48 protein-coding genes and 6 tRNA genes are annotated in these 50,162 nt (G+C 33.4%); 20 read left to right on the forward strand and 34 right to left on the reverse strand.

Translation table 11 applies throughout. From position 1 onward, the window contains the following. Positions 1–97: 97 nt before the first annotated feature. From BUB80_RS18505 to BUB80_RS18605, 21 genes are all read right to left on the reverse strand, one after another. A tRNA-Asp gene (locus BUB80_RS18505) sits at positions 98–171 on the reverse strand. A gap of 33 nt (positions 172–204) precedes the next feature. Continuing rightward, a tRNA-Asp gene (locus BUB80_RS18510) sits at positions 205–278 on the reverse strand. Positions 279–311: 33 nt separating this feature from the next. Beyond that, positions 312–385, reverse strand: a tRNA-Asp gene (locus tag BUB80_RS18515). A gap of 136 nt (positions 386–521) precedes the next feature. Beyond that, positions 522–842 (reverse strand): thioredoxin, encoded by a 321-nt coding sequence (gene trxA, locus BUB80_RS18520; RefSeq protein WP_073296133.1) that lies wholly within the window; start codon positions 840–842, stop codon positions 522–524. An 85-nt stretch (positions 843–927) separates the two neighbouring features. Next, positions 928–2,103: a cysteine desulfurase family protein gene (locus BUB80_RS18525; protein ID WP_073296136.1), complete on the reverse strand. Its 1,176-nt coding sequence runs from the start codon at positions 2,101–2,103 to the stop codon at positions 928–930. Positions 2,104–2,105: 2 nt separating this feature from the next. Further along, the gene (locus BUB80_RS18530; RefSeq protein WP_073296138.1) at positions 2,106–2,594 is read right to left on the reverse strand and encodes a hypothetical protein; all 489 of its coding nucleotides are present in this window, start codon (positions 2,592–2,594) and stop codon (positions 2,106–2,108) included. 23 nt (positions 2,595–2,617) lie between these two features. Continuing rightward, positions 2,618–3,205, reverse strand: a complete 588-nt coding sequence (locus tag BUB80_RS18535) for an HAD family hydrolase (protein ID WP_073296141.1) — start codon at positions 3,203–3,205, stop codon at positions 2,618–2,620. A gap of 196 nt (positions 3,206–3,401) precedes the next feature. Next, positions 3,402–4,127, reverse strand: a complete 726-nt coding sequence (locus BUB80_RS18540; RefSeq protein WP_073296144.1) for an SDR family NAD(P)-dependent oxidoreductase — start codon at positions 4,125–4,127, stop codon at positions 3,402–3,404. Further along, positions 4,128–5,447 carry an FAD-binding oxidoreductase gene (locus BUB80_RS18545; protein WP_073296147.1) on the reverse strand — a complete coding sequence of 440 codons (1,320 nt, stop codon included), beginning with the start codon at positions 5,445–5,447 and terminating at the stop codon, positions 4,128–4,130. Then, a complete protein-coding gene (locus BUB80_RS18550; protein WP_073296150.1) occupies positions 5,444–6,331 on the reverse strand; it encodes a decaprenyl-phosphate phosphoribosyltransferase in 888 nt (295 codons plus the stop codon). The genes BUB80_RS18545 and BUB80_RS18550 overlap by 4 nt, the downstream gene beginning before the upstream one ends. A 115-nt stretch (positions 6,332–6,446) precedes the next feature. Beyond that, positions 6,447–7,136: a YiaD family glycine zipper/OmpA-like lipoprotein gene (locus tag BUB80_RS18555; protein ID WP_073296153.1), complete on the reverse strand. Its 690-nt coding sequence runs from the start codon at positions 7,134–7,136 to the stop codon at positions 6,447–6,449. A 25-nt stretch (positions 7,137–7,161) separates the two neighbouring features. Further along, entirely contained in the window at positions 7,162–7,656 is a 495-nt protein-coding gene (locus BUB80_RS18560) for a lipocalin-like domain-containing protein (protein ID WP_073296156.1), read from the reverse strand. 126 nt (positions 7,657–7,782) lie between these two features. After that, on the reverse strand, positions 7,783–9,456 hold the full coding sequence (locus tag BUB80_RS18565; protein ID WP_073296159.1) for a S8 family serine peptidase: 1,674 nt from the start codon (positions 9,454–9,456) through the stop codon (positions 7,783–7,785). Positions 9,457–9,543: 87 nt separating this feature from the next. Then, positions 9,544–10,161, reverse strand: a complete 618-nt coding sequence (locus BUB80_RS18570; RefSeq protein ID WP_073296262.1) for a WbqC family protein — start codon at positions 10,159–10,161, stop codon at positions 9,544–9,546. Positions 10,162–10,223: 62 nt separating this feature from the next. Continuing rightward, positions 10,224–11,882, reverse strand: a complete 1,659-nt coding sequence (lepB, locus tag BUB80_RS18575) for a signal peptidase I (protein WP_073296161.1) — start codon at positions 11,880–11,882, stop codon at positions 10,224–10,226. A 113-nt stretch (positions 11,883–11,995) separates the two neighbouring features. Then, complete coding sequence (gene dapB, locus BUB80_RS18580; protein WP_073296164.1) at positions 11,996–12,697, reverse strand: 4-hydroxy-tetrahydrodipicolinate reductase; 702 nt, start codon at positions 12,695–12,697, stop codon at positions 11,996–11,998. Between the two features lie 68 nt (positions 12,698–12,765). Next, on the reverse strand, positions 12,766–13,404 hold the full coding sequence (locus BUB80_RS18585; protein WP_073296167.1) for a DUF5683 domain-containing protein: 639 nt from the start codon (positions 13,402–13,404) through the stop codon (positions 12,766–12,768). Continuing rightward, positions 13,405–14,295, reverse strand: coding sequence for a ParB/RepB/Spo0J family partition protein (locus BUB80_RS18590; protein WP_073296170.1), 891 nt, complete (start codon positions 14,293–14,295; stop codon positions 13,405–13,407). A 40-nt stretch (positions 14,296–14,335) separates the two neighbouring features. After that, positions 14,336–15,109, reverse strand: a complete 774-nt coding sequence (locus BUB80_RS18595) for a ParA family protein (RefSeq protein WP_073296173.1) — start codon at positions 15,107–15,109, stop codon at positions 14,336–14,338. A 163-nt stretch (positions 15,110–15,272) separates the two neighbouring features. Further along, positions 15,273–16,130, reverse strand: a complete 858-nt coding sequence (locus BUB80_RS18600) for an energy transducer TonB (protein ID WP_073296176.1) — start codon at positions 16,128–16,130, stop codon at positions 15,273–15,275. A gap of 737 nt (positions 16,131–16,867) precedes the next feature. Continuing rightward, positions 16,868–18,154 carry an adenylosuccinate synthase gene (locus tag BUB80_RS18605; RefSeq protein WP_073296179.1) on the reverse strand — a complete coding sequence of 429 codons (1,287 nt, stop codon included), beginning with the start codon at positions 18,152–18,154 and terminating at the stop codon, positions 16,868–16,870. Between the two features lie 164 nt (positions 18,155–18,318). Between BUB80_RS18605 and BUB80_RS18610 the strand changes: the two genes are divergently transcribed. The 3 genes from BUB80_RS18610 to BUB80_RS18620 all read left to right on the forward strand — a co-directional run bounded on the left by BUB80_RS18610 (position 18,319) and on the right by BUB80_RS18620 (position 20,553). After that, positions 18,319–18,936 (forward strand): hypothetical protein, encoded by a 618-nt coding sequence (locus BUB80_RS18610; RefSeq protein ID WP_073296182.1) that lies wholly within the window; start codon positions 18,319–18,321, stop codon positions 18,934–18,936. 103 nt (positions 18,937–19,039) lie between these two features. Next, on the forward strand, positions 19,040–19,975 hold the full coding sequence (locus BUB80_RS18615; RefSeq protein ID WP_073296264.1) for an alpha/beta fold hydrolase: 936 nt from the start codon (positions 19,040–19,042) through the stop codon (positions 19,973–19,975). Positions 19,976–19,995: 20 nt separating this feature from the next. Then, on the forward strand, positions 19,996–20,553 hold the full coding sequence (locus BUB80_RS18620; protein ID WP_073296185.1) for an AAA family ATPase: 558 nt from the start codon (positions 19,996–19,998) through the stop codon (positions 20,551–20,553). A gap of 55 nt (positions 20,554–20,608) precedes the next feature. Here the strand turns inward: BUB80_RS18620 and BUB80_RS18625 are convergent, their stop codons facing one another. Beyond that, complete coding sequence (locus BUB80_RS18625) at positions 20,609–22,201, reverse strand: ABC-F family ATP-binding cassette domain-containing protein (RefSeq protein WP_073296188.1); 1,593 nt, start codon at positions 22,199–22,201, stop codon at positions 20,609–20,611. Between the two features lie 846 nt (positions 22,202–23,047). On the opposite strand from BUB80_RS18625, the gene hpt reads away from it, so the two are divergent. The 7 genes from hpt (at position 23,048) to BUB80_RS18660 (ending at position 29,030) form a co-directional block, all read left to right on the forward strand. Further along, positions 23,048–23,602, forward strand: coding sequence for a hypoxanthine phosphoribosyltransferase (gene hpt / locus BUB80_RS18630; protein WP_073296190.1), 555 nt, complete (start codon positions 23,048–23,050; stop codon positions 23,600–23,602). 127 nt (positions 23,603–23,729) lie between these two features. Continuing rightward, positions 23,730–24,308, forward strand: coding sequence for an adenylate kinase (locus BUB80_RS18635; RefSeq protein ID WP_073296193.1), 579 nt, complete (start codon positions 23,730–23,732; stop codon positions 24,306–24,308). 81 nt (positions 24,309–24,389) lie between these two features. Next, a complete protein-coding gene (gene obgE / locus BUB80_RS18640) occupies positions 24,390–25,373 on the forward strand; it encodes a GTPase ObgE (protein ID WP_073296196.1) in 984 nt (327 codons plus the stop codon). A gap of 89 nt (positions 25,374–25,462) precedes the next feature. Continuing rightward, positions 25,463–26,104 carry a porin family protein gene (locus BUB80_RS18645; protein WP_073296198.1) on the forward strand — a complete coding sequence of 214 codons (642 nt, stop codon included), beginning with the start codon at positions 25,463–25,465 and terminating at the stop codon, positions 26,102–26,104. Positions 26,105–26,148: 44 nt separating this feature from the next. Then, positions 26,149–26,634, forward strand: coding sequence for a DUF6438 domain-containing protein (locus BUB80_RS18650; protein WP_073296201.1), 486 nt, complete (start codon positions 26,149–26,151; stop codon positions 26,632–26,634). An 87-nt stretch (positions 26,635–26,721) separates the two neighbouring features. Further along, complete coding sequence (locus BUB80_RS18655; RefSeq protein ID WP_073296204.1) at positions 26,722–27,996, forward strand: DEAD/DEAH box helicase; 1,275 nt, start codon at positions 26,722–26,724, stop codon at positions 27,994–27,996. A 50-nt stretch (positions 27,997–28,046) separates the two neighbouring features. Beyond that, positions 28,047–29,030: a class I SAM-dependent methyltransferase gene (locus BUB80_RS18660; RefSeq protein ID WP_073296206.1), complete on the forward strand. Its 984-nt coding sequence runs from the start codon at positions 28,047–28,049 to the stop codon at positions 29,028–29,030. On the opposite strand, the gene BUB80_RS18665 is transcribed toward BUB80_RS18660, so the two are convergent. The 7 genes from BUB80_RS18665 to BUB80_RS18695 form a co-directional block, all read right to left on the reverse strand. Then, entirely contained in the window at positions 29,027–29,791 is a 765-nt protein-coding gene (locus BUB80_RS18665) for a TatD family hydrolase (protein ID WP_073296209.1), read from the reverse strand. The two genes, BUB80_RS18660 and BUB80_RS18665, sit on opposite strands and share 4 nt — an antisense overlap. 5 nt (positions 29,792–29,796) lie before the next feature. Beyond that, positions 29,797–30,312, reverse strand: a complete 516-nt coding sequence (locus tag BUB80_RS18670; RefSeq protein ID WP_073296212.1) for a DUF4269 domain-containing protein — start codon at positions 30,310–30,312, stop codon at positions 29,797–29,799. 7 nt (positions 30,313–30,319) lie between these two features. Then, positions 30,320–31,270, reverse strand: a complete 951-nt coding sequence (locus BUB80_RS18675) for a GSCFA domain-containing protein (protein ID WP_073296215.1) — start codon at positions 31,268–31,270, stop codon at positions 30,320–30,322. A gap of 76 nt (positions 31,271–31,346) precedes the next feature. Continuing rightward, the gene (locus BUB80_RS18680) at positions 31,347–32,318 is read right to left on the reverse strand and encodes a polyprenyl synthetase family protein (protein ID WP_054511345.1); all 972 of its coding nucleotides are present in this window, start codon (positions 32,316–32,318) and stop codon (positions 31,347–31,349) included. A 103-nt stretch (positions 32,319–32,421) separates the two neighbouring features. Next, positions 32,422–33,564 (reverse strand): inorganic phosphate transporter, encoded by a 1,143-nt coding sequence (locus BUB80_RS18685; protein WP_073296218.1) that lies wholly within the window; start codon positions 33,562–33,564, stop codon positions 32,422–32,424. Positions 33,565–33,578: 14 nt separating this feature from the next. Further along, the gene (locus tag BUB80_RS18690; RefSeq protein WP_073296221.1) at positions 33,579–34,217 is read right to left on the reverse strand and encodes a DUF47 domain-containing protein; all 639 of its coding nucleotides are present in this window, start codon (positions 34,215–34,217) and stop codon (positions 33,579–33,581) included. Between the two features lie 150 nt (positions 34,218–34,367). Continuing rightward, on the reverse strand, positions 34,368–36,089 hold the full coding sequence (locus tag BUB80_RS18695; RefSeq protein ID WP_073296224.1) for a DEAD/DEAH box helicase: 1,722 nt from the start codon (positions 36,087–36,089) through the stop codon (positions 34,368–34,370). Positions 36,090–36,316: 227 nt separating this feature from the next. Between BUB80_RS18695 and BUB80_RS18700 the strand changes: the two genes are divergently transcribed. The 7 genes from BUB80_RS18700 (at position 36,317) to BUB80_RS18730 (ending at position 44,078) form a co-directional block, all read left to right on the forward strand. Then, positions 36,317–37,627 (forward strand): TolC family protein, encoded by a 1,311-nt coding sequence (locus tag BUB80_RS18700; protein ID WP_073296227.1) that lies wholly within the window; start codon positions 36,317–36,319, stop codon positions 37,625–37,627. A 2-nt stretch (positions 37,628–37,629) separates the two neighbouring features. Next, positions 37,630–38,892, forward strand: a complete 1,263-nt coding sequence (locus tag BUB80_RS18705; protein ID WP_073296230.1) for an efflux RND transporter periplasmic adaptor subunit — start codon at positions 37,630–37,632, stop codon at positions 38,890–38,892. Positions 38,893–38,916: 24 nt separating this feature from the next. Then, positions 38,917–39,666, forward strand: coding sequence for an ABC transporter ATP-binding protein (locus tag BUB80_RS18710; RefSeq protein ID WP_073296233.1), 750 nt, complete (start codon positions 38,917–38,919; stop codon positions 39,664–39,666). Between the two features lie 22 nt (positions 39,667–39,688). Further along, a complete protein-coding gene (locus BUB80_RS18715; RefSeq protein WP_073296236.1) occupies positions 39,689–40,918 on the forward strand; it encodes an ABC transporter permease in 1,230 nt (409 codons plus the stop codon). A gap of 32 nt (positions 40,919–40,950) precedes the next feature. Beyond that, positions 40,951–41,616: a DUF2461 domain-containing protein gene (locus BUB80_RS18720; protein ID WP_073296239.1), complete on the forward strand. Its 666-nt coding sequence runs from the start codon at positions 40,951–40,953 to the stop codon at positions 41,614–41,616. Positions 41,617–41,795: 179 nt separating this feature from the next. Continuing rightward, positions 41,796–42,590: an FkbM family methyltransferase gene (locus BUB80_RS18725; protein WP_073296242.1), complete on the forward strand. Its 795-nt coding sequence runs from the start codon at positions 41,796–41,798 to the stop codon at positions 42,588–42,590. Between the two features lie 9 nt (positions 42,591–42,599). Next, complete coding sequence (locus BUB80_RS18730) at positions 42,600–44,078, forward strand: lipopolysaccharide biosynthesis protein (RefSeq protein ID WP_073296245.1); 1,479 nt, start codon at positions 42,600–42,602, stop codon at positions 44,076–44,078. Here BUB80_RS18730 and BUB80_RS18735 read toward each other — a convergent pair. The 5 genes from BUB80_RS18735 to BUB80_RS18755 form a co-directional block, all read right to left on the reverse strand. Continuing rightward, on the reverse strand, positions 44,071–45,141 hold the full coding sequence (locus tag BUB80_RS18735; protein ID WP_073296248.1) for a hypothetical protein: 1,071 nt from the start codon (positions 45,139–45,141) through the stop codon (positions 44,071–44,073). The two genes, BUB80_RS18730 and BUB80_RS18735, sit on opposite strands and share 8 nt — an antisense overlap. A gap of 237 nt (positions 45,142–45,378) precedes the next feature. Then, a complete protein-coding gene (locus tag BUB80_RS18740; protein WP_073296250.1) occupies positions 45,379–46,233 on the reverse strand; it encodes a glycosyltransferase family 2 protein in 855 nt (284 codons plus the stop codon). 1 nt (position 46,234) lies between these two features. Beyond that, on the reverse strand, positions 46,235–47,032 hold the full coding sequence (locus BUB80_RS18745; protein ID WP_073296253.1) for a class I SAM-dependent methyltransferase: 798 nt from the start codon (positions 47,030–47,032) through the stop codon (positions 46,235–46,237). Between the two features lie 8 nt (positions 47,033–47,040). After that, positions 47,041–48,441 carry an aspartate ammonia-lyase gene (gene aspA / locus BUB80_RS18750; RefSeq protein ID WP_073296256.1) on the reverse strand — a complete coding sequence of 467 codons (1,401 nt, stop codon included), beginning with the start codon at positions 48,439–48,441 and terminating at the stop codon, positions 47,041–47,043. A 73-nt stretch (positions 48,442–48,514) separates the two neighbouring features. Beyond that, a complete protein-coding gene (locus BUB80_RS18755) occupies positions 48,515–49,543 on the reverse strand; it encodes an N-acetylmuramoyl-L-alanine amidase (RefSeq protein ID WP_073296259.1) in 1,029 nt (342 codons plus the stop codon). A 136-nt stretch (positions 49,544–49,679) separates the two neighbouring features. Between BUB80_RS18755 and BUB80_RS18760 the strand changes: the two genes are divergently transcribed. The 3 genes from BUB80_RS18760 to BUB80_RS18770 all read left to right on the forward strand — a co-directional run bounded on the left by BUB80_RS18760 (position 49,680) and on the right by BUB80_RS18770 (position 49,974). Beyond that, positions 49,680–49,764 (forward strand) — tRNA-Ser (locus tag BUB80_RS18760). 29 nt (positions 49,765–49,793) lie between these two features. Further along, positions 49,794–49,868 (forward strand) — tRNA-Pro (locus BUB80_RS18765). A gap of 32 nt (positions 49,869–49,900) precedes the next feature. Further along, positions 49,901–49,974: transfer RNA gene (locus BUB80_RS18770), tRNA-Arg, on the forward strand. Positions 49,975–50,162: the final 188 nt, after the last annotated feature.

Consider the following 50,162-nt stretch of genomic DNA (forward strand, 5'->3'; position numbering starts at 1 on the left):
GGGACTCGAACCCGCGACCTCCGCCGTGACAGGGCGGCATTCTAACCAGCTGAACTACCGGATCAATTTTTTTAAAGTAAATTGAGAAAACTTCTTGCGATCCGGACGGGACTCGAACCCGCGACCTCCGCCGTGACAGGGCGGCATTCTAACCAACTGAACTACCGGATCAATTTTTTTAAAGTAAATTGAGAAAACTTTCTGCGATCCGGACGGGACTCGAACCCGCGACCTCCGCCGTGACAGGGCGGCATTCTAACCAGCTGAACTACCGGATCAATTTTTTTAAAGTAAATTGAGAAAACTTCTTGCGATCCGGACGGGACTCGAACCCGCGACCTCCGCCGTGACAGGGCGGCATTCTAACCAGCTGAACTACCGGATCTTCTTTTACAACAACTTAGCGAAACTACCTCGTTTATTGTGGTTGCAAAAATACAACTTTTAAGTTAACTCGCAAATGTTTTACTTAAAAAAAATGCTTTCCAGTACGGAAAGCATTCAATATCAAAGTGATTTTTTTATAAATGAGCACTTAATTTTTCAGCGATCACCTCTTTTGGAGATACTCCAACAATTTTATCAACTACTTCACCGTCCTTAAAAATTAGAACTGTAGGGATATTTCTGATCCCATACTTCATTGAAATCTCCTGATTGTTGTCTACATCAACTTTTCCTACGATTGCTTTTCCATCAAAATCTGATGCAACTTCTTCGATGATTGGTCCCAATGTTCTACATGGTCCACACCATACTGCCCAAAAATCAACCAATACTGGTTGTGTATTTGATTTTGAAAGTATTTCCGCGAATGAGCTATCTGTAATTTCTAAAGCCATTTTTTTATTTCTTTTATTTAATTAATATTAATTCTTTTTTATCCTTAAATTCGATAGTCAAAATTACTACTTTTCAGTAATAAGACTATCTATGCTCAACATTTGTTTTTTCTATAGCATAGTCACTTGAAATCTCTTTCAGGGCATCAACCAACGAATCAATCTCAGCTTTAGTTGTTAAGTGGCTAAATGAGATACGTAAAGGCGTACAATTGTCCATTTCATCTTCAGATAAAACCATCATCATCACCATTGAAGGCTTTGATGCTCCTGAAGAACATGCGCTTCCCTGAGAAATGGCAATACCTTTCATGTCTAACTGAAGTCCGATCAAAGGATTTTTATATGGCAATAATGCGCTTAACACGGTATAAAGACTGTTCTCCTTTTCTGCACTTCTTCCGTTGAATTTAATCCCCGAAATCTCTGCGGATAATCTTTCAATTGCATAGTCTTTAATTTCCTGCATATGGGTTGCATACGCATCCATATTATTAATAGAAATTTCTAATGCCTTTCCTAAACCAACAATCCCTGCAACATTTTCAGTTCCTGCTCTCAGGCTTCTTTCCTGAGGTCCGCCTGTGATGATCCCCTTCAATCCTGATGCTTTTCTAATGAAAGCAAAACCAGCACCTTTTGGTCCATGGAATTTATGTGCACTGCAAGATGCAAAATCTACTGCAATATCAGAAAAATCTAACGGCATGTGAGCCATTGTCTGCACTGTATCTGAATGGAAAAGTGTATTATTCGCTTTGCATAATGTTGCAATTTTCTTAATATCTGTAATGTTTCCAACCTCATTATTGACATGCATTAAGCTTACTAAGGTCTTTTTATCAGAAGATTTTAATAATTCTTCCAATTTATTAAGGTCAATATCTCCTTTTTCATTCGGACGAATATATACTACCTCTACTCCTTTTCTACTTTTCATATCTAAAATACTCTCAGAAACACACTTGTGCTCCAAAGGAGAGCTAATGATTCTTTCAACCCCAAGGTTTTCTACGCTGGATTTGATGATCATATTGTTAGACTCTGTTCCGCAAGAGGTAAAGATAATCTCTGCCGGAGTAACGTGAAGATAATCTGCCACCTGTCTTCTTACATTTTCAATAAGAATTTTGGCTTCCTGTCCAAAGCTATGAGTTGAAGACGGATTTCCGAAATTCATCTTCATGGTACCTACCATTGCATCAATAACTTCTTCTGAAAGAGGCGTTGTTGCAGCATTATCTAAATATATTTTATTCATTATTATTTTGAATATTTTAATTCTACGGAATTGAACTGATAGTCTGAAGGAACGGTAAAGATTACCCAAGGATTTGAAATCACCTGTATTTCCATCCCGTCTGATTCTACGAACGGAACCTCAACATACAGAATATTATCTTTCACAGAAACACTTTTTATCTCTGCAATTCTATGATCTCCTGATCTGAACATTCCCAGATTATATAAAACTACCTTTTTATCTTTTGGAAACTTAGGATAATTGATTGCCGGTTCTTTTCCAACTTCTCCTATAAGATTTGAATTACCACCTTTTACAGATTTCTGAAGTTCTTGCTCGTTTTTAATAATGCTAAACCCAGGCTGATCTGTCCCGCCTTGAGATTCTGATACAAGAATTTCTGATTTTTTCTGCATTTGTTCTGATTTTTTGGGCGATTGACCTGTCTGAGAAACTGCAGTTGTGCAGCTTATAGAGAGTGCCAGAAGCCCAATAAGTAGTTTATTCATTTTACATTTTTACTTACCCAAAATTAGTGAAAAAATTGGTAATGTCCTTCATTTGCCCATTTAAGCATTTGCTTATCTCCTGAAGTATCTCCGAAAGCAATGATTTTATCGTACTTAGAATTATTAATTTCTTCCTTTATTCTCATTAGTTTCTCAATTCCATTACAGTTTTTGCCAATGAAATTTCCTGTAAAAACACCGCCTTTAAACTCTGCACGCGTAGAAACAAGCTGCATTTGTAAAGCTTCAGCAAATGGCTTTGTCCAAATATCTAGTGAGGCAGTTACCAATAAACTTTGTGTATTATTCCTATCGATATTATTAATAAAATCCATAGCATTTTCGCGAACAATCTTTGGATAATGATGTTCAAAAAACTGTTTTGATTTTTTCTCTATTTTTTCCTGAGTCTGCCCTTTTAAAATAGATCCTATAAAACTTTTCTTCACTTTTTCAGTATCTGCCAATTTTAGTTTCAATAAAATAAAAAGGGGAATATGACGCATAAATTGCACCCGAAACTTTGTAGAATCATAAAATTTCAGATACATAAACATGGTATCCTTGTAGGTAAGGGTTCCGTCAAAATCAAAACAATACAATTTTTTCATTGGTTTTTTGTTTTTCTTATCTAATTCTATTTTAATGCAAAGATTGCAAAGAATTATTTTAAAATCTACTGCTTTTAAGTTCGCAAAAATATTTCATTTAATATATAAACGCAAATCTTTACGAATTTAAGATATTTACAGTAAATATCCTTTCTTATTTAAATTTTAACCCTTTCTATTAAAACAGATTATTATTTTAAAGTTTTAATTTTTTAAATATAAATTCGGGAATATTCCTGATGACCATCATGATAATACCCCAAATCGGTAAAACGTATACTACATTTTTCTGCTTTTTAAAAGCTTTATAAATACAAGCTGCCGCCTGTTTTGGTGTTGCTGTTAATTTAGGATTTAGGGGTAAGCCTTCAGTCATTTTGGTTGCCATAAAACCAGGCTTTACCGTCATGACATGAATCTTTTTATCAAACAGATAATTCCTCAAACCACTTAAATATGCTGTAAAAGCTGCTTTGGCACTTCCATAAATAAAATTACTCTGTCTTCCTCTATCCCCTGCTACAGATGACAATCCGATAATAGTTCCGGATCTTCTGTTTTCAAATTTATGAGCAAAATAATTCATTACAGGAACTAACTTTGAGTAATTAATGTTAATAATCCTCTCTGTATTCTTATTATCAAACAGAGCTTCCTCTGTTCCCTCACCTAGATATCCTGTTGCACAAAATAAAACATTAGAATTTACATGATCAAATTGAGTATAATCAATTTCTTTCGTCAGATCCAACTCTATGATTTCAGATTGCTGTAAAAACATCACATCAATATGTCTTGCAAATCTTTCTGTAGTTTCTTTACTTGAGGTAAAAAGGTATATCCTTTCATACTTCTCTCCTTCTTGCAAAGCTTTTTCAACAAAAGCCTGAGCTACCTCAGACGTACTTCCTAGAACTATCATTTATGAATTATTATTTAGGATTCTTTTGTGCTGTAAAGACACAAATTTAGGACTTCTAACATTTTTAAGATAATTGGTAAGAGAAGATTTGCTCATACTGTCTTTCGTAAGATAAATTCTTCCACCAAACTCCTGAACAATATTATCCAGTTGCTCTACCAATTTTTTAAGTTTTGAATTGACTTTAAAATCCAATGCTAATGTGTAACCTTCAAACGGAAAAGAGTTATATGCTTCTGGATTGTTCTTTCCGAAAAGCTTTAAAACTGCCAAGAAAGAGCCATTTCCACTATTTGCAATGGTTTCAAGAATTTTTTTCATTCCTTCTTTACCTGTCTCTTTAGGAATAACCATTTGGTATTGGATGAAACCGGATTTACCGTAAATTTTGTTCCAATCATTCACAGCATCTAAAGGATAGAAAAATGTCTCATAATCTATAAAACTTTTTACCTCTTTTTTAGACTGCTTTTTATAATACAACAGATTAAAGATCTTTACTGTTAATGAATTCAATGCAAAATTTGGAAAGTAAAAAGGAACAGTTGGTTGAAACTTCTTTTTTAATCTTAATACATTTTTGGTAAGATTTTGAGGAAGCTCATGTTGAAAAGCATGCTCTCCTCTCATTAAAATACTTCTTCCAATATCTTTGCCTTTTTGAAGGCAATCAATCCAGGCAACGGTGTACGTCCAGTTTTCGCTTTCTTCAAATAATTTGAAAATTTCATCAAGATTCTCTGCTTTAATACTTTCCTGACGAATATAAGCAGACTCTATATTTTTAAGCTTAAATTTTGCCGTTAGAATGATTCCTGTAAGACCCATTCCACCAATAGTAGCCCAGAATTTCTCTATATTTTCTTCTCTGGAGCATGTTAGAATTTCTCCGTTTTCAGTCATCAATGTAAACTCAATTACATACTCTGAAAAACAACCTTCTGCATGGTGGTTTTTACCATGAACATCAGAAGCGATTGCACCACCAATGGAAACAAATTTAGTTCCCGGTGTTACGTATAGAAAATATCCTTGCGGAACAGAAATTTCAAGAACTTCGGAAAGTAAAACTCCCGATTCACATTCTAACACTCCGTTTAAGCGGTCAAAACTTATAAATTTATTTAATTTTTTTGTAGAAAATATATGTTCTCCCAATGAGGCATCTCCGTAACATCTACCGTTACCTCTCGCGATAACTTCATTATGATTGAGTACAAAATCTTTTATTTTTTTGAAGCTGTCTTCAGACTTCATTTCTTTTTCCACTATGGGAAAATTACCCCAGTTTGTAACTTTTTGTATAAAATTCGGCTTCATTTTTTAAAATAAATTTGGATTAAAAATGCAGCAACCCACAATATTAAGGTAACCTGTATATATCTGTCTCTGTAAACAATTTTGGTAGGAGATTCTGTTCTGTTGTACACCAACGTCTGTTGTAGGTATCTTAAAAATGCAAATACAACAAAAATAACGGTATAAAATACTCTCTCATGAAATCTTGCCTGTACTTCAGGTGATAATGTAAACATTAAATAACATAAAATTGCTAATGTTACTGAGATTGAAAGTGCAATATCTGCAAACTGCACGTTGTATCCATCTAATGCTTTTCTTGTTTTTCCTGAAACCTGAGCGTTGATAAGCTCGCCTCTTCTTTTTCCAATTGCCAATACCAATGCCAACACAAATGTTAACAAGATTGCCCATTGTGAAATATTAATTCCTGTAATATAACCCCCTGCCAGAACTCTTAAAACGAATCCTGTAGCAATGATGAAAATATCAATAATCGGAACATGTTTTAATTTGAAAGTGTAGGCCAGATTCATAACAAAGTAGAATCCTATAATAACAGCAAATTTCCAAAGATTTTCATGGAAATAACTTTGTGCTAGGAATACAAGCACGATATCTAAAATCATGATCCCAATAAGGATTATTACTGCCTGTGATTTTGATATAGCACCGCTTGCCAAAGGTCTTCTTCGTTTTTCAGGATGTTGCCTGTCTGCTTCAATATCATTATAATCATTCAGAATATAAACAACACTTGCCGCCAGTGAAAAAATAATAAAAGCAAAAATACTCTTACTAAGTAAATCTACATTTTTAATATTACCTGAAAAAAAGAGGGGAACAAATACAAATAGGTTTTTCACCCATTGTTCTACACGGAGTAGTTTTAAATATTTCTTCATTTATGTTAATTCAATTGCAAAAATAACGAAATTCTAATTAAAAAAATAACGTCTTAAAAATACAAAAAAAAACCGCCGAAGCGGTCTTTACGAAAATATTTATATATTAAATTAATTACTGCCCTTGCTTAGCATCATTAATCATTTTTTCATTTGCTGTAATAGCAAATTCTACTCTTCTGTTTTTAGCTCTTCCTGCATCTGTATCGTTTGAAGCTACAGGCATTGTTTTACCTTCTCCTTTAGCAAACATTCTGTTAGAAGCAATACCTTTACTAGACAAATAAGATTTTACAGCCTCTGCTCTTCTTTGTGAAAGCTTCATGTTGTAATCATCTGCTCCTTTGCTATCTGTGTGTCCGTAGATATTAATATTAGTATCCGGATTATTTACAAGAACCTGAGCCAATTTATCTAAGTTAGTTTGCGCTACAGACGTAAGGTTTGAAGAATCAAAAGCAAAATTTACAATGCTTTCATTCATTGTAATTTTAATACCATCTCCTACTCTTTCTACTTCAGCTCCCGGTAAAGTTTCTTTAATATCTTTAGCCTGCTTATCCATTTTATTACCAATAACGTTACCAGCAACACCACCAATAATACCTCCTAATACAGCTCCTAATGCAGAATTTTTACCACTTCCTACATTATTTCCTAAAATACCTCCTAATACTGCTCCTGAAGCAACACCAACTGCAGTACCTCTTTGCTGGTGATTAGAATTTTGTACAGCCTCACAACTTGTCAACAACAATGCTGATGATAAGAATAGGCCTCCGATATATGATTTATTAAATTTCATCTTTTTAATCTTTTATGTTTATTAATTATTTCATTCCCGCTCTCTCGAAGTTGTAAACTACTCTTACATTACTTCCTTCAAACGAAACATTTTGTTCTAGTGAAAATTGATCTGTTGATTGATTAATCACATTCAAAGTATACCCTGCTATATTTTGCTTAGCTTTAGTTCCGTCAGCAATTTTTTTGAACATAAAAGTACTTCCGTCTTTTACTTCAAATTTAATAGGCTGCGTAAATCCAGAGCCACAGTTTCCACCACCGTTTACGGTAATAGCTCCTGTATAGTTATTCGGAATAAATCTCCAATGACTTCCTACAAAGCATTGTGCATCTATTCCTTCGTCAAAAGGTTTGATTTTAAATCCTTTCTCATAATTCACACTCACAATTTGCCAATCTCCTTTTAATTTTAGAAATTCTGATCTTTGACTCTGTGATGTTTCAGCTTTCTTAACTGTGGAACAAGACACTGCAAAAAGTGATATTCCTAACATCCCTGCAAGTAGTAACTTTTTCATTTTGTTGTTTATTATTTTTGTTACTATAAAGTTATAAAAAACCGTGCCAAAATTGCAAAATAAAAATAAAAAAAGTCCGAAAAATTCGGACTCTGTTCACTTCAACCTTAAATACAGGGAGATATGTTATTTTTTAACAGTCTTTTTTACGGATTTCGTAGCTTTTTTCACTTCAGAAGATTTTCCATTGTAGAAATTCGTGTAAGCGTATTCAGCAGCTCTTTTCACATCTATAACTCCTCCAGCCTGTGAAAAATCACTAAAACCATTAATTGTACTTGGATTGCTAGATTTTACTAAAGCCTCAATTATCTGGTCTGGTTTTAAATTCGGCATATAAGCCAATAAAACAGCAGCAGCTCCAGCTACAACGGGAGAAGCCATTGAAGTTCCCTGAAGGTATTTATATCCACTTTTCGTAACTGTAGAATAAATCTGCTCACCCGGAGCAAATACATTCACTTTATTTTTATTGAAGTTTGAGAAACTAGCTCTCAAAGCATCATTTTTGTTCGTACTTGCACCCACCACAATAACGTTATTTACAAGTGGCTTTTCGTCTGTAACATTTTTATAGTTGGTAGGATAAGCCACATGCTCAGTAACATCTTCATTTTCATTACCTGCAGCTTTTACTAAAAGAACTCCTTTATCTTCGGCATATTTGAAAGCATCCCAAACAACGCTCTTACCTGGAGAAACTGGCTTACCAAAACTCATATTCAACACTTTAGCACCATTGTCTACAGCATATCTGATAGCGTTTGCAACATCCTTATCTCTTTCATCTCCATTGGGAACCGTTCTTACCGACATGATTTTTGCAACCTTAGAAGCTACTCCATACTGAACTTCTTTTCCCTGAGGCAATCCTGCGATTATCCCGGCAACGTGTGTTCCGTGAGTCGCATCAGGACCTTCGTAATGATTGTTTCCGTAGATTCTTTCAGAATAGTCATCATAATTATCACCTACTATTGCTTTTCTTGGATCATAGCTTAAATCATATTGCTGAGCTTGAGGAGTAACCGACTCAAGAGCTTCCTTCATTTCGTCTTTCATTGCTTTTTCAAAATCTGCAGGAGATTTCCCCTGAAATTCAGGGTTTTGTGCAACCTGTCCCAACACATTAAGAGCAATTGCATCCTTTTGATCCGTAGGAGCTTTGATAGCTGCAATATTTTCAGCGCTTATTGATTTCCCCGCTAATAATCTTACCATATTAGGGATAAGGTCATTAATCATTGTATAGGTTTGCAAAGCTTGTCTTCCTTCAACACTTTTCTTAGTGAAAAGATCTTTAGCCTTCATATACATTGCGAAGTCTTCCGGCATTTTAGCTTGATTTGCTTTATTTTTTGCAGAATCATCTCCTTCGAAAACAGGCTTATATTTAGCAACAACTCTCGTCACCTCCATATTATCAACATCTATATCGCCGTTCTTTCCACCAATGAAATTCCATCCGTGAACATCGTCAATATATCCGTTTCCATCATCATCTTTACCGTTATTTGGAATTTCGTTAGGGTTTGACCAAACATTTTTCACCAAACCTGGATGATCAACCTGAACACCACTATCTAAAACTCCAACAACAACAGTTGTAGGTTTAAGGCCTTTAGATTCTAAATATTTATAAGCATTTTCCGTATTTACACCATATACTTTTGAGGTAGCAAAGTCTTTGTGATACCAAGTCATTAGGTCTTTATCCTGATTTGCGTCAACTTTAGCTTCCTGAGCAAAAGTGAAACTAAAACCTGCTAAAAAAACAGCTGCTAATAATACCTTTTTCATATGTCGTTGTTTATATTATTTTTAAAAATCGTAGGTAATCACTTATGTTAAAAGATTCATCGTCTTTCAAAATAAAGTGATTTCATACTAATATGATTGTTTAATATTTTTAAGATAAGTCAAAGATTCAGGTCCTTTGTTACAAATAAGGTCCAAAATCGTTAAGTCTTTTAAAACCCCAAATTTATCCGAGAAAGTCTGATAGTATTCTACCATTTCAAACTCAGAATCTGATTTCGCAGAAAACTTTTCTCTGAAATTAATCTGTTCAGGATTTTTGATGTATTCTACATTCAAAGAGTGTGCCTTTTCTGTTTTTAAAATACTTTGAAGAATTTCAATCACTTTTAAATTAAAATTCAACAAATATTTTTCCTCCAATTCATATATCTTCTTCAATTTATCTTCGTAAAATTCAAAATAAGGAGACCCTTGGTAAGCTGTTTTAATAGACTTCCAATGAAGGCTTCGCCAATCTTCTCTATAGGAGATTTCTGTATCTTTAAACTCTCTATTCCCAGTGTGACTGATTGGGATGATTAATGTCAATTTTCCGTTTGCTCCAAAAATATTGGTTCTGCTTCTGTATGTCTGTTTTGGAAAACTTTCAAATTGCTCAAATAAAACTTCATTCTCAGCATCTAAAAAAACTGAAAACCAAGAAATTGGTGGTAAATAAAATACCGGTAATAATACATTCTTCATAATCATAATACAAAAATGAAGTATTTTCTCAAATACTTCATTTTATTTCTAATTTATTTTAACTATAAATCTTCTTCTGTTTTTTTCTTTTTTCCAAATAGTTTCATGAAATACTCCCATCCAAAGAATAAGATAAGAATCATCGCTGCAATCCACCAATATGAAGTTTTATTAGCTTCACCCGTGTTTGTTGCTTTAAACATTCTCTCCCAACGAATCTTTTTTGGAGCCTGATATGTAGAGCTAGCATCCGCAAAAGCTCCCTGCACACTCATCCATGTAAACATTGGTTTACCAACAATATTTTCTTCAGGAACAAAACCAAAGAATCTAGCATCCAAAGAAGCATCTCTATTGTCTCCCACCATCATAAAATAATCTTGTTTGATTGTATATTGACTCGCTTCTTTTCCGTTGATGAAAATTTTATCGTTTTTCTTTTCTAAACTGTTATGTTCATATTCAGAAATAATCCATTGATACATTGGTAACGTTTCTTTGTTGATAGCTACAACATCCCCCTTCTTAGGAATTCTAACCGGTCCATACCAATCCTGATTCCAAGGTTTGTTAACAGGAAAAATAGACTGTGTTGTATCAATGCTTTTTGTATATGCTGTTTTATCAGCATTTAATTTATATGAAATCGTAGCAGAATCTTTAGGATACATATTCTCCGTCATGTTAATAACATTCGGTAGAGCTTTGATCTCTGCAGCAGTTTTATCTGTTAATCCTTGGAAAGCATACATAAATCCTTTCTCTGTCTGCATTTCTCTTACAGGTAAAAACCCATACGTATTATATAAACTAGGAATATCTAATTGAGATCCTGTATTTACAGTATACCCATGCTGAACTTCCTGATCTCCAAGAACAACTTCCGGCTTATTATTAACAAAAAGTCTTCCAGCTCTCATTTCAAAAACATCACCTGCAGCAGCTACACATCTTTTTACATAAGGATCTTTTCTGTCAATTGCTGTGTGTACAGAATCTTGAGGGTAGTTGAAAACAACAATGTCATTTCTCTGAGGCTTGCTAAACTGAAGTAATCTTTCGTAAGGAAGCTTCACTCCATCTACATAAGATTTAGGATCATCTTTAGGGTTTCCTTTTTCACCAGCATCAAAAATAGTTCCCTGTAAGAAAGGTATTGCTAAAGGACGCATCGGAAGCCTATAACCGTAGCTCCATTTATTTACAAAAAGGAAATCACCCACCAACAACGTTCTTTCCATAGATCCTGTAGGAATCCCGAAAGGCTGTGTTACAAAAGTGTGAATAATTGTTGCAAATACAACAGCGAAAGTAATAGAACCAATAAAAGAATCCTTCTTCTTAGCGTTTTTCTCTTCGTCGGTTAAGAATAATTCGTTTTCATCTTCTAACTCTACATCTTTGGAATAGTTCACACTTGCCATATAAATAAACGGAAGGATCACCGTAAGCAACTGATGTTGGAATAGACTTTTTCCAAATTTCTTCATTAAATACACATGAAAAACAGACATCATGATTGGACCAATAATCGGTAAATACGATAAAAGAACCCACCATTTCGGGTGTTTTGTTTCTTTTAAAATAATGAAATAATTGTAAAAAGGGATAAACGCAAATAGCGGACTATATCCTAATTTTTTGAACAGCTTCCAAGTGGAAAGCCCCATTAGTAAAGATAAAATGAGGACGTATACTGTATAAGTTAAAAAATAATTCATAAATTTTTGTGCCTAATCTATAATATAAGTAATGCGTAATGTACAATAGGTAATAAAAACCTTTCTGATTATACCCTATTATTAGTTGATGATATAAGGAGTTTGTTACAAAATTAAAGACCTAAAACATCTTTCATTGTGAAATTTCCTTTTTTATCTTTTATCCATTCTGCAGCGACTACAGCGCCTAATGCAAAACCGTTTCTATTGAACGCCGTGTGCTTGATTTCAATTTCATCTACCTCACTTCTGTAAAACACACTGTGAGTTCCAGGAACTTCATCTTCACGCACTGCAAAAATTCCTAATTGATCTCCTTGAGTTTCTTCCAGCTTCCATGCATTAAACTTTGGATTGTGCTTAAAAATACCTTCAGCAATAGAAATTGCAGTTCCACTTGGTGCATCAAGTTTGTGAACGTGATGAATCTCTTCTAATTGACAAGAATATTCATCAACATTTTTCATTAAATCAGCCAATTTTTCATTTAAAGCAAAAAATAAATTCACTCCTAAACTAAAATTTGAACCATATAAAAATGCGGTATTATTTTGAACCGCTATTTTTTCAATTTCTTCTTTTTTATCCAGCCAACCTGTTGTTCCACTAATAACAGGAATCTGATTTTCAAGACAAGCTTTAATATTGTTATAAGCTACTTCCGGTAAAGAAAATTCAATAACAACATCTGGATTATTAAGATTTTCAGCAGTAGGAGTTTCTTTTAATCTGGCAACTACTTCATGACCTCTCTTTGTGGCAATCTCATCAATGATCTTCCCCATTTTACCATATCCAACTAATGCTATTTTCATATTTCTTTTATTTAGCTATTTGTTTTTATTTTAAAATGCAAAGTGCATAATAATTAAAAACTTTTTAATTAAAATCTATAACTTAAACTTACCCCTGTTTTTGGAGGACTGATACCATATTGATCCTGAATAACTGCAGGACTAAAAGAAAGATCCGGGTCATGACGGCTTTCGTAAAGGTGCGCATCTACAACGGCATCTACAATATTCAGAATATAAATTAATCCTGTGATTGCAATGGCATAATCTCTTTGTCTTTTGGATCTGTCCTGGGCATTTCCCAGAGCAACTTTATCTAACCAAGGGTGACTGTCAACAAATTCATTAGGAGTACCATTCAGTTTGGCAACATAGTACTCTCTGTACTTTTTATATTGCTTGTCATTCCACATTGCAATTCCTACACCTGCTCCCACTGCTCCCCAAACAATAGGAACTTTCCAATATTTTTTATTGTAGAACTGTCCTAATCCCGGTAAAACGGCAGAATATAATCCGGCTCTGGTAGGATTAAGTTTTAATGTTTTTCTGGTAGGTCCATTCGCTCCTTCAAGTTCTGCAACTATTTTAGCTTCAGATTTTGCTGGTTTTACCGCAGAGATACTATCTTTCGGATGGTGTTCTACCCGAATAGTATCGTTACGGTTTACTTGTGAATATGCAACAGCAAACAGACACAAGAAAAAAGTGAAAAATAATTTCTTCATTTATTTAATATGAGATAAAATATATTCCAGCTCGTCTTCATTTTTGAAATCCAGAACAATTTTACCTTTTTTACCATTTCCAGAGGATTTAATCTCCACTTTAACTTCTAAAATATCAGCAATTGTTTTTTGTACTCTCTTATAGTTATTCGAAAGTTCAATTTTTGCTTTTTTAGCAGCTGGTGACTTTGGTGTTTTTAATGCAGCAGCAGCTTGTTCTGTCTGACGAACATTTAGTTTTTCTTTAATAATTAAATCAAATAAAACCTGCTGATCTTCTTCATTTTCAAGACTGATGATTGCTCTACCGTGTCCCGCAGAAATTTCACCGCTTCTGATTGCATTTTGAATATCCGGATTTAATCTTAATAATCTGATGGTATTGGTAATTGTACTTCTGTCTTTTCCAACTCTCTGACTTAGGTTCTCCTGAGTCAACCCAATCTCATCCATCAATCTTTGATACGTTAAAGCAATTTCAATTGCATCAAGATCTTCTCTCTGGATGTTTTCTACAAGAGCCATCTCAAGAAGCTCCTGATCATTTACCAAACGGATATAAGACGGAATTGAAGTTAACCCCGCAAGCTTACTCGCTCTGAAACGTCTTTCCCCAGATATAATTTCAAACTTTTCACCATCTTTTCTTACGGTAATTGGCTGAATTACCCCTAAGTTTTTAATAGACAGGGCAAGTTCATTTAATGCCTTTTCATCAAAATAGCTTCTTGGCTGAGTGGGGTTCGGATAAATATCTTCAAGTGCTACCTCTACGATATTCCCTACAAACTTATCTGCTCCTTCATCAGTCGCAGAATTAACACTCGCTTTTGACTCAGCACTTAAAATTGCTCCTAAACCACGTCCCATAGCTCTTTTTTTGTCCTTCATAGTATGCTTTAAGCTTTAAGCTTATGGCTCTAAGCCTTTTTTAATTCTTAATTAAATTCTCGTTCTTCAATAAAACCTCTTCTGCCAATTGAATATATTGGATTGCTCCTTTACTTTCGGCATCATAATTTAAGATACTTTCACCAAAACTTGGCGCTTCACTTAATCTTACGTTTCTACTGATGATTGTTTCAAAAACCATTTCAGGGAAATGTGAGTTTACCTCTTCCACTACCTGATTAGACAATCTTAATCTGCTATCATACATTGTTAAAAGCAAACCTTCAATATCCAGGTCTTTATTATGAATTTTCTGAACATTTTTAATCGTGTTCAATAATTTCCCTAATCCTTCTAATGCGAAATACTCACATTGAATTGGAATAATTACAGAATCTGCTGCTGTAAGCGCATTGATTGTAATCAAACCTAAACTCGGAGCACAATCAATAATAATATAATCATAATCATCTCTTACAGATGCCAATGCTTTTTTAAGCATATACTCACGATTTTCTTTATCTACCAATTCAATTTCTGCCGCAACCAAATCTATATGAGATGGAACGATATCCAAGTTCGGTGTAGAGGTTTGTTTGATACAATTTCTTGTTTCAACGCTGTGCTCTAACAGGTTATATGTAGAATACTGAACACCTTCAACTCCTAAACCGGATGTTGCATTTGCTTGAGGATCAGCATCAATGATTAATATTTTCTTTTCTAATACCCCTAATGCTGCCGCTAAGTTTACAGCTGTTGTCGTTTTTCCAACTCCTCCTTTTTGATTAGCGATACCTATGATTTTTGCCATTATTAGAACTTTAAGCTTCAAAAATACACATTTTTCTTTGCTATTAATGAGTGATGAAAATGAAAATTGAGTTAAAATACTGTTAATTAGCTTTTTAAGTATAAAAAAAATTATCCACAAAAATTAGCTTTTTGTGGATAACTGTCAAGATATGTTATAATTATTAATTCTCAAACTTCATTGAGATTGGAAATTTGAAATAACTTCTTACGGCTTCGCCTTGTTTGTTTTTTCCAGGATTCCATTTTCCTCTGATAGATTTAATGGTTCTGATCGCTTCACTGTTGAAATCTGCATCTTTACCATCTGCTTTCAGTCCAGAAATCGTACCGTTAGTTTCAACAATGAAAGTAACAGTAGTTTTCATAACCCCATCAGTTTCGAATCCAGCACCATCAAAATTATTCATTACTTTCGTTCTGAAAGAATTAATTCCTCCATCATAACTTGCTTCAACTGCAAGCTCACCTTCTCCTGCAATGTGATTATCTGGAACTTTTGGCTCAACTTTCACTTGAATAGGTGGCGCAGTAATCGGTCCATTTCCAATGACTGGAACAGGAGGTGCATATGTATCAGGTTTTACTGGTTCACCTTTAAAATTATCTATCAAACCTGCAGCTGCATCTTTAGGTCTTTCCTGTTTAATAGGTTCAACAGCATCCTTTTTAGGGGTAGGAACTGAACTGTCATATTGTTTCTGATTAGGAGGTGAAACAGGTTCAACAGGCTTGATAATCTGCACAGGCGGAGTATCTACCGGTGGATCAATTTTTTTTAATTTAATAACTACTGGTGGACCATCTGTAGGTACATGTATAGTAGAAGGCTCATTATTAAACGCAGAAATTATTAGTGGGGTAATTGAAATAGCAGCCAACAAACTCACTCCTATAAAAAGTGCTTTTGTTAGTATTCTGTCCGACTCATTTCTTAAAGCATAAGCGCCATATTCTTTGTTACGGTGCTCGAATAGGATTTCATTAAAGCGAAATTCCTGATTAGTGTTTAGGTGTTTCATCACTTAAAATATTTAAACTGTTAATATAAGGTGATTATTAGTTTTAGTAGCTCTTATCGATAAGTACTGTTTCAATATCAAAAAATTTGCCAAAAAATTATTAAAAAGTTAAATTTTCAAAAACTTATATAACAATTTGAAAATTTAACTATATTCAAAATAATAACAATCTAGAAACAAGGGGTATAGAATTTTTATTTTTCAATGATATTTGAATTTAAAAATAAAAAATTCAATTAAAAACAGAAAACAATAAAAACTATCCTTCAAAAACAAATAATTATTAATATCATCATAGTATAAACCAAGTCTACATTAAGAATCAATATCGCCTTTATATTAGCATCTTCTGCTTTGTTTTTTAATTACATTGTTTAGATTCTTTCAGGATGACAAACTAAGTGTTAATTGAATTGTGAAAAATTGAAATGGCGACAGAAACCCTAGCCTCGATAGGAACGGTTACCCCGCAGTAAGCGTTAGAGAAGTAGAGGGCTTGGGAGTTGGACCGAATTGGCGCGATGAGTATGAGTGGATAACGGGAAATAGCTCCAGAAAAAATGAATAATGAGCAATTGGTAATGTGTAATGTTTTAAATAAGAACTATAGATATTCTTCCTTTGTTACCTATGATTATATTCTATGAGATTGCTTCGTCACTTCGCTTCTCACAATGACGAAAAAAAGAGACTATCAATAATTGACAGTCTCTTTTAAATTTATTTGAAAATATTCCTTAGAATAATTCTTTTCTGATAATGTTTTGACTTCTTTCAGGTCCTACTGAAACTAAGTAAACGTTGATTCCCAAATACTTCTCGATAAACTCGATGTATTTCTGAGCATTATCAGGAAGTTCATCGTAGCTTCTTACTTTCGTAAGATCTTCGTTCCAACCTGGTAAATCTTGGTAAATCGGCTCGTAGTTGTATAGTTTTTCTGTTGACGAAGTGAAATAATCAATGATTTTTCCGTCTTCAGTTTTGTAATGTGTTACGATTTTCAGGTTTTCAATTCCTGTAAGAACGTCTAATTTCGTAATTACTAAGTTATTGATCCCATTGATCATACAAGCATGCTTTAAAGAAACCAGATCTAACCAACCTGTTCTTCTTGGTCTTCCTGTAGTCGCTCCAAACTCACCTCCGATCTGTCTGATGCTTTCTCCTAGCTCATTGTCCAATTCAGAAGGGAAAGGTCCGTTTCCTACTCTTGTACAATATGCTTTAGCAACACCAATTAGGTTTTTAAGTGAAGTTGGTGGAACACCAGCTCCTGAACAAACTCCTCCTGTAGATGGAGAAGATGAAGTTACGTACGGATATGTTCCGAAGTCGATGTCTAGCATCAACGCCTGAGCACCTTCGAATAAAACGTTTTTACCATCTCTGATAGCTTCGTTCAATTCAACTTCTGTATCAACGATTCTGTCTTGAAGTTGTTTACCAATCTCTAAAAATTCGTTGTAAATTTCTTCAACGTCTAGTGTCGGTTTTCCGTAATATTTTTCAAAAAGTGAGTTTTTAACTTTTAAGTTTTTCTCAATTTTATCTCTTAAGATCTCAGGATTTAAAAGATCTACCATTCTGATACCGATTCTTGCGATCTTATCTTCATAACATGGCCCGATTCCTTTTTTAGTCGTCCCGATCTGAGTTCCTCCGTGCTCTTCTTCACGGTAAGTATCCAAAAGGATGTGGTAAGGCATGATCACATGCGCTCTTCTGCTGATAAAAATGTGGTCTGTTCTAAGGCCTTTGCTTTCGATCTGGCCTACTTCTCTAATGAAAGATTTAGGATTTACCACTACTCCATTGGCAATGATACATTTTCCTTTACACTGCAAAACTCCTGAAGGAAGAAGGTGCAAAACAAATTTCTCTTCACCCACATAAACCGTGTGACCAGCGTTGTCTCCCCCTTGGAAACGAACTACATAATCCGATTTTGCAGATAAAACATCCGTGATTTTTCCTTTACCTTCATCTCCATATTGAAGACCTACAACTACGTAAGTTGACATATTTTACTTTTGTTTTTAGATTCATGCAAAATTACTTTTAAAAAATAGGGTGACCAAATTTGTTGTGGATTTTATTTTTGGGTGGGTGGAAATCATGTGGGAATTGAAGATTTACAATATTATATATTTATTGTTAAATTTGATATAATTTGATAACTATTAAAATGCAGGAAAACATTAAGGATGAATATCTAAAAATAGCCAGAGAATATCTTTTAAATAAAGTTGGAGATATTGTTGAAATATTTGAAGACAATATACATGAAACTGATGACACATTTTGTTTCCATTATCAATCTAAAAAGTTTTTTGAAACATTAAGATTTGAAGACCAATTTGTCGGACATGGACCTTTATTCCTTTTAAAAAGAAGTAAAAAAATAATTTCCTATGGAAGCGCAACAGGAGAAAAACCCGGTCTTATTCATATAATTAATCAATTGAATAAGGAAAGACTAATAAGGGTTTACTATAAGGATTATGATATTTGGGATGGGAAGTATGATTTAATAATTAATAAAGTTGAAGATGAAATGGGTTTTGAAGAACTAATTATTGAAAGAATAGTAAATGTTTTATTAAAGCATAAAATCTGGAAAGCTAATCAATACAATAGTGATAATCCAAACGCTCATTATTACAGCGAAGAAGAATTAAAAGAAACTCTAATAAAATCTCCACTAATATTAAAAGGAAATTTTTGCAAAAACTTTGAAGATCTTCTTGTTAACATTATTAATAAAGATATTTATCTTGATTGGACATTATCAGAGGTTAAGTAGCCACTATAATCAAACCTAACAGGTTTTAAAAACCTGTTAGGTTTAGAGTTTGCAAAAACAGATCTTTAATCCTCCTCCAAAATACCTAAAGACAATCTACACCATGACATCACTACAAAAATCAGCATACTTATCTGCAACCACAAACGATCAAACCCAACTCTTCTACACTGTATTTTCTCCAGAAACAATTCCTGTAAAAGCAACCTTGCAAATCGTTCATGGGATGCAGGAACATAGTGGCAGATATGCGGAGATTGCAGAATATTTTGCCAATCAAGGATTCGCGGTATTGACGTATGATCATTTAGGACACGGAAAATCGGTAAAGGACAAACAAGATATTGGTTTCTTTCAACTTAATCATCCGGATGAAAGATTGATTTCAGATGCAGAAAAAATAAGCAAACATCTTATGGATCAATATCCGGATGTTCCTCATTTCATTCTCGGACATTCAATGGGTTCTTTTATTACGCGTTGTCTGCTACAAAGGGCGAGCGGTAAATTTGCTGGAGCTATCATTACAGGAACTGGCGGACCTTTACCTGAAATAGATTTATTAAGAGGTTATTTATCATTAGCAAATGCCATCGCGCCTCGCCGCCGTACTTTTTTGAATTCTGTTTTTACGAATGTCAATAACAAACAATTCAAAAAAGATAAAGACTTTAGCGACACCAGCTGGCTCAGTCTGAATCCTGCCAATAGAAATGCTTTTTCTCGGGATGAGCTTTGCGGAATTCCATTTACCAACAATGCATTTTATGCGTTATTTAGTATTTACAAAAAAGCGACGGCAAGAAATTGGGCACAAACCATTCCGAAATCCTTCCCTTTTCTATTCATTAGTGGACAAAATGATCCTATAGGCGATTTTGGAAAAGGAGTAACAAAAACTGTTGAAAATTTAAAACTTGATGGATTCAAAGATGTAGAAGTGGAAATATATCCTGAAATGAGACATGAAATATTGAATGAGGAAATTAGAGAAGATGTATTGAATCAGATAGATCATTGGATTTCAAAGCATTTGTAAACCTTAGAAATTTACATGTAATGAGAATACACATTTTCGGAGCATCAGGTTCAGGAGTAACGACATTAGGCAAAGCATTATCAAAAAAACTCAATATTGAATATTTTGATAGTGATGATTTTTTCTGGTTAGAATCTAAAATTCCATTTACTATCAAACAGGATCCAGAAATCAGAAATACAATTGTTGCAGAAAAACTTAATCATACCGATGATTGGATTTTTGGAGGTTCGATGATTCATTGGGGACAAAATATTTTCCCTGCATTTGATTTGGTCATATTTCTCTATCTTCCTCCAGAAATAAGATTAGAAAGAGTAAGAAAACGAGAGCATGAAAGATACGGTGACGAAATCATCATCAATCCCGAAAGAAAAAAAATGTTTGAAAAATTTATGGATTGGACAGAGGATTATGACCACAACACAGGCATTGCCAACAGAACTTTACATGCTCATAGAGAATGGTTATCTACCATAAACACTCCTCTCCTCGAATTATCAGGAAATTATGATATTCAGCAAAAGATTGAAATTATTTTCAAAAAAATGGATCAGGAGAAACTACATTTAAAATAATTGAAGGAAAAACCTAACAGGTTTTTGAAACCTGTTAGGTTAGTAAAGTTATTAACTATTCTTTCAATGAAATTTCTTTGTCAACACCAATTTCATTCAAAAAAATCTCATCATGTGAAATCACTAACAACGTTCCATGATAATCTTTAATAGAATTGGTTAGAATTTCTATATTTTGAAGGTCTAAATTATTAGTGGGTTCATCAAGAATAATCATATCCGGAGATTTATTGCTAATGGAAAGTCCACACAAAAGAAGTCGCAGACGCTCTCCCCCGCTCAAAACCTCACATTTCTTATCCCAAGTTTCTTTTCCGAATAAAAATCTTGATAACAATGTTTTCACTTCAGATTCCTGTAACGCATTATCGTTGAATTTTTGAGCAAAATCATAAATCATAGAAGCCCTATCAATCAATGAATATTCCTGATCAATATAAATAGAATTAAAATTTGATTTCAAAATTTCACCTACAGACGGTTTCAAATCTTCGAGCAAAAGCTTTATCAATGTCGTTTTTCCTGAACCGTTTGAACCTTTAATCGAAATCCGATTTCCACTTCTAATTTCAAAATTGAGATTTTCTTGCCAAAGATATTCTTCATTATATTTAAAATTAATCTCATTCGCTGAAATCAAAATCTTTCCTGAATGCAGTTCTGAATCATTAAAATTCACTTTCATCTGATCAGCATTTCTCACAAACGAACGTAAATCACGCAAATCTCCAGAAATACCATTGATTTTTTCAGCGTGAATACCTTTCAATCTTGAAGTATTTTTCTCGGCATTATTCCGCAACGTATTCATCATAATTCTCGCCACACCAGATTTCTCCTGCTTCCCTTTTCCTCGCGCATCCAATTTTTGTTTTCGTTCCAAGGTTTCGCGTTCCTTATCTTTTGCTTTTTTCAAAGCACGTTCTTTAGAATGAATATCATTTTGCAACGCCTCAATTTCGATTTCTTTTTGTCCAGAATAGAAATCATAATTTCCGCCATACGCTGAAATACCCTGATTACTTAGTTCAAAAGTAGTATCAACCAAATTCAGTAAAGTTCTGTCGTGGCTAACAATTACAACCGTTGAATTTGTCTTTTCAATAAAATCATACAACAGATTCCTACCTTCCAAATCGAGATGATTGGTTGGATCATCCAGCAAAATAATTTCAGGATGATTGATCTGAATTCCGGCAAGAAAAACTTTTGTTTTTTGTCCGCCACTTAAACTATCCAATGTTTGATTTACCTCTAAATTATCCAGTTTCCAATGTTGTAAAGCAATTTGAGAACGTTCTTCAATATCCCAATCATCATTCAATATTTCAAAATAAATCTCATCCACTTCCCCATTCGTTATTTTTTGAAGGGCATGTAATTTTTTATCGATTTTTAAACATTCTGCAATTGTCAAATGATTAAAATTCCCAAACATTTGTGGAACATAGAAAATCTCACCCTGAATATTCACATTTCCATCCAAAGGTTCAATTTCATGAGCAATAATTTTCAGCAAGGTAGATTTCCCCATGCCGTTGCTCCCGACCAGAGCAGATTTCGTATGGGATGATATCGTTAAATTAATAGAATTAAAAAGCAGATTTCCTGCAGGAAACCCAAAAGATATATTGTGTAGAAAAAGCATAATTTCTTTCTTAATTAAAGTTAAACTTCAATAACCTGTTTCGTTATTGTTCAATTAAATCTAAAAGAAATTGGATCCTACATGTTTGTAATCTTTGGTTTTATATGTTGCAAAGATATTAATTTAAAAAACTATAGACAGTTTTAGGATAAAACCAATGAACTTGTTTAAACGTTCTATTTTAACCACTAAAGAAACAAAAGTTCAGATGATATAACATAAAGCATATCCTTAAACTGAAAAAAAGAAAACATTAGCCTTTAAAAATCTTTGATTTTTATTCTTTTGAAAGCTTTGTTTTCAAAAGAGCTAAACTTTAAATGATTCAATAATAGCTTTTGTACCTTTTGCGGTTAAATTTTTTAATTAGTTTAAACAGGCTTATTGCATCTATCATTCATCACTGATTTTTTCAGCAGCTATTTCCCGCTCTCCGCACTCGCTATTTTCTTTTTTCAAAAGAAAATGAGCTCAAACAAATGCTGCGATCGGGGCTAGGGTCTTAGTTTTTCATTTCAACATTAGAAATAATTACCAAGCTTTTCATGCAATTTTAACAAATTTGATTAAATCTCCGACAGAATTATCAACAGAATTGAAATTTAATCTGGTAAAATTTATCTACAAATAAAATTCGTTTAATAATTTTAAGGAAAACGTTGCGATATCTATAAAAAAATCAAGCTCCTTCTTCGCTTAATTCTACTGAATGACAAAAATCATGCTATTTCGTAAAACATTAATAAACATATCTGTTACCCTAAAAAAGGATAAAGTCTGAATATCACAAAATACGAAAATATTTTAATCAAAAATCCGTAACTTTGCCGACTATTAATTTTTTTTATGGAAAGCATTCAAATTCACGACAAAAATTTTGTTCCTTATCTAGAGGAAGATGAAATTCAGGAGATCGTAAAAGCAACAGCTTTAAAAATTTATGAAGATTACAAGGATGAAGTTCCTGTTTTCATAGGCGTGTTGAACGGAGTAATCATGTTCTTCTCAGACCTTTTAAAGCATTATCCAGGAAATTGTGAGATTGCTTTCATCCAGATGAGTTCTTATGCAGGAACAGAATCTACCGGAATCGTTTATCAAAAAATGGAATTAACGAAAGACGTAAAAGACCGTCACATCATTCTTGTAGAGGATATTGTAGACACAGGAAATACGGTTGAAAGTCTTTTTAAATATTTTAACGAAACCCAACGTCCAAAATCTGTAAAAATTGCTTCATTTTTATTAAAACCGGATGTTTATAAAAAAGATTTCAAGTTAGATTATATCGGAAAAGAAATTCCGAACAAATTTGTTCTTGGTTATGGGTTAGATTATGATGAGTTAGGAAGAAACCTTCCGAATTTATATCAATTATCTGACGGACAAATCAACCATTAGAATTGCTACAAGCTTTTAGCTTCTGGCTATTAGCTTTTAAAATTATATCTAAATAAAAAGTAAATATTAACTAAAAAAGCTAAAGGCCTAAAGCATATTGCTTAAAGTCTAAAGCAGAAACAACATTATGATAAACATTGTTCTGTTCGGCCCTCCAGGAAGTGGAAAAGGAACTCAGGCTCAGAATCTAATTGAGAAATTCAACCTAAAGCAAATCTCAACAGGTGATCTTTTCAGATTCAACATGAAAAACGATACTGAACTTGGGAAATTAGCTAAATCTTACATTGATAAAGGAGAATTGGTTCCGGATCAGGTAACGACAGATATGCTGATTGACGAATTGAGAAAACCGACCGACACAAAAGGATTTATTTTTGATGGTTATCCTAGAACTGTTGCACAAACAGAAGCACTGGAAAAAATCGTAAAAGATGAGTTGAATAACAATATTGATGTTTGTCTTTCATTAATCGTAGAAGATACTATTTTAGTTGACAGATTACTGAAAAGAGGTGAAACAAGTGGAAGAACTGATGATAGCAATGTAGAGATCATCGAAAACAGAATTAAAGAATATTATGCAAAAACAGCTGAAGTAGCTGAATTGTATAAGCAGCAAGGAAAATATGTAGAGGTAAATGGAGTTGGTGAGATTAGCGAGATTTCTGAAAAGCTCTTTGCTGAAGTAGAAAAAATAAAATAAGGATTTAGAATTTAGGGACTAGGATTTAGCATTGTTAAAATCTATTCCCTAATCCCTGAAGCCTAAACCCTAAAAAAAATTATGTCAAATTTTGTAGATTACGTAAAGATTCATTGTAAAAGCGGTCATGGTGGTGCAGGTTCTGCGCATCTTCGTCGTGAAAAATATATTCCTAAAGGTGGTCCGGATGGTGGAGACGGAGGACGTGGAGGCCACGTTATCATGAAAGGAAACGCTCACGAATGGACTTTACTACCTCTTCGATACACACGTCACATTAAGGCAGACCGTGGTCAGAATGGAGCTAAAAACCAGCTTACAGGAGCTTACGGTGAGGATATTTATATCAACGTTCCGATAGGGACTATCGCTAAAAATGAAGAAGGAGAGGTCATTGGCGAAATCATGGAAGATGGCCAAGAGATCATCCTGATGGAAGGTGGAAAAGGTGGAAAAGGAAACGAACACTTCAAATCTTCTACCAATCAAACTCCTAGATTTGCACAACCAGGAATGGATGGGCAGGAAGGTTTTGTAGTTTTCGAACTTAAAATCTTAGCTGACGTAGGTTTAGTAGGTTTCCCTAATGCAGGAAAATCAACTCTTCTATCATCTGTTTCTGCGGCTAAACCCAAAATTGCTAATTATGCATTTACCACATTAACTCCCAATTTAGGAATTGTAGATTATAGAAATTACAAATCTTTTGTAATGGCTGATATTCCGGGAATTATTGAAGGTGCAGCTGAAGGAAAAGGTCTTGGTCACCGTTTCTTGAGACATATTGAAAGAAACTCAATCTTATTATTCCTTATTCCGGCAGATTCTGAAAGTCATTTTCAGGAGTTTAAAATTTTGGAAAATGAATTACAGGAATACAACCCTGAATTATTGGATAAAGATTTTATCATTTCTATTTCAAAATCCGATTTAGTAGATGAAGAACTTAGAAAAGAAATCTCTGCAGAATTTCCTGAAAATAAAAAACCTTTATTTTTCTCAGGAGTTACTGGAGAAGGCCTTATGGAACTGAAAGATGCAATTTGGAAGCAATTGCATGGATAAAATGTAAACATTTATCAAAATATATTAAAGTACACTTTTCGTGTACTTTTTTATTATCATAAAAATTAAAAACCATCAAATTTAAAACCATGAAAAAGAACTTTTTATTTGTTCTGTTATTATCAATTTCAACAATTGTAAGTGCACAAGAAGCACAACAAAAGTCTAACTTGGATTCAAAATTAACTTTCGGTGTAAAAGGAGGATACAATTTATCAAGCATGACATTTGTAAATGAGAAATTAGACTCAAAATCATACTTCTATTTAGGAGGACTTGTAGAATATTCTTTGTCTTCAAAAGTTTCATTACAAGGAGAAGTTCTTTATACTCAATTAGGCGGCAAAATGTCTATGCCTCTTTTTCAGTTAGTAGGAAATGAAGTGAGTGAGATGGGAACAACACATTATGATTATCAGTTATCTCAAATACAAGTTCCTATTTCTGTAAAATATAATTTAATTCCTAATCTTTCGGCTTCTGTCGGGATGAATTTAGGTTGGAATATTTCATCAAAAGTAAAAACAGAATTTTTAAATGATGAAAAACATGATTTTGAAGGTTTAAACACAATAAATCTTTATCCTTTCTTGGGAGCAGAATACAAAATCCACAACGGGCTATTTGTAGATGCCAGATATAATTTCAATTTTATTAAAATGAATGAAGGTAAAGGCGCCAATGTAAAAGTTGGATTCTTACAGGCTGGTATAGGATATAGATTTAAGTAACATTTTTGGAACAATTATTGAGAGACTCCCATCAAATTTAAACTATGAAATATTTACTAAGCTTGTGTGCATTTATATTACTATTTTCATGCAATTCACAAAACCTACAATCACAATATTCTAAAATTGAATATAAAACCACTCCTTGCTTTGGATTCTGTCCGGTTGCTACAATGAGCATAAATTCAGACAGAACAGCTGTTTTAGAAGCTGAGCATTTTAATTTCACCAAGACACCTTCAAAAGATGAGTTTTCACAACCACGCGAAGGAACTTTTACCACCACAATTAAAGAAGCGGATTACAAAAAGCTTGTCTCTTTATTGAATCGTTTAGATGTTAAAAATTTAAATGAAAAATATGGTCATAAAGTATCTGACCTCTCTACTTCATACTTAACAATAAATCTTACTGACGGAACTTCAAAAAAAGTGGAAGATTATGGAAAGAGAGGAAGTGAAAAACTAGTTGAAGTATACAAATTCTTTGAAGATTTAAAACATAATCAACAATGGACCAAGGTGAAGTAATATACTTAAAAATATTTAAACTACCTTTGTAAAATATAATTCCTTCACATTGAGGGAATTTTTACTTTAAATTAAAAAATAATTCATTTGAATTTTACAGACCTAAACCTAATAGAACCCATTGCAAAGGCAATTCAGGAGCAAGGATACACTACCCCTACTCCTATTCAGGAAAGATCTATTCCTGAAATCTTAAATGGTAGAGACTTTCTAGGATGTGCACAAACTGGTACCGGAAAAACGGCAGCTTTCGCCATTCCTATTTTACAAAATTTATCTAAAAATAAAACACCAAACAAAAACATAAAAGCTCTTATTCTGACTCCAACCAGAGAATTGGCGATACAGATTGAAGAGAACATTAAAGCTTACGGAAAATACCTTCCATTAAAAGAATTGGTAATTTTCGGAGGAGTAAAACAAGGAAGCCAAGAAACTGCTTTGAGAAGAGGAGTTGATATCTTAGTGGCAACACCTGGAAGATTGCTTGACTTTATTGCGCAAGGAATTGTTAGTTTAAAAAACCTTGAAATCTTTGTACTTGATGAAGCCGACAGAATGTTGGATATGGGTTTTGTACATGATGTAAAAAGAATCATTAAACTTTTACCTCAAAGAAGACAGACTTTGTTTTTCTCTGCAACAATGCCTTCTGAAATTCAGAAATTAGCAGATTCGATTTTAAATAATCCTATAAAAGTAGAAGTTACTCCTGTTTCTTCAACGGCTGAAACTATCAAACAATCGGTTTACTTTGTTGAAAAAGACGATAAACTGGATCTTCTTACTCATATTTTACAAAATGATATTTCTGATTCTGTTTTAGTATTTTCAAGAACTAAGCATGGAGCGGATAAAATTGCAAGAAAACTTCAGGCGAGCAAAATATCTACAGAAGCCATTCATGGAAATAAATCTCAGAATGCCCGTCAGAATGCTTTAAATAACTTTAAGTCAGGAAAGACAAGAGTGTTAGTAGCTACTGATATTGCAGCAAGAGGAATTGATATTGACGAACTCAAATATGTCGTTAATTTTGAGCTTTCCGATGTTTCTGAAACCTATGTTCACAGAATCGGAAGAACAGGTAGAGCTGGTTCAGAAGGAAGTTCAATTTCATTCGTAGACGGACTTGATTTGTTAAACCTTAAAAATACCGAAAAGCTGATCGGAATGAAAATTCCTATCGTAAAAGATCATCCTTTCCACACCGATAATCTGGTAGCACAGAAAAGAGATTCTAATAACAAGCCTGCTGGTGCAAGAACTCCAAGACCATCTCAAACTTCAAATACTAAAAAGAAACCTGCTGTTGATGCCGGAAAGAAGCCTAAAAACAAGAGTTTTTTTAGAAAAAAATAAATAAATTTGTGAATCAGAAACAAGTCAATTTATTCTAAAATTCATTTTTCATGAGAGTTTTTACCATTGAAGATTTAAAAGATATTTATATTAAATTTCATCAAAGGGGTTTACCGTTTCTTTTATCCAAATTGAGTTTAAACTCTTACAAAAGAACGCAAAGTGCTTTTAATGAAAAGGAAATACAGACTTCTAATTTTTGGATTATTCCTCAGGTTAGAAAAAGATGGAATAAATTGATAACAGGAGATGAGAATGTTGTTTACGAAGAATATCTCACTCAAAATTTCTTTAAAAACAAACATAAAATAAAAGTTCTGGCTTTAGGAACCGGCGTTTGCAGTCATGAAATAAAACTTGCAGAGCTTAATCCTAATCTAGAAATTCATTGCTACGATTTTTCTGATGAGTTATTAAATAAGGCAAAAACAATATCTGATCAGAAAAATCTTAACAATATTTTCTATTTCGCTGAAAATGTACTCACCTATTCTTTTAAACCAAATGAATATGATGCAGTCTTTTTTCACGCTTCATTACATCATTTCGATAACATTCCTCAGTTCTTAGACGATGTCGTTATAAAAAGCCTTAAACCGAACGGTTACATTATCATTAATGAGTTTGTAGGAAACAGCAGATTACAATATTCTACTCTTCAGTTGGAATATATCAATAAAGCTTTAAAAGAGATTCCAAAAAAATTCAGAAAAATATTTAAAACTGAGATTTACAAAAACAAATATTATGGTTCTGGCGTTGTAAGAATGATTGTCGCAGACCCTTCCGAATGTGTAGATTCTAAAAGTATTATCCCGGCTATTCATCAAAAATTCGATATTATAGATGAAAAATCTTATGGAAATAATATTCTACAAAGTGCGTTTAAAGACATTGCACATCATTTTGTAGATTTAAATCCCGAAAAAGAAACCATTTTAGAAAAAGTTTTCGCTTTGGAAGATGAGTTATTACTTAAACATCCTAGTGATTTCGTTTTCGGAATTTATAAATTAAAGCAAAATTCTATTTAAAACTTAAAAAGTTTCTTTGCATTCTCCGACGTTACTCTATCAATCTCAGTAAAATCTTTACCATAAATATTAACCAATTTCCCTGCAACCAAATCCAAATAAGAACTTTCGTTTCTTTTCCCTCTGTGAGGAACCGGAGCTAAATATGGAGAATCTGTTTCCAAAACAATTTTATCTAATGGAATTTCGTTTAAAAATTGATCGATTTTACCGTTTTTAAAAGTCACTACTCCACCGATTCCAAGAATGAAATTCAGATCGATTGCATGTTTTGCCTGCTGTAAATCTCCTGAAAAGCAGTGGAAAATCCCACGAAGTTTGGGATGTTTTTTTCTTTCTAATACTTCAAAAGTTTCCTCAAAACTTTCTCTTGTGTGGATGACAATTGGAAGATCCATTTCAATTGCCCAATCAATTTGTTGTTCAAAAGCTTTAACCTGAATATCTAAGGTTGTCTTATCCCAATACAAATCAATTCCAATTTCTCCAATCGCAGGAAAATGTCTTTGATCAATATAATTCTTAACAATCTCTAGTTCTTTCTCCCAAGATTCTGGCTTTACATAACAAGGGTGAAGACCCATCATCGAGAAAATCTGATTTGGGTATTCTGCTTCTAATTGCAGCATTTTTTCATGGGATTCAGAATCTATGGCTGGAAGATAAAACTCAGTAATTCCTTTATCTAATGCTCTTTGAATAGCTACTTTTCTATCTTCATCAAATTCTTCCGCGTATAAATGGGTATGTGTATCAATCATTATTTTTAAAATTTTAATAGATCTTCATAAGGATTTTCAAGGTTCAATAACAAACCAAAGGCAGGTTCCGTTTTAATTCCTTGTTTCTTTAATTCTATTATTTTTTGTTTAAATTCTTCTCCTTTTTCATCTAATATATTGTGCTCAACAACCATATGTCGGTAAGCATTTTGTTCTGTTGTTGGCTTATTTTGTCCGAATATTTCTATAGGAAAATCCTCTAGTATACAATTTAAAATAATGCAATTTTCATTATTAATTATATTCGTTACAATAGTAAAATCAATATTTTGAGGTAAAATTTGATTTAAAACTTCTAGAAATTCATTCTCATTTTTGACATTACAGATTATATCTAGATCACTTCCTTCAATATCAATTTCAATGGGAATCGTTCCAGCTAAAATGGGTGAATAATAAGTTAATTTCTCGAAAATTCTGTATTTGGTAAGAATTTCATAAGCTCTTTTTTGCTTAATATTTCCAGCTTTTAAATAATCAAGCTTTGTAAAGTCAATCATTTGAAAATTAGAATATTTTATGTTTTACCTTTTTACGCTGAACCTCAATCTTTGCATTAAGCTTTTCTTTAAACTCCAGATACTTTGGATCTTTATCATCATTTGTTCTGTGTTCTAAAGCTTTATTGATTTTGAAATTTTCTTTGATAAAACTCTGTGTTTCTGTAGAAAAGTAAGCACTTCCAAATTTTTCAAAAATATAATTTACCGCCTGAGAACTTGGGTGAATCATATCTTCTTTATAAAATCGATAATCACGCAAATCATCCATTAAAATCTCATAAATTGGAAGATAATGGCAATTTTCAAATAGTAAGATCGCTTCATGAACCGCTGTAATCAGTTTTGACTTACTTAACTGATTTTCAACCATTCCATCCTTTGTATGACGAACTGGCGAAACGGTAAATAAGATCTGAGCATCATCTTTGCAAATATCTTTCAAATTCAAAATCGTATTGTAAATAGAATCTGTAAGTTCCTGATGCGTCAGCAATCTCTTTTTAAAGAATTTTTGTGGAATTTTATGGCAATTGGCAACCAATTTATCTTTGGGAATAAATTCATAAATAAATGAAGTTCCGTAAGTTATAATAACCCAATTGGTATTTTGTAGAAACCGATTTCCTTCTTCAATCTTAGAATTAATTTTTTCTAAGGTCTGATGAACAAATCTAGTATCAAAACTTGTATGATGATCTAAAGAAATAAATTCTTCATTAAAGGTGATTAAATCCTCTTCATTATAAAACTCCGAATTATGGAGTGTTCTGATAGCATTACTAATCGAAAACGGATTAAAAATGGTCCCAAACGGATTGTCGACAGTCTGTAACTGACCTTGATAAAACAAATCTGACATTTCGGAAGCAAAACAAGATCCTATTGAAAATATTTTATCTTCAATTTCTATCTTTTTCTCTGATTCTTTAATATCAACTTCTGTTCTGAATTTCATTATATCCAAATTAGGAGGAAGAATTAGGGCCTAGGTGATTATTAAATCCTAAGCCCTATTTCCTGTTACCTATATTTTAACTCTCTCTTCTTAAAAGATAATTAGCCAATTCTATAAAAGGCTTCTTCTTTTCTTCAGGAATATCTATTTTCTTAAGATAGCTTTGACCGATTTCGTTGTGTTTTTCAATCAAACGCAAGGCTTTTTCGTCTACTTTAGTTCTTCTGAAGATCTTTTCAACATTATAAACCTTGTCGATATTATCTGTCTTTTTAGAATACCAATAATCTAGTTCTTTTCTTTCTTCGTCTGTTGCATGCTCTCTCGCCATCAAATAAAGAACAGTCTTTTTGTTCTCATAAATATCACCTGCATGCTTTTTCCCAAACTGAGCCTGATCTCCGAAGACATCCAAATAATCATCCATGATCTGGAAAGCAATACCGATATGTTTTCCGAAGTTGAAAATTGCCTTCGCATCTTTAAAATTAGCTTTTGCAATCAGTGATCCAATCTCGAAAGAAGAGGCGCTCAATACTCCGGTTTTATACGTAATCATTCGGATGTAATCATCAAAAGTTACATTTTCCTGTGTCTCAAAATTGATATCATACTGTTGGCCTTCACATAAAAGAAGTCCGGTGTGTGTGAAAATTCTTATACAAGCTTTAAAAATTTCAGGTTCAAGATCTTCAAAGAATTTGTATGCCTTTAGCATCAATCCGTCTCCGGAAAGAATTCCTACATTGATTCCGTGTAATGTATGAATTGTAGGTTTATTTCTTCTTAAAGGAGCTTCATCCATAATATCATCATGGATCAAAGTGAAGTTATGGAAAAACTCGATTGCCAAGGCTGGTTTAATTGCTTCTTTAAGATCACCACCAAACAAATCACAAGCCATCAAAACCATGATCGGACGAAGGCGCTTTCCACCGTGGGAAATGATGTAATTCATCGGGTCATACAATTCCGTAGGTTTATCTTTAAAAGTGTACTTCGTAATGGCGTCATCAACAATTTGTTGGTATCTGTTTAAAAATTCCATAAAATCCTATAATTTCAACAAAAATACAATTTTTCAAGTCTTTATAAAACAAAAAACTTTGCCCAAATGGACAAAGTTTATGATTGTTATTTAAATTTCTATTTTAAGTTAAAAATGTAACCAAAAGATAAGTAAGTCCGGCAACAATTGCTGAAATAGGAATTGTTAATACCCAAGCCCAAAGTAAGCTTACTGTAATTCCCCATCTTACTGCTGAAATTCTTTTTGTTAACCCAACCCCAATGATAGAACCCGTAATCGTATGTGTTGTAGATACCGGAATACCAAAGTGGTCTGTAATAAATAAAGTAATAGCTCCTGCTGTTTCAGCACTCACACCTTCTAGTGAAGTTACTTTTGTAATTTTAGTACCCATTGTTTTAATGATCTTCCAACCACCACTCATTGTACCCAATGCAATTGCGATGAAAGAAACCAAAGGAACCCAAATATAATGTTGTGCAAAATAATCGAAACGGCCCGCAGATGGAATATTAAGATAAACAGGATCCTGAAGCATATTTACATGATAATAGATCATCGCAGCTCCAATAATACCCATTACTTTCTGTGCATCATTCAAACCATGTCCTAAACTGAACAACGCTGAAGATACCAACTGTAATCTCTTAAATGACTGATCTGCTTTGTGAGGATTTGATCTTTTATAAAGGTGAACAATGATTAAAGTGATAATGATCGAAATAATCATCCCAATAATCGGAGCCATAAAAATGAATAAGAAAATAGGAATTACTTTATCAAATTTAACAACACTTTGCGTCGTTACCTGATAAGCAGCGGTCTTAAACGTTTCCCACATTCCCAACTCAGGGTGAGCGGATACTACTTCATGATAGTCCATCGTGAAAGCATGCATTAAAGCCGCTCCTAAAAATCCACCAATTAAAGTGTGTGATGATGATGAAGGAATCCCAAACCACCATGTTAATAGATTCCAGGCTATTGCAGCAATAAGTCCTGAAAATATAACTTCTAAAGTAATAAAGTTTTCGTTAACTGTTTTGGCAATCGTGTTACCAATTTTAAATTCTCCAATAATGTAAGCTGCGATAAAGAAGGCTGCAAAGTTCCAAAGTGCTGCCCAAAGTACAGCTTGGAATGGAGTTAAAACTTTTGTAGAAACAATAGTCGCAATTGAGTTGGCTGCATCATGAAAACCATTGATATAATCGAAAATTAAAGCCAGCGCAATAATAACTACTAGTAAAATCGGAAATTCCATTTTTGTTATATTGTTTAGGCGTATTTAATCATGATGTTCTCAATAGTATTGGCAACATCCTCTGCCTTGTCGGTTACTATTTCAAGATAATTAAGTACAGATGAAACTTTGATAATATTGATAGCATCGTTTGTTTCAAACAATTCTACCATAGAATTAGAAAGAAGGTCATCTGCAATATTTTCAATAGAATTTACTTTAATACAAGCCTCTTTTACCTGCTCCATATTTTTGAAACCTTTAAGGTTCTTCATTGCATTCTGGATCTCCAGACAAGCTTTGTGAATCAGTAGAGAGAAATCAGAATAAGCTTTAAGCTCAGGTGATTTATACAAGAAGATATATTTTGTAGATGCGTAGATATAATCAGCGATATCATCTAGACCAGTTGCCAATGTGTGGATATCTTCTCTGTCGAAAGGAGTGATAAAGTTTTTACCTAATTCTACGAAGATCTCATGAGTAAGTTCATCATTTTTATGTTCATAGTCACTCATTTTCTTCAACATTGAATCATCATTAAGATCGAAATCTTTGATACCAGTATTGAATTCTTCAGACATCTCAACTAGGTTTTCTGTTACTTTTTCGAAAAGCACAAAGAAGATTTTGTCTTTTGGTTGAAAAGCGTGGAAAATATTACCAATTCCCATTTTTTAGTATTTATAATTTTGTGCAAATTTCCTAAAAAAGGACCTGACCTGAAACAATCCGACGTTAAGTTTTGTTAACATTAGCTTATCTCCTGATTATCAAACAAAAAAACCGGCTTTGATGCCGGTTTGTATAGTATAGAATGAGTATTAATTCGCCTCTTCAGCTCTCATATCTTTTCCTTTGAATTTCATTGATGCAATATTATTCAAAAGCTCTCCTTTAAATGATTTTTCAATCTCAAAGAAAGAGAATTTCTCTAAAATTTCGATATCACCAATTTCAGCTCTTTTTTTGCTACCTCCCGCAGGTGTAGTTGCTTTGTTAATAATATCTAGAACATCTAGTTTCTTCAATTGGTCTTTCTTCCCTAAGTTGAAGAAGAATCTTACCATATCTTCATTCTTTCTCCTAGGTTTTCCACTACGCTCTCTTCCTCCTCTGTCTCTATCTCCACTTCTGTTATCGCGGTCTCCTCTGCTTCTATCTCTGTCTCTATCACGACCTCTATCTCTGTCTCTTCTAGGATAGTCATCATCTCTAGAGCTGAATTTCTGCTCAACAAGATCATGTTTATCTTTGTAGTACAATGCAAGATCTTTCAATTGGAACTGCAATAATTTGTGTACCAATTCTTCTTTTGTGAAAGCGCTTAGATCTGGGATCAGGCTATCATCAAATTCAAAGATATCTTCGTGTTCCGTCAATAACTTTTCGAAAACACATCCAACCTGAGCTTTGATTACCTCTTGTCCTGTTGGTATAATTTTTTCAACGATTTCAATTTTCGTTTGAGATCTTATCTGCTTTAATTTTCTGCTTTCTTCAGGCTTAATTAAAGAGATTGAAATACCGTCTTTTCCTGCTCTACCTGTTCTTCCACTTCTGTGAACGAATACTTCAGGATCATCAGGTAAAGAATAATGGATAACGTGAGTTAATGAATCAACATCCAATCCTCTAGCTGCAACGTCTGTTGCTACCAAGATATCAATGTTTTTCAATCTGAACTTCTTCATTACAGTATCTCTCTGCGCTTGAGAAAGATCTCCGTGAAGAGCATCAGCTGCATACCCATTTTGCATTAAGAAATCAGCAACCTCCTGAGTTTCCATTCTTGTTCTACAGAACAAAATAGAATACTGATTCGGGTTTGAATCAATTAATCTTTTAAGAGCTTCTTTTTTATTACGGTACCCAACTACATAGTATTCATGCTTAATGTTCTTCTTAACCTCGTTAATAGAACCCACAGAAATACGGTGTGGTTTTGTAAGATAATTTTTAGAAATTCTCTCCACTTCTTTATTCATCGTTGCAGAGAATAAGAAAGTTTGTTTTGTTTCAGGAGTTTCTCTTAAAATTGTTTCCAATTCGTCTTTGAAACCCATTGAAAGCATTTCATCAGCTTCGTCTAAAACTAACCAATGAATAGCAGAAAAGTCTAATGCTTTTCTGTTGATAAGGTCGATAACTCTTCCTGGAGTACCTACAATAATTTGTGGCTTATCCTTTAGAGATCTAATTTGGTCCATAATACTGCTTCCACCATAAACTGCTGTAGTTTTGATGTCTTTCATGTATTTAGAATAATTTTTTATGTCTTTAGAAATCTGAAGACATAATTCTCGTGTCGGACAAAGCACCAAAAATTGGATTTTGCGACTCGTATCGTCAATCATATCCAAAATCGGAAGCGAAAACGCTGCTGTTTTGCCTGTCCCTGTTTGCGCAAGTGCGATCAAATCGCGAATATCTGAAAGAATAAAAGGGATAGTCTGTTTTTGGATTTCTGTTGGGCTTTCATAACCCAGTTCGCCAACTGCCTTAAGAATGTCAGGACTTAAATTGGACTCCGTAAATAAATTCATTAAATATTATAAAATTTCTGCAAATATACAATTAATATTTGACTTTATTTTGAACAAAGTGTTAAATAACTAATCTTAATTTCAGAATTCTTTAATATTTTTTTAATTTTTAAAAAATTAAACGCAAAAAAACGCTCTCTCTGTTAAAAACTCGTTAAATATTGTTTTTTTTTGTTAAATTGGATTGATTTTTTCAGTGTTATTTATGAATTTTCAAAAATAAAACCATGAAACTTAAATTTTTCTTTTTGATATTTCTGCTTAAAATCATTGACATATCTGCTCAAACACAAGCCTATCCTAATAATTGGACATTGGAAAACTGTATTGAATATGCAAAAGAAAATAATATCTCTATCAATTCTTTGAGACTTTCTAAAAATTCTGCCCAACAAGACCTTCTTCAGGCAAAAGAAGCCAAATACCCTAGTTTTAACGGAACGGTTTCCCAAGGACTCTTTGCAATAAGCGGAAACAACGGACTCAATATAAATGGAGCACAATCTCAAAGTATCGGTGTCAATTCTTCAATGACACTCTATCATGCAAATTATATCAAAAACAATGAAGTTTCTAAAAATCTAAACGTTCAGATGGCTGATCTTTCCGTTCAGGAAGCAGAAAATAACATCACCCTATCCATCACCCAAGCGTATCTGAATATTCTTATGTCTCAGGAAAATATTATTTCCTTAGAAAGTATTTTAACCACTACCAAAACCCAATTAAAACAAGGAGACCAGTTTTATAAAGCCGGAAATATTTCAAAATTAAACTTTTTACAAATCCAGGCGCAAGTGGCACAAGATGAATATAATTTAATTTCCTCTCAAAATAGTTTAAAAACAAATATTGTTAACCTTAAACAATTGCTACAACTCCCCTCTTCTTATGATTTCCAGATTGAAAAACCTAACAGTATTATCGTTGATGAGAATTTAAAACCTTTACAAGACGTTCAAAACTCTGCTCAAAATGAGCGTCCGGAAGTAAAATATGGTGAATTGAATCTGGAAAATTCAAACACCAATTTAAAAATGGCTAAAGCTTCTATTCAGCCTACTTTAAGCGTGGTGGGAAATATTTCAACTAATTATTCTACAGGAAACGGAAATTATTTTAATCAATTAGGAAATAACTTTTATCTGCCTATCGGATTAAGTCTTGGAATTCCGATTTACAACAACAGAATCTATAAAACAGAAGTTGAAAAATCTAAAATTGCTATAGAACAGGCAAATCTGGATTTAAAAAACACAAAAACAATTCTTAATCAACAGATTGAGCAATCTTATATTAGTTTACAAAATTCTATTTCACAATATGATTCTGCTTTAAAACAAATGAATATCAATAAAGAAACCTATGATATTGTTAACGCTCAGATGAAACTTGGAAGTATAGATTATGTACAGCTTCAACAACAGAGATTAGTGTACATCCAAACGATTCAAAATTATCTACAGGCAAAATATTCCGCCGTTCTTAATAAACAGATTTACGAGTTCTACGCTGGTAACCCTATAACTATTAAATAACTATGAAAGCAAAAAATAAAAAATGGTGGATCTGGCTCATTGGCGGCATCATCGTTATTGCAGGAATTTGGTATTTTTTCATCAAAGAAGAGCAGGTAAAAATTCAGCTTGAAACAACAAAACCTGCAATGGGGGAAATTTCAAACTCTATTACAGCTACAGGAACTGTTCAGCCCGTAGATACGGTTGCTGTGGGAACTCAGGTTTCTGGAATCATTAAAAATCTTTATGTAGATTTTAATTCAACCGTAAAAAAAGGGCAGCTTTTGGCAACTCTGGATCCTGACTTATTGCAATATCAGACCGAACAGATTACTGCTAATTTGCAAAATGCAAAAAGTAATTTGGCATATAATGAAATCAATATCAATCGTCAATCACAACTTTACAAAGTAGGCGCTATAAGCAAAGCTGATTATGATAACGCCCAAAACCAATATAATGTAGCCAAAGCACAGGTAAATTCTGTAAAAGCGCAGCTTTCAACCGCTAATAAAAATTTATCGCTTACCAATATCTATTCACCGATTGATGGAACGGTTCTGAACAGAAGTGTAAGTGAGGGCCAAACGGTTGCTTCAAGTTTTAGCACTCCCACTCTTTTCAGTATTGCAAAAGATTTAACAAAAATGCAGGTTCGTGCGTCTGTAGATGAAGCTGATATTGGCAATATCAAAGTTGGGCAAAAAGCAACTTTTACTGTGGATGCCTTTCCAGAGGAAACTTTTAAGGGCCAAGTTTCTGAAGTTCGACTTCACCCTACCGTCTCTTCCAATGTGGTGAATTATACCACCATCATTAATGCAGATAATTCAAGTTTGAAGTTAAAGCCGGGAATGACCGCTAACATTACCATTTATACCGTTGTGTTAGAAAACATCATGAAAATTCCGGTGGCAGCCATCAGCTTTAAGCCCGATAGTCTTGTTGCAAAAAAATATAAAATCAATTCTCCTTTTGCAAAAGGTAAAAAAGAAGGGCACCAACAGAAAAAAAATAAACAAAACAAAACCAATAAAAATGGTGCCGGAATATGGGTCATTAGCAAAGACAGCATCATAACCCACAAAAAAATAAAAACAGGAATGGATAACGATACGGAAGTGCAAGTTATTTCAGGATTAACAACAAATGACAATATCATTACAGGTTATAAAAATCTATCTAAGAAATCCTCCGGAAGCGCTGCAAAAAGTCCGTTCATACCTCAAAGATCAGGAGGTGGAAATAAAAACAGTGGCGGCGGTGGTGGCGGACCAAGATAGATTTCAAATTTAAACATGAAGATCATGACAACAAAAATCCTTGAAATAACAGATCTTAAAAGAGATTTCAAAATGGGCGAAGAAACGGTACACGCTTTAAAAGGAGTTACATTTTCTGTAGAAAGCGGTGAGTTCATTACCATTATGGGAAGTAGCGGCTCAGGAAAATCTACTTTGCTTAATATTTTAGGTTGTCTTGATAAACCTACAAGTGGAGATTACAGTCTGGATGGTGTGAATATTAAAAATCTTGACCGCGACGAATTAGCAGTTCTTAGAAATCAGAAAATTGGTTTTGTCTTTCAATCCTATAATCTTCTGGCTAGAACTTCAGCAAAAGAAAATGTAGAATTGCCGTTACTTTATAATTCAAAAGTATCAACTAATGAACGCAACGAACGTTCTTTAAAAGCCTTAGCTGCTGTTAAATTAGAAAATAGAGTGGATCACCTTCCCAATCAAATGTCGGGTGGTCAACAACAAAGAGTTGCCATTGCCAGAGCGCTAGTAAATGAACCTGTTATGATTCTTGCTGATGAAGCAACGGGAAATCTAGACACAAGAACCTCTTATGAAATTATGGCGCTGATGCAAGATCTTAATCAACAAGGAAGAACAATTGTTTTTGTTACCCACGAACCAGATATTGCAATGTTCAGTGGCAGAACTGTTACCTTAAGAGACGGTAAAGTAATAAAAGACGTTAAAAACGAAAACATAAAATCAGCGAGAGAAGCTTTAGAAAGTCTTCCTGCTAATGACGATTATAAATAGTTTAGCCTAAAAACGATACAAAATGAATCTTTCTAATCTCTTCAGAATTGCCTGGAAAGCACTTTTAAGAAATAAGCTCCGTGCATTTCTTACCATGCTTGGGATCATCATTGGTGTAGCCTCTGTTATCGCTATGACAGCAATTGGAGAAGGTTCTAAAAAAAGTATCAGCGATCAGCTTTCATCAATGGGCTCTAACATGATTACCATTCGCCCCACAAGTAATGTAAACGTTTCAGGAGGCGCCAGAATTGGAGCTGCCGGACTTCAAACATTGAAAGCAAAAGATGCAGATGCTATTGCCAGTGGAGCTCCGGATGTTTCTTACGTTTCACCTGCTGTTCAAACAAACGGACAATCTATCAACAGTGCCAATAACTGGCCCACACAACTTCAAGGGGTAAACGTAGATTACTTTAGCATAAGAGACTGGGATGTATCAGATGGTACCCTTTTTACTCAAAAAGACGTGACTTCTTCCAATAAAGTTTGTCTTCTTGGGCAAACGGTTGTAACGAATTTATTTCCAAACGGTGGAAATCCTATCGGAACCATTATTAGATTCAACAAAGTTCCGATGAAGGTGATTGGTGTTTTAGCAGCAAAGGGTTCAAATGCCTTCGGTCAGGATCAGGACGATGTCATCATTGCTCCTTTTAACACCGTGCAGAGAAGATTTTTAGGTATTACTTATGTGCAAACCATCTATGCATCATCCACTAATGAAAACACATCCCAACAGGCGACTGATGAAGTTTCAGAAATTTTGAGAAAGCAACATAAACTTCCTCTTGATGGAAGTAATGATGATTTTTCTGTACGAACTCAGGCAGAACTGATTTCTACCATGAGTTCTACAAGTCAGCTTCTGACTGTACTTTTATCTGCAATAGCAGGGATCTCTCTTATCGTTGGAGGGATAGGAATTATGAATATTATGTATGTTTCTGTTACAGAAAGAACCAAAGAAATAGGACTAAGAATGTCTATTGGAGCAAGAGGAAAAGATATTCTGTATCAATTCCTTATTGAAGCTATTCTTATCAGTATAACTGGTGGGGTTCTGGGAGTCATCTTAGGAGTTTTGGTTTCAGAATTAGTCACTATTTTTCTTTCTTGGCCAACGTTTATTACAGAATCATCCATTATTATTTCTTTTATTGTCTGTGCCATCACGGGTGTCTTTTTCGGGTATTACCCAGCCCTAAAAGCTTCAAAATTGGACCCGATTGAAGCATTGCGATATGAATAGTTTTAGCTAAATTTGATGTAAAATAAAAAAATATGTCGGCTACCATTTCTACAAAAACCTTTGATTTCTTAAAAAAGTTGACCAAAAACAACAATCGTGAATGGTTCAATGAAAATAAAAATCTATACACAGAATCTCAGGGTAATATGATTTCTTTTCTTGAAGATTTAATTAACGAAATGGGAGAATTTGATCAAGACCTGGCTAAACTTGATGCTAAAAAAGCCTTATTCAGAATTTATAGAGATACAAGATTTTCAAAAGATAAGATCCCTTATAAAACCAATTTCGGAGCTTCTCTAGGAATGGGAAAAGGAAGTCAAAAAGGTGGATATTACCTCCATACAGAACCTGGAAAATCATTTTTAGCCGGTGGAATTTATATGCCTGAATCTTCCGTTTTAAAAGACGTAAGAAAAGAGGTTTCGTTATATGGGGACGATTTTCTTAAAATCATCAACAATAATAATTTCAAAAAATACTTCCCTGAATTGGATCAAGCCGATAAATTGAAAAAAATACCACAAGGTTTCGAAAAAGAAGATCCAATGGGCGAATTCTTAAAACTAAAAAGCTTTATTGTGGTTTATAATTTAAAAGATGAAGAAGTATTGGATAAAAACGCAGTAAAAAACATGACCGAAATTTTTAAGCTTATGAAACCTTTTAATGATTTTCTGAATACACCGTTTCAATAAACTCAAGTCATTTTTTACTCTGTAGAAAATGAAACTACTATAATTGCACCTATATAGCTAATCTCTTATTTAAAAAACACTCTTACGTTTATAACTAACAGTCAATTAATTACAATTAAACAAAATTAACATCAGTTTCACATTTTTATGTACCTTTGCGGTTCGTCAAAAAACTACCGATGTCTTTATACCAAAAAATTGCAGAGAAACTACAGTATATTAGTCCGAATTTTTATAAAAAAAGATATTTTAAGACCTTAAATCATCTTAATAAAGATAATTTTTCAGCACGTAATGTAGAGCCAGAATTGGTCTGGATAAAAGAATATTTGCCTAAAGAAGCTGTAATTTTAGATATCGGAGCTAACGTTGGAACGTTTCTTTATCAACTTGAAAATAAGCTTAACCACGATCATATTTACGCTTTTGAACCTAATAAGAAGTTGTATACTCGTTTAAAAAGATTGTTCCCTGCAATGAGGGTTCTGCCTTTGGCTCTTTCTGATGAAAATACAACTGCCGAGTTTAAAGTTCCTATTATCAATGGTAAAATGATTGCATCAAGAGGAACCCTAAATACTTCATACAAAGAGAAAGGCGAGGAAAAAAGTTACACCGAGAAAGTAAAGGTCATTAAATTAGACGATTGGGCAGCAATAGAGCACTTTAACCGACTAGACTTTATCAAAATTGATGTTGAAGGGAATGAAATGAAAACACTGAACGGTGCAAAAACTATTATTCAACAGTTTTTGCCAACTTTAATGGTTGAAATGGAACAAAGGCATCATAACAGCCCTATTTGGAATGACATTTCAGAAGTTGAAACCTGGGGATATGATGCGAAATATCTGAACAGACATACCTTTGAGCTTGAAAAACTCACAGAAGAAATTTTGACACACAACACCAACGACGAAAAAAATAAAACAGAATACATCAACAACATTATTTTCATACCCAAGAACCTTTAAAATATCATTATGAGCGTAGTAGCAAGGCAAGGCTTCAAATATTCCATTATTGGTTATATTGGTTTTTTGTTAGGTACAATTTCTGCAATTTTCATATTTCCTTATGATTTTGAATTTTACGGAAAATTGCGCTACATCCTTCCTACTGCAGAAATGTTGGTTCCTTTTGTTGTTCTTGGAATCTCTTATTCAAATGTGAAATTTTTCCATACCGTGGAAAAAGATGGCAAAAAGCAGAACATGCTTTCGCTCTCTTTGCTTACTATTTTTATTAATTTTTTGATTTTCACCATTGTCTTTTTTCTCATTCCTTTTTTCTATCCAAAGTTTAAACTTTCAGAAGCATGGAAAACCAAAGAAATGATTCTCCCTCTAATTCTGATTCTTTCTTTTTGTGCGATTTTCAATAAATATACTTCGAATTATAAAAGAATTGTTGTCTCCAATATATTTGATAACATTTTCCCAAAAATAGCTAATCTAGGAGCTTTTTGCCTATTTTTTTATTTTGCATTATCTCAGAAAATAGCTTTTGCTTTCTTTTTCGGAATTTTCACTTTAATGCTCTTCGGATACATTTATTACACCAATAAATTAGAAAAAATACAACTAGATTTCAATACAGATTATTTTAAGAAAAATGATTTCTGGAAAGAATTTTTCAACTATAGTTTTTTCGGATTCCTAGGAACATTCGGTAATTATTTAGCTATTAACAGCTTTATGATTGGTGAATATTTAGGAATGGAAGAAGTGGGAATTTACTCCGTTTTATATGCCTTGATTTCTTTAATCTCTATTCCGCAATTGGGATTATTTAATATTTCTGCACCCATCATCAATAAAACATTGGCGGACGGGGATATGAAAGAACTGGATAGATTTCACAAAAAGACCTCATTATCTTTATATTTTTTAGGAGCAGTATTGTTTTCATGCATCATGGTCGGATTTCCTTTTCTAACCCAATTCATGCCTAAAAACGGAACAATGCTAAGAGAATATGAACCCGTAATTTGGATTTGGGGTTCAGCAGTTTTAGTAGATCTCGCGACAGGATTTAATGGAAATATTATTTCATTGTCTAAATATTACCGTTTCAATATTTTAGTAATGCTTTTGTTGGCAGGGCTAACCATTAGTTTAAATCTTTATTTCATCAAGAACACAGACCTTAAATTGATAGGAATTGCTTTATCTACAGCCATTTCCCTGACAACTTATAATGTTATTAAAATCATATTCAATTATGTTGTTTTCAAGGTTTCTCCTTTAACAATTGAAATGATTTTTGTTTCAATTATCTGTACGTTAGCCATAACTGTTGCTATTGTATTACCTACTTTTAATAATAATTTCATCAACTTGATTTACAAACCAACTGTTGTTTTGGTATTGATTTATATTGGAAATTACTTCACAAAAATATTTCCTATCGAAGATTATCTGAATATTAAATTCATTAAAAGTATTTTTAAGATTAAGTAGTCATTAATTGATTTAAAACCTTTTCTAAATTTGCCTGAACTGATTTTTTATTATACTCTTTTTGAAAATCGAAATCACTGTTTTTTAACGCTTTAAACTGTTCGATTACAGAATCATCCTCGGGAATAATACAATCTAATTTTGAAGAATAATTCTTAGGAAAAACAGCTAATTTTCCATACTTAATGGCATCCCCAAGATTGCCTGTCATTTTAGTCTTTCCGTAAATTTCTTTTTGGCTAAAGAACTCAGTTTCCTGTTGAATCGGGCACCATAAAACATCTGCTTCACTCATCCATTTTTCAAAATCAAGTTGAGAAATTCTTTCTGAAAAGTGGGTAATATTAATTTGTTCTAACGACTTTTTCAAGTCCATTATTTCTCGTAATTCTTTTCCTTCAGCTTTTCCTAAAAATATAAATTCAATTATTTCGCTTCCAATATTTGAACCTTTCTTTAGATCATTCTCCCATTTTCTTATATTTGAAAATACTCTTTTATAATCTCTTCTCATTTGAGAAACTCCTCCGGGAATAACGATTTTCAATACTTCATTCCCTGAATGACGATCGTTTTTAGTGTAAAATAGGGGAAGAAATGTATATCTTCCAGAAGCTAATTCCTGATCTAATACCAGTAAATTTTTCGCTTTTTCATATACTTTAGGAGCATAAAAAAGTCCTTCTTTCCACCATAATTTCAATCGGTAAATCACATCTTTTTTAAAGACATTTTTTATTAAATCAGACTTTGAGATGGTTGTAAAATTAATATTATGAACAACAATCGCTGTATTAAATTTCTCAGTAATAGCTTGAAAAGTATTGAAATAACGATGAACAGTTCCTATAATAATCAGATCATATTTTTTAATTTTCAGCTGATCTACAATCATTGAGCTATCTGACAAAAATATATTTCCCTTCGACTCTTTTATTTGATTTTTAATCTTTTGAGAAAAATAATAATCCACTTCAAATTCATGGGAATCTTGCATGATTTCTATAAAATCCTGAGCAATTTCTGCGTGAGTGTCTATTTCTATGTAGGCTATTTTTTTCACTGTAGGTTTGGGCTGAAACCCATTGGATTTTTACTTATTATTTTAAACAGGCTTTAACCCGTTTCTATTGATATTTTTAATATGAAAAATTCGTAAAAATATTTAACAGCAATTTCATGCATCTTCTTTGTCATACTGAAAGCATCTCTACAATACCTTTTATAATTAGGGTTTAGATTCCTACAGAAATTGAAGATTCGACGAAGTCAATGACAAACTGTATGTTTAATTATTTAACTATATCTTTAACCATTTCTTTTTCAAAGCTTTCCAACGTTTATCGTTAATCGCTTTTTGCTCATCTTTCGTGATTTTCAGTTCCAGTTTTTTTGATCTGCAGTTTTCGTAAGACTTAACTATTTGAAAGAAAAAGGGAATCGATTTACTTTTCATCGCTTCTTTGGAAGATGCGATATAAGCCAGAAATCTTTTTAACCCTAGAAAATAAAAATACCTTCCATAATAATCAGATTCTTTTACCGTGTAATCTGCGCCTTTTACTTTAATTAATTTCACTTGTAAATCAGGTAAAACAACTTCTTTCCAGCCCAGATTTTCAAGCAAAATAGAATCAATATTATCCCAACCTAAAGTTTCTCTCAGTCCTCCGATCTCTATAAAACACTCCTTTCGATAGGCTTTCATTGGTCCTCTCACATGATGTTTATTTGAATTCCCTTCGTACACCCATTCTCCATTTTTCTCAATATATAAGAGACCTCCAATCAAGCCATATTTAGGATTATTTTGAAAAGATTCTTCTATTTTTTCAAGATAATTATCCGGTAAAATAATATCAGCATCAAACTTACAAATGATATCAAACTCATCCAAATTCTGAGTTCTTAATCCATTTTTAAAAGCATTGACCACTTTTGAACCCGGCTGATGCGCCGATTTCTGAAGATCTATTGTTTGAAAACGAGTATCAATATCTGTATATTTTTTGATGATTTCAGAGGTTTGATCTGTAGAACCATCATTTACCACCACAACCTTAAACTCTTTACAACTTTGCTGCTGTAAAGAGTTTAGAGTAAATGGGAGATTATCTTCTTCGTTATGCGCAGGAATGATAATGAGAAACTTCACCTTATTTTTTAATTTTCAAATTTACTTCAAATAAAAATTTAGGCTCTTGTAAACTTTCAAAAGTTTTTGTTTTAAAATCACCTTTAATAAAAACTGCACACATAGAATTGGCTACATGATATAAGTTTTGATGAGAACCCGGAGGTAAACCATCCAAAATTCCTTGAAAAACTTCATATCTTATTTTCTCTGGATTAAATGCATAATCATGCCACACCACTACCGTATTATCATGCACAAGATGTTGAAAAACCTTTTCAGTATCATTTTTCACCATTTCGTAGCAATGATCACCATCGATAAAAATTAGGTCATATTTTTTATTTAATCCTCCAAAATCAAATGTTTTTGAATTTCCTTCCAAATGAAGAATTTCAGGATTGTTCTTTGAAATAATCCCATGAAGATCCGCATATTTCTTATCTACACCGAGCTCCAAAAGTTCTTTTTCTGAAAGATTAAAAGTTGTACAATCGTTAATCACTTTGGCTACATTCCAAACACTTTCGCCTCTCCATGTTCCAATTTCAAAATAGCTTTTCTTTCCTTTTGCCAAAGTTTTTAGCAATGCCAAATCTGTAGGAATTGAACCTCCATCCAGAAAGCATAAATCAATGGTTTCATCAAAAAATCCTTCACTCAGATCTGGGAGATTGATCTGAGGAAGGGTTTCCAAATGAGGATATTTTTTAAGAAATTCTTTTTTCTTTACATTTCTGTCGTTAAGCACCAAGTTAAGCAGGCTTGGATCCTGGGCTATCGTTTGTAACGCTTTGACAGTTTTGTTGATCTTACTCACAGAAAATTTTATTTATTATGAGGTTTCAGCATGTTTTTAGGATCAAGGATCTCATCAAGTTTTTCCTGAGAAAGCAATCCTTTTTCCAATACTAAATTATATACACTATTTCCTGTCTCCAATGATTCTTTTGCAATCTGTGTAGATTGTTTATAACCGATGTAAGGATTAAGAGCTGTAACAATTCCGATACTGTGTTTCACCATGTTTAAGCACACTTCTTTATTCGCTGTAATCCCGACAACACATTTGTCACGAAGCGTATCTAAAGCATTGCAAAGGAAATTGATGTTTTCCATAATCGCGTGAGAAAGAACCGGCTCCATTACGTTTAATTGTAACTGACCTGCTTCTGCCGCAAAAGTCACTGTTAAATCATTTCCAATTACTTTATAACACACCTGATTCACCACTTCCGGGATAACAGGGTTTACTTTTCCAGGCATAATGGATGATCCCGGCTGCATTGGAGGTAAATTGATTTCAAACAAACCCGCTCTAGGTCCCGAAGAAAGCAATCTCAGATCATTACAAATCTTTGATAATTTCACCGCAAGACGTTTCATGGCTGAAGAATAGATTACGTAAGAACCTGTATCTGGTGTAGCTTCCACTAAGTTTGGAGCCGAAACGATTGGAAAGCCTGTAATCTGAGTTAAGTTTTTAGCACAAAGTGTTGCATACCCAATTGGAGCATTAATTCCTGTTCCAATTGCTGTAGCTCCCATGTTTACTTCAACGAAAAGATCTGCATTGCTATTTAATTTAGAAATATCTTCTTCTAAATTAGCTGCAAATGCTTCAAACTCTTGTCCCAATGTCATTGGAACTGCATCCTGAAGCTGAGTTCTTCCCATCTTGATAACATCCTGAAACTCCTCTCCTTTCGCACGAAAAGCAGCGACAATACTTTGTAGTCTATTAACCAACCCAACATTCATCTGCAATAATCCCATTTTTATTGCGGTAGGATATGCATCGTTGGTTGATTGTGAAAGGTTGATATGATCATTGGGCGAACAAAATTCATATTCCCCTTTATTTTTACCTAATTTTTCCAACACTCTGTTGGCTATAACTTCGTTGGCATTCATATTGATTGAAGTTCCTGCCCCACCCTGAATCATGTCTACAGGAAATTGGTCATGAAGTTGCCCAGCTATTAATTCATCACATGTTTCCGCGATTTTGAAATACAATTCTTCATCAAGCAAACCTAATTCATAATTGGTTTTAGCTGCCGCTTTTTTCACAAAAGCCAATCCTCTGATAAAGTCCGAATATGAAGAAAGCAGTTGTCCTGATATCTTGAAATTATCAATTGCTCTTTGAGTCTGAACTCCATAGTAAGCATCAATCGGTACATTTAGTTCTCCCAATAGATCACTTTCTTTTCTGAAATTTTCCATTACAGATTTTTATTTTTAAATATAGTTTTAAATATAGCAAAAACGCATCATAACCGATGCGCTTTATTTTTTTTTATTTTACAGGGTATTTTAGACTTAAAGCTTGTAATATTGACCATGTTTCGGCATCCATAATTCCGTCATAATTTTGTGGACGGAAATGGTACTGAAAAGCTTCAATTGTTTTTTTTGTAGTATCATCCCATTTACCACTCAAGTCTAATGTATACCCAAACTTTTGCAATTGAGTTTGTACACTAAAAATGAATGTAGGATCATTGTATTTTACAGTAAAATCAGTGGATGTAGCCAAATCATAATAGTTTTGTTTTGATGCTTCATCATACCACATTCCTATTTGGTATTGATCATACAATTTTTTCCAAGGAAAAGAAGGTCCCGGATCCTGCTTTCTTGTTGGCGCAATATCTGAATGAGCCAATACATTGGTTGCGGGAATCTGATATCTTGTAATGATATCTTTCGCCAAAGCAGCCACTTTTTTAATCTGATCATCATTGAAAGGGGCAAATATTTTTTTACCTGTAGCATCTGATGTGTAACCTGCATTTACAATTTCAATTCCGATAGAAGTATCGTTAAGGTTTTTATCATTTCTCCAAGAGCTTACTCCTGCATGATAAGAACGTTTATTTTCATCAACTAATTGATAAATCTCATTATCTCCTGTATTGTTTACTAAATAATGTGCGCTAACAGCCTGTTGGGTAAGCACCGTTATAGATTTATCATCCGGCAATGCTGTATAATGTAATATCAAATATTTCTGTCTGAAATTTTGCGCAATAGCAGGGAAATAGGTTTTCACAACTTTATAACCTGCAGGTTTTGCAGACACAATAGAACCATAGCTTACCGTGTTATCATTTTTAGCTGCATCCGATATATTAGTAGTGAAAAATTCTACCCCGTGATCATTTGTAATTTGTGGTTTTGGTTTTTCAGGAGTTTGTGTTTTTACTACAGTTTTTGGCTGTGATACTGGGCCTTTCGGTTTATAAGAACTTTTTTTCACATTTTGCTGTGGAGTACACGAAAAAACGAAAGCACTTAATCCGATGATATATAATGTTTTACGCATTGGTCTATTTTTTTAATCATTTATTACCTCAAAAATACACAAATTTTTCTTGAAAAATATTTGGTAAATAAAGAAATCTATTCTATATTTGCACTCGCAATAACAGAACAACGATCATTAAAAAATAAAGAAAAAAGGAGGGTTGCCAGAGTGGTTAATGGAGCAGTTTGCTAAACTGTCGACGCGAAAGTGTCGCAAGGGTTCGAATCCCTTACCCTCCGCATTTTTTTCTTTACCATCTATTTATATTCGGGGCGTAGCGTAGTCCGGTCATCGCGCCTGGTTTGGGACCAGGAGGTCGCAGGTTCGAATCCTGCCGCCCCGACTGTTTTAATAATTTTCTCAAAATTATTCAATGGGTGCGTAGCTCAGCTGGATAGAGCATCTGCCTTCTAAGCAGACGGTCTCAGGTTCGAATCCTGACGCGCTCACTTAAAAAACCTCATAGCTTTTGTTATGAGGTTTTTTGTTTTTTATAGTGTCTAGTCCTGAAATAGCGATACACAAAAAAAAGAATCTTTATTGGATCAGTTCCAAAACTTGGGGACTACGCAAAAAGTTTAGATAATCTAAAAAGGAAAAACGATTTATCTCGCACGCCTCTAAGTTGTAATCTGAA

Source organism: Chryseobacterium polytrichastri, assembly GCF_900142445.1.
GTDB classification, from domain to species: Bacteria; Bacteroidota; Bacteroidia; order Flavobacteriales; family Weeksellaceae; genus Chryseobacterium; species Chryseobacterium polytrichastri.

Coding starts and splice junctions, on each gene's coding strand:
- BUB80_RS18670 (WP_073296212.1), bottom strand. CDS start 30,312: ATGATTGACTTTACAAAGCTTGATTATTTAAAAGCTGGAAATATTAAG.
- BUB80_RS18660 (WP_073296206.1), top strand. CDS start 28,047: ATGAGAGTTTTTACCATTGAAGATTTAAAAGATATTTATATTAAATTT.
- BUB80_RS18725 (WP_073296242.1), top strand. CDS start 41,796: ATGTCTTTATACCAAAAAATTGCAGAGAAACTACAGTATATTAGTCCG.
- BUB80_RS18685 (WP_073296218.1), bottom strand. CDS start 33,564: ATGGAATTTCCGATTTTACTAGTAGTTATTATTGCGCTGGCTTTAATT.
- BUB80_RS18620 (WP_073296185.1), top strand. CDS start 19,996: ATGAGAATACACATTTTCGGAGCATCAGGTTCAGGAGTAACGACATTA.
- BUB80_RS18540 (WP_073296144.1), bottom strand. CDS start 4,127: ATGATAGTTCTAGGAAGTACGTCTGAGGTAGCTCAGGCTTTTGTTGAA.
- BUB80_RS18625 (WP_073296188.1), bottom strand. CDS start 22,201: ATGCTTTTTCTACACAATATATCTTTTGGGTTTCCTGCAGGAAATCTG.
- BUB80_RS18555 (WP_073296153.1), bottom strand. CDS start 7,136: ATGAAATTTAATAAATCATATATCGGAGGCCTATTCTTATCATCAGCA.
- BUB80_RS18560 (WP_073296156.1), bottom strand. CDS start 7,656: ATGAAAAAGTTACTACTTGCAGGGATGTTAGGAATATCACTTTTTGCA.
- BUB80_RS18550 (WP_073296150.1), bottom strand. CDS start 6,331: ATGAAGAAATATTTAAAACTACTCCGTGTAGAACAATGGGTGAAAAAC.
- BUB80_RS18755 (WP_073296259.1), bottom strand. CDS start 49,543: ATGCGTAAAACATTATATATCATCGGATTAAGTGCTTTCGTTTTTTCG.
- BUB80_RS18590 (WP_073296170.1), bottom strand. CDS start 14,295: ATGAAGGACAAAAAAAGAGCTATGGGACGTGGTTTAGGAGCAATTTTA.
- BUB80_RS18690 (WP_073296221.1), bottom strand. CDS start 34,217: ATGGGAATTGGTAATATTTTCCACGCTTTTCAACCAAAAGACAAAATC.
- BUB80_RS18605 (WP_073296179.1), bottom strand. CDS start 18,154: ATGTCAACTTACGTAGTTGTAGGTCTTCAATATGGAGATGAAGGTAAA.
- dapB (WP_073296164.1), bottom strand. CDS start 12,697: ATGAAAATAGCATTAGTTGGATATGGTAAAATGGGGAAGATCATTGAT.
- BUB80_RS18700 (WP_073296227.1), top strand. CDS start 36,317: ATGAAACTTAAATTTTTCTTTTTGATATTTCTGCTTAAAATCATTGAC.
- hpt (WP_073296190.1), top strand. CDS start 23,048: ATGGAAAGCATTCAAATTCACGACAAAAATTTTGTTCCTTATCTAGAG.
- obgE (WP_073296196.1), top strand. CDS start 24,390: ATGTCAAATTTTGTAGATTACGTAAAGATTCATTGTAAAAGCGGTCAT.
- lepB (WP_073296161.1), bottom strand. CDS start 11,882: ATGAATTATTTTTTAACTTATACAGTATACGTCCTCATTTTATCTTTA.
- trxA (WP_073296133.1), bottom strand. CDS start 842: ATGGCTTTAGAAATTACAGATAGCTCATTCGCGGAAATACTTTCAAAA.
- BUB80_RS18600 (WP_073296176.1), bottom strand. CDS start 16,130: ATGAAACACCTAAACACTAATCAGGAATTTCGCTTTAATGAAATCCTA.
- BUB80_RS18720 (WP_073296239.1), top strand. CDS start 40,951: ATGTCGGCTACCATTTCTACAAAAACCTTTGATTTCTTAAAAAAGTTG.
- BUB80_RS18680 (WP_054511345.1), bottom strand. CDS start 32,318: ATGGAATTTTTAAACAGATACCAACAAATTGTTGATGACGCCATTACG.
- BUB80_RS18610 (WP_073296182.1), top strand. CDS start 18,319: ATGCAGGAAAACATTAAGGATGAATATCTAAAAATAGCCAGAGAATAT.
- BUB80_RS18665 (WP_073296209.1), bottom strand. CDS start 29,791: ATGATTGATACACATACCCATTTATACGCGGAAGAATTTGATGAAGAT.
- BUB80_RS18530 (WP_073296138.1), bottom strand. CDS start 2,594: ATGAATAAACTACTTATTGGGCTTCTGGCACTCTCTATAAGCTGCACA.
- BUB80_RS18645 (WP_073296198.1), top strand. CDS start 25,463: ATGAAAAAGAACTTTTTATTTGTTCTGTTATTATCAATTTCAACAATT.
- BUB80_RS18635 (WP_073296193.1), top strand. CDS start 23,730: ATGATAAACATTGTTCTGTTCGGCCCTCCAGGAAGTGGAAAAGGAACT.
- BUB80_RS18535 (WP_073296141.1), bottom strand. CDS start 3,205: ATGAAAAAATTGTATTGTTTTGATTTTGACGGAACCCTTACCTACAAG.
- BUB80_RS18545 (WP_073296147.1), bottom strand. CDS start 5,447: ATGAAGCCGAATTTTATACAAAAAGTTACAAACTGGGGTAATTTTCCC.
- BUB80_RS18695 (WP_073296224.1), bottom strand. CDS start 36,089: ATGAATTTATTTACGGAGTCCAATTTAAGTCCTGACATTCTTAAGGCA.
- BUB80_RS18650 (WP_073296201.1), top strand. CDS start 26,149: ATGAAATATTTACTAAGCTTGTGTGCATTTATATTACTATTTTCATGC.
- BUB80_RS18705 (WP_073296230.1), top strand. CDS start 37,630: ATGAAAGCAAAAAATAAAAAATGGTGGATCTGGCTCATTGGCGGCATC.
- BUB80_RS18675 (WP_073296215.1), bottom strand. CDS start 31,270: ATGAAATTCAGAACAGAAGTTGATATTAAAGAATCAGAGAAAAAGATA.
- aspA (WP_073296256.1), bottom strand. CDS start 48,441: ATGGAAAATTTCAGAAAAGAAAGTGATCTATTGGGAGAACTAAATGTA.
- BUB80_RS18585 (WP_073296167.1), bottom strand. CDS start 13,404: ATGAAGAAATTATTTTTCACTTTTTTCTTGTGTCTGTTTGCTGTTGCA.
- BUB80_RS18595 (WP_073296173.1), bottom strand. CDS start 15,109: ATGGCAAAAATCATAGGTATCGCTAATCAAAAAGGAGGAGTTGGAAAA.
- BUB80_RS18710 (WP_073296233.1), top strand. CDS start 38,917: ATGACAACAAAAATCCTTGAAATAACAGATCTTAAAAGAGATTTCAAA.
- BUB80_RS18570 (WP_073296262.1), bottom strand. CDS start 10,161: ATGAAGAATGTATTATTACCGGTATTTTATTTACCACCAATTTCTTGG.
- BUB80_RS18615 (WP_073296264.1), top strand. CDS start 19,040: ATGACATCACTACAAAAATCAGCATACTTATCTGCAACCACAAACGAT.
- BUB80_RS18715 (WP_073296236.1), top strand. CDS start 39,689: ATGAATCTTTCTAATCTCTTCAGAATTGCCTGGAAAGCACTTTTAAGA.
- BUB80_RS18730 (WP_073296245.1), top strand. CDS start 42,600: ATGAGCGTAGTAGCAAGGCAAGGCTTCAAATATTCCATTATTGGTTAT.
- BUB80_RS18525 (WP_073296136.1), bottom strand. CDS start 2,103: ATGAATAAAATATATTTAGATAATGCTGCAACAACGCCTCTTTCAGAA.
- BUB80_RS18565 (WP_073296159.1), bottom strand. CDS start 9,456: ATGAAAAAGGTATTATTAGCAGCTGTTTTTTTAGCAGGTTTTAGTTTC.